At 70.2% G+C, this 52793-nt stretch carries 60 protein-coding genes, 2 tRNA genes and 1 pseudogene (1 of these 63 cut by a window edge); 21 read left to right on the top strand and 42 right to left on the bottom strand.

Annotation, left to right across the window (positions count from 1 at the left end):
* The first annotated feature begins 244 nt into the window (after positions 1-244).
* Positions 245-1897 (top strand): tannase/feruloyl esterase family alpha/beta hydrolase, encoded by a 1653-nt coding sequence (locus tag A37W_RS0104010; RefSeq protein ID WP_018301735.1) that lies wholly within the window; start codon positions 245-247, stop codon positions 1895-1897.
* A gap of 108 nt (positions 1898-2005) precedes the next feature.
* Here the strand turns inward: A37W_RS0104010 and A37W_RS0104005 are convergent, their stop codons facing one another.
* Genes A37W_RS0104005 through ihfB form a run of 4 tightly spaced genes read right to left on the bottom strand, consistent with a single transcriptional unit; the run spans position 2006 to position 3775 of the window.
* Positions 2006-2485, bottom strand: a complete 480-nt coding sequence (locus A37W_RS0104005) for a GNAT family N-acetyltransferase (protein ID WP_018301734.1) — start codon at positions 2483-2485, stop codon at positions 2006-2008.
* Positions 2463-3122, bottom strand: a complete 660-nt coding sequence (locus A37W_RS0104000; protein ID WP_018301733.1) for a phosphoribosylanthranilate isomerase — start codon at positions 3120-3122, stop codon at positions 2463-2465. The genes A37W_RS0104005 and A37W_RS0104000 overlap by 23 nt, the downstream gene beginning before the upstream one ends.
* A gap of 1 nt (position 3123) precedes the next feature.
* A complete protein-coding gene (locus A37W_RS0103995; RefSeq protein ID WP_018301732.1) occupies positions 3124-3483 on the bottom strand; it encodes a lipopolysaccharide assembly protein LapA domain-containing protein in 360 nt (119 codons plus the stop codon).
* A 10-nt stretch (positions 3484-3493) separates the two neighbouring features.
* A complete protein-coding gene (gene ihfB / locus A37W_RS0103990) occupies positions 3494-3775 on the bottom strand; it encodes an integration host factor subunit beta (protein ID WP_026198280.1) in 282 nt (93 codons plus the stop codon).
* A 188-nt stretch (positions 3776-3963) separates the two neighbouring features.
* Between ihfB and A37W_RS0103985 the strand changes: the two genes are divergently transcribed.
* The 3 genes from A37W_RS0103985 to A37W_RS0103975 all read left to right on the top strand — a co-directional run bounded on the left by A37W_RS0103985 (position 3964) and on the right by A37W_RS0103975 (position 6039).
* Positions 3964-4623 carry a lysophospholipid acyltransferase family protein gene (locus tag A37W_RS0103985; protein WP_018301730.1) on the top strand — a complete coding sequence of 220 codons (660 nt, stop codon included), beginning with the start codon at positions 3964-3966 and terminating at the stop codon, positions 4621-4623.
* Entirely contained in the window at positions 4620-5561 is a 942-nt protein-coding gene (locus tag A37W_RS0103980) for a phosphatidate cytidylyltransferase (RefSeq protein WP_018301729.1), read from the top strand. Before A37W_RS0103985 ends, A37W_RS0103980 begins: the two co-directional genes overlap by 4 nt.
* Positions 5562-5715: 154 nt before the next feature.
* Positions 5716-6039 carry a hypothetical protein gene (locus A37W_RS0103975; protein WP_018301728.1) on the top strand — a complete coding sequence of 108 codons (324 nt, stop codon included), beginning with the start codon at positions 5716-5718 and terminating at the stop codon, positions 6037-6039.
* 111 nt (positions 6040-6150) lie between these two features.
* On the opposite strand, the gene A37W_RS20920 is transcribed toward A37W_RS0103975, so the two are convergent.
* The 4 genes from A37W_RS20920 to A37W_RS0103955 all read right to left on the bottom strand — a co-directional run bounded on the left by A37W_RS20920 (position 6151) and on the right by A37W_RS0103955 (position 9752).
* Positions 6151-6495, bottom strand: a complete 345-nt coding sequence (locus A37W_RS20920; protein ID WP_018301727.1) for a hypothetical protein — start codon at positions 6493-6495, stop codon at positions 6151-6153.
* Between the two features lie 166 nt (positions 6496-6661).
* Positions 6662-7927 carry an organoarsenical effux MFS transporter ArsJ gene (gene arsJ, locus A37W_RS0103965; protein ID WP_018301726.1) on the bottom strand — a complete coding sequence of 422 codons (1266 nt, stop codon included), beginning with the start codon at positions 7925-7927 and terminating at the stop codon, positions 6662-6664.
* Positions 7924-8922, bottom strand: a complete 999-nt coding sequence (locus A37W_RS0103960) for an ArsJ-associated glyceraldehyde-3-phosphate dehydrogenase (protein ID WP_018301725.1) — start codon at positions 8920-8922, stop codon at positions 7924-7926. Before A37W_RS0103960 ends, arsJ begins: the two co-directional genes overlap by 4 nt.
* Complete coding sequence (locus A37W_RS0103955) at positions 8919-9752, bottom strand: arsenate reductase/protein-tyrosine-phosphatase family protein (RefSeq protein ID WP_026198279.1); 834 nt, start codon at positions 9750-9752, stop codon at positions 8919-8921. Before A37W_RS0103955 ends, A37W_RS0103960 begins: the two co-directional genes overlap by 4 nt.
* 57 nt (positions 9753-9809) lie before the next feature.
* Between A37W_RS0103955 and A37W_RS23650 the strand changes: the two are divergent.
* Positions 9810-10006, top strand: a pseudogene (locus tag A37W_RS23650) (IS3 family transposase); the annotation flags it as partial.
* On the opposite strand, the gene A37W_RS0103950 reads toward A37W_RS23650, so the two are convergent.
* The 8 genes from A37W_RS0103950 to A37W_RS0103915 form a co-directional block, all read right to left on the bottom strand.
* Positions 10000-11883 carry a bifunctional sugar phosphate isomerase/epimerase/4-hydroxyphenylpyruvate dioxygenase family protein gene (locus A37W_RS0103950; RefSeq protein ID WP_018301723.1) on the bottom strand — a complete coding sequence of 628 codons (1884 nt, stop codon included), beginning with the start codon at positions 11881-11883 and terminating at the stop codon, positions 10000-10002. The pseudogene A37W_RS23650 and the gene A37W_RS0103950 overlap by 7 nt on opposite strands.
* A 1-nt stretch (position 11884) precedes the next feature.
* The gene (locus tag A37W_RS0103945) at positions 11885-12739 is read right to left on the bottom strand and encodes a shikimate dehydrogenase family protein (RefSeq protein ID WP_018301722.1); all 855 of its coding nucleotides are present in this window, start codon (positions 12737-12739) and stop codon (positions 11885-11887) included.
* A 4-nt stretch (positions 12740-12743) separates the two neighbouring features.
* On the bottom strand, positions 12744-13220 hold the full coding sequence (locus tag A37W_RS0103940; RefSeq protein ID WP_018301721.1) for a type II 3-dehydroquinate dehydratase: 477 nt from the start codon (positions 13218-13220) through the stop codon (positions 12744-12746).
* A 13-nt stretch (positions 13221-13233) separates the two neighbouring features.
* Positions 13234-14529, bottom strand: a complete 1296-nt coding sequence (locus A37W_RS0103935) for a TRAP transporter large permease (RefSeq protein WP_018301720.1) — start codon at positions 14527-14529, stop codon at positions 13234-13236.
* Positions 14526-15059 carry a TRAP transporter small permease gene (locus A37W_RS0103930; protein ID WP_018301719.1) on the bottom strand — a complete coding sequence of 178 codons (534 nt, stop codon included), beginning with the start codon at positions 15057-15059 and terminating at the stop codon, positions 14526-14528. Before A37W_RS0103930 ends, A37W_RS0103935 begins: the two co-directional genes overlap by 4 nt.
* Positions 15060-15114: 55 nt before the next feature.
* Positions 15115-16119, bottom strand: coding sequence for a TRAP transporter substrate-binding protein DctP (gene dctP, locus A37W_RS0103925; protein WP_018301718.1), 1005 nt, complete (start codon positions 16117-16119; stop codon positions 15115-15117).
* 200 nt (positions 16120-16319) lie between these two features.
* Positions 16320-17009: a GntR family transcriptional regulator gene (locus A37W_RS0103920; RefSeq protein ID WP_018301717.1), complete on the bottom strand. Its 690-nt coding sequence runs from the start codon at positions 17007-17009 to the stop codon at positions 16320-16322.
* Positions 17010-17195: 186 nt separating this feature from the next.
* A tRNA-Arg gene (locus A37W_RS0103915) sits at positions 17196-17272 on the bottom strand.
* Between the two features lie 156 nt (positions 17273-17428).
* On the opposite strand from A37W_RS0103915, the gene A37W_RS0103910 reads away from it, so the two are divergent.
* Complete coding sequence (locus A37W_RS0103910; protein ID WP_018301716.1) at positions 17429-18004, top strand: hypothetical protein; 576 nt, start codon at positions 17429-17431, stop codon at positions 18002-18004.
* A gap of 73 nt (positions 18005-18077) precedes the next feature.
* Positions 18078-19730: a methyl-accepting chemotaxis protein gene (locus tag A37W_RS24210; RefSeq protein WP_018301715.1), complete on the top strand. Its 1653-nt coding sequence runs from the start codon at positions 18078-18080 to the stop codon at positions 19728-19730.
* A 308-nt stretch (positions 19731-20038) separates the two neighbouring features.
* Here the strand turns inward: A37W_RS24210 and A37W_RS0103900 are convergent, their stop codons facing one another.
* Complete coding sequence (locus tag A37W_RS0103900) at positions 20039-20350, bottom strand: ETC complex I subunit (RefSeq protein ID WP_018301714.1); 312 nt, start codon at positions 20348-20350, stop codon at positions 20039-20041.
* A gap of 207 nt (positions 20351-20557) precedes the next feature.
* Positions 20558-22138: a SulP family inorganic anion transporter gene (locus tag A37W_RS0103895; RefSeq protein WP_229666028.1), complete on the bottom strand. Its 1581-nt coding sequence runs from the start codon at positions 22136-22138 to the stop codon at positions 20558-20560.
* 236 nt (positions 22139-22374) lie between these two features.
* Between A37W_RS0103895 and uvrB the strand changes: the two genes are divergently transcribed.
* On the top strand, positions 22375-24573 hold the full coding sequence (uvrB, locus tag A37W_RS0103890) for an excinuclease ABC subunit UvrB (RefSeq protein WP_018301712.1): 2199 nt from the start codon (positions 22375-22377) through the stop codon (positions 24571-24573).
* 370 nt (positions 24574-24943) lie between these two features.
* Here the strand turns inward: uvrB and A37W_RS0103885 are convergent, their stop codons facing one another.
* Both A37W_RS0103885 and A37W_RS0103880 read right to left on the bottom strand, forming a co-directional pair.
* A complete protein-coding gene (locus tag A37W_RS0103885) occupies positions 24944-25219 on the bottom strand; it encodes a TFIIB-type zinc ribbon-containing protein (RefSeq protein ID WP_018301711.1) in 276 nt (91 codons plus the stop codon).
* A gap of 67 nt (positions 25220-25286) precedes the next feature.
* Complete coding sequence (locus A37W_RS0103880) at positions 25287-25562, bottom strand: hypothetical protein (protein ID WP_018301710.1); 276 nt, start codon at positions 25560-25562, stop codon at positions 25287-25289.
* Positions 25563-25677: 115 nt separating this feature from the next.
* Between A37W_RS0103880 and A37W_RS0103875 the strand changes: the two genes are divergently transcribed.
* The 5 genes from A37W_RS0103875 to A37W_RS0103855 all read left to right on the top strand — a co-directional run bounded on the left by A37W_RS0103875 (position 25678) and on the right by A37W_RS0103855 (position 27762).
* Entirely contained in the window at positions 25678-26268 is a 591-nt protein-coding gene (locus A37W_RS0103875) for a hypothetical protein (protein WP_018301709.1), read from the top strand.
* 191 nt (positions 26269-26459) lie between these two features.
* On the top strand, positions 26460-27134 hold the full coding sequence (locus A37W_RS0103865) for a hypothetical protein (RefSeq protein ID WP_018301707.1): 675 nt from the start codon (positions 26460-26462) through the stop codon (positions 27132-27134).
* A 41-nt stretch (positions 27135-27175) separates the two neighbouring features.
* The gene (locus A37W_RS24630; protein WP_308419886.1) at positions 27176-27445 is read left to right on the top strand and encodes a pyridoxamine 5'-phosphate oxidase family protein; all 270 of its coding nucleotides are present in this window, start codon (positions 27176-27178) and stop codon (positions 27443-27445) included.
* A 53-nt stretch (positions 27446-27498) separates the two neighbouring features.
* Positions 27499-27651 (top strand): hypothetical protein, encoded by a 153-nt coding sequence (locus A37W_RS24625; protein WP_018301706.1) that lies wholly within the window; start codon positions 27499-27501, stop codon positions 27649-27651.
* A 35-nt stretch (positions 27652-27686) separates the two neighbouring features.
* A tRNA-Ala gene (locus tag A37W_RS0103855) sits at positions 27687-27762 on the top strand.
* Between the two features lie 163 nt (positions 27763-27925).
* On the opposite strand, the gene A37W_RS0103850 is transcribed toward A37W_RS0103855, so the two are convergent.
* The 4 genes from A37W_RS0103850 to A37W_RS0103835 all read right to left on the bottom strand — a co-directional run bounded on the left by A37W_RS0103850 (position 27926) and on the right by A37W_RS0103835 (position 31950).
* The gene (locus A37W_RS0103850) at positions 27926-28930 is read right to left on the bottom strand and encodes a GGDEF domain-containing protein (protein WP_018301705.1); all 1005 of its coding nucleotides are present in this window, start codon (positions 28928-28930) and stop codon (positions 27926-27928) included.
* A gap of 125 nt (positions 28931-29055) precedes the next feature.
* Positions 29056-30048: a D-erythronate dehydrogenase gene (gene denD / locus A37W_RS0103845; RefSeq protein WP_018301704.1), complete on the bottom strand. Its 993-nt coding sequence runs from the start codon at positions 30046-30048 to the stop codon at positions 29056-29058.
* Positions 30048-31214, bottom strand: a complete 1167-nt coding sequence (locus tag A37W_RS0103840) for a pyridoxal phosphate-dependent aminotransferase (RefSeq protein ID WP_018301703.1) — start codon at positions 31212-31214, stop codon at positions 30048-30050. Before A37W_RS0103840 ends, denD begins: the two co-directional genes overlap by 1 nt.
* A 7-nt stretch (positions 31215-31221) precedes the next feature.
* Complete coding sequence (locus tag A37W_RS0103835; protein ID WP_018301702.1) at positions 31222-31950, bottom strand: Crp/Fnr family transcriptional regulator; 729 nt, start codon at positions 31948-31950, stop codon at positions 31222-31224.
* Between the two features lie 86 nt (positions 31951-32036).
* Between A37W_RS0103835 and A37W_RS0103830 the strand changes: the two genes are divergently transcribed.
* Positions 32037-32408, top strand: coding sequence for a hypothetical protein (locus A37W_RS0103830; RefSeq protein ID WP_156169456.1), 372 nt, complete (start codon positions 32037-32039; stop codon positions 32406-32408).
* A gap of 61 nt (positions 32409-32469) precedes the next feature.
* Here the strand turns inward: A37W_RS0103830 and A37W_RS0103825 are convergent, their stop codons facing one another.
* Entirely contained in the window at positions 32470-33267 is a 798-nt protein-coding gene (locus tag A37W_RS0103825) for a response regulator (protein WP_026198276.1), read from the bottom strand.
* Between the two features lie 81 nt (positions 33268-33348).
* Here A37W_RS0103825 and A37W_RS0103820 point away from each other — a divergent pair, with 81 nt between their 5' ends.
* The 5 genes from A37W_RS0103820 to A37W_RS23130 all read left to right on the top strand — a co-directional run bounded on the left by A37W_RS0103820 (position 33349) and on the right by A37W_RS23130 (position 37550).
* On the top strand, positions 33349-33510 hold the full coding sequence (locus A37W_RS0103820; protein WP_254656008.1) for a NepR family anti-sigma factor: 162 nt from the start codon (positions 33349-33351) through the stop codon (positions 33508-33510).
* The gene (locus A37W_RS0103815; protein ID WP_018301698.1) at positions 33507-34070 is read left to right on the top strand and encodes an RNA polymerase sigma factor; all 564 of its coding nucleotides are present in this window, start codon (positions 33507-33509) and stop codon (positions 34068-34070) included. The genes A37W_RS0103820 and A37W_RS0103815 overlap by 4 nt, the downstream gene beginning before the upstream one ends.
* On the top strand, positions 34067-35827 hold the full coding sequence (locus A37W_RS20905; protein WP_018301697.1) for a sensor histidine kinase: 1761 nt from the start codon (positions 34067-34069) through the stop codon (positions 35825-35827). Before A37W_RS0103815 ends, A37W_RS20905 begins: the two co-directional genes overlap by 4 nt.
* Positions 35828-35868: 41 nt before the next feature.
* Positions 35869-37293, top strand: a complete 1425-nt coding sequence (locus A37W_RS0103800; RefSeq protein WP_018301696.1) for a phospholipase D-like domain-containing protein — start codon at positions 35869-35871, stop codon at positions 37291-37293.
* Between the two features lie 95 nt (positions 37294-37388).
* Complete coding sequence (locus A37W_RS23130; RefSeq protein ID WP_018301695.1) at positions 37389-37550, top strand: DUF1328 domain-containing protein; 162 nt, start codon at positions 37389-37391, stop codon at positions 37548-37550.
* 58 nt (positions 37551-37608) lie between these two features.
* Here the strand turns inward: A37W_RS23130 and ureG are convergent, their stop codons facing one another.
* From ureG to ureC, 7 genes are all read right to left on the bottom strand, one after another.
* Positions 37609-38226: an urease accessory protein UreG gene (gene ureG, locus A37W_RS0103790; protein WP_018301694.1), complete on the bottom strand. Its 618-nt coding sequence runs from the start codon at positions 38224-38226 to the stop codon at positions 37609-37611.
* Positions 38227-38233: 7 nt separating this feature from the next.
* On the bottom strand, positions 38234-38875 hold the full coding sequence (locus A37W_RS0103785) for an urease accessory protein UreF (protein WP_018301693.1): 642 nt from the start codon (positions 38873-38875) through the stop codon (positions 38234-38236).
* Positions 38876-39421: an urease accessory protein UreE gene (locus A37W_RS20900; RefSeq protein ID WP_018301692.1), complete on the bottom strand. Its 546-nt coding sequence runs from the start codon at positions 39419-39421 to the stop codon at positions 38876-38878. It lies immediately after the preceding gene.
* Entirely contained in the window at positions 39418-40020 is a 603-nt protein-coding gene (locus A37W_RS0103775) for a hypothetical protein (RefSeq protein ID WP_018301691.1), read from the bottom strand. The genes A37W_RS20900 and A37W_RS0103775 overlap by 4 nt, the downstream gene beginning before the upstream one ends.
* 79 nt (positions 40021-40099) lie before the next feature.
* Positions 40100-40330 carry a hypothetical protein gene (locus A37W_RS0103770; protein ID WP_018301690.1) on the bottom strand — a complete coding sequence of 77 codons (231 nt, stop codon included), beginning with the start codon at positions 40328-40330 and terminating at the stop codon, positions 40100-40102.
* 107 nt (positions 40331-40437) lie between these two features.
* On the bottom strand, positions 40438-41061 hold the full coding sequence (locus tag A37W_RS0103765) for a hypothetical protein (RefSeq protein WP_018301689.1): 624 nt from the start codon (positions 41059-41061) through the stop codon (positions 40438-40440).
* A 1-nt stretch (position 41062) separates the two neighbouring features.
* Positions 41063-42766: an urease subunit alpha gene (gene ureC, locus A37W_RS0103760; RefSeq protein ID WP_018301688.1), complete on the bottom strand. Its 1704-nt coding sequence runs from the start codon at positions 42764-42766 to the stop codon at positions 41063-41065.
* A 244-nt stretch (positions 42767-43010) separates the two neighbouring features.
* Between ureC and A37W_RS0103755 the strand changes: the two genes are divergently transcribed.
* A complete protein-coding gene (locus tag A37W_RS0103755; RefSeq protein WP_047772415.1) occupies positions 43011-43850 on the top strand; it encodes a c-type cytochrome in 840 nt (279 codons plus the stop codon).
* 159 nt (positions 43851-44009) lie between these two features.
* Here the strand turns inward: A37W_RS0103755 and A37W_RS0103750 are convergent, their stop codons facing one another.
* The 9 genes from A37W_RS0103750 to A37W_RS0103710 all read right to left on the bottom strand — a co-directional run bounded on the left by A37W_RS0103750 (position 44010) and on the right by A37W_RS0103710 (position 50595).
* Positions 44010-44411: a carboxymuconolactone decarboxylase family protein gene (locus A37W_RS0103750; RefSeq protein WP_018301686.1), complete on the bottom strand. Its 402-nt coding sequence runs from the start codon at positions 44409-44411 to the stop codon at positions 44010-44012.
* Complete coding sequence (locus A37W_RS0103745; RefSeq protein ID WP_018301685.1) at positions 44411-44719, bottom strand: hypothetical protein; 309 nt, start codon at positions 44717-44719, stop codon at positions 44411-44413. Before A37W_RS0103745 ends, A37W_RS0103750 begins: the two co-directional genes overlap by 1 nt.
* Positions 44716-45528, bottom strand: coding sequence for a cyclase family protein (locus A37W_RS0103740; protein WP_018301684.1), 813 nt, complete (start codon positions 45526-45528; stop codon positions 44716-44718). Before A37W_RS0103740 ends, A37W_RS0103745 begins: the two co-directional genes overlap by 4 nt.
* An 87-nt stretch (positions 45529-45615) precedes the next feature.
* Positions 45616-45921: an urease subunit beta gene (locus tag A37W_RS0103735; RefSeq protein WP_018301683.1), complete on the bottom strand. Its 306-nt coding sequence runs from the start codon at positions 45919-45921 to the stop codon at positions 45616-45618.
* Positions 45918-46481, bottom strand: coding sequence for an HD domain-containing protein (locus A37W_RS0103730; RefSeq protein ID WP_026198274.1), 564 nt, complete (start codon positions 46479-46481; stop codon positions 45918-45920). Before A37W_RS0103730 ends, A37W_RS0103735 begins: the two co-directional genes overlap by 4 nt.
* Entirely contained in the window at positions 46465-46767 is a 303-nt protein-coding gene (locus A37W_RS0103725; protein ID WP_018301681.1) for an urease subunit gamma, read from the bottom strand. Before A37W_RS0103725 ends, A37W_RS0103730 begins: the two co-directional genes overlap by 17 nt.
* 4 nt (positions 46768-46771) lie before the next feature.
* Positions 46772-47542, bottom strand: coding sequence for an urease accessory protein UreD (locus tag A37W_RS0103720; RefSeq protein WP_229666023.1), 771 nt, complete (start codon positions 47540-47542; stop codon positions 46772-46774).
* A 214-nt stretch (positions 47543-47756) separates the two neighbouring features.
* Positions 47757-50045, bottom strand: coding sequence for a glycosyl hydrolase family 28-related protein (locus A37W_RS0103715; RefSeq protein WP_018301679.1), 2289 nt, complete (start codon positions 50043-50045; stop codon positions 47757-47759).
* 142 nt (positions 50046-50187) lie between these two features.
* A complete protein-coding gene (locus A37W_RS0103710) occupies positions 50188-50595 on the bottom strand; it encodes a DUF4864 domain-containing protein (RefSeq protein WP_018301678.1) in 408 nt (135 codons plus the stop codon).
* Between the two features lie 122 nt (positions 50596-50717).
* Between A37W_RS0103710 and A37W_RS22690 the strand changes: the two genes are divergently transcribed.
* Positions 50718-51611 (top strand): CHAD domain-containing protein, encoded by an 894-nt coding sequence (locus A37W_RS22690; protein ID WP_018301677.1) that lies wholly within the window; start codon positions 50718-50720, stop codon positions 51609-51611.
* On the opposite strand, the gene A37W_RS0103700 is transcribed toward A37W_RS22690, so the two are convergent.
* On the bottom strand, positions 51608-52793 hold the 3' portion of the coding sequence (locus A37W_RS0103700; protein ID WP_018301676.1) for a lysine--tRNA ligase. The gene runs 392 nt beyond the window's last position; the window shows 1186 of its 1578 coding nt (coding positions 393-1578); its start codon lies beyond the right edge, outside the window; it ends in the stop codon at positions 51608-51610. The two genes, A37W_RS22690 and A37W_RS0103700, sit on opposite strands and share 4 nt — an antisense overlap.

The following is a 52793-nucleotide window of genomic DNA, read 5'->3' as shown; positions in this document are numbered from 1 at the left end:
GGCACGGGCGGAGGGCGCGGCGGGTCCGCGCATCCGACGACGCGGGCGTCCGGGTCCCCGCCTTGGGTCGACCCTCCGCCCGCCAACCGCTCTGGCCACCGGGGCTTCGTCGTGTCCTCCCTAACCGGAGGGGCGGGGCGAGGCAAACCTCGTTTGCGGCACAGTCGGGCGCGGGCGCGACCCCGCTCCCCGATTGACCGACTCAGTTTCCCGGGAAACAATCTCGGCCAGAGGAGGACCCCACATGCACAGACTCACGAGGAGTGCGCCGCTGGCGCTCGTCCCGCTGCTGGCGCTGGCCGCGCCCGCGGCGGCCCAGACCGCCTGCGCCGACATGGGCACCGCGGCGCCCGAGGGCGTCACCATCGTCGAGGCCGCCGAGGTCGCCGCGGGCGACGAGCTGCCGGTCGCCGCCTGCCGCCTCCGCGGCGTCATGGCCGAGCGGACGGGCGCCGACGGCCGCCCCTACGCCCTGCGGTTCGAGCTGAACCTGCCCACCGATTGGTCCGGCCGCTTCCTGCACCAGTTCAACGGCGGCAACGACGGCGCTGTCGTGCCCGCTCTCGGCGACGGCACCGGCGTCCCGACCGGCGACAGCGCGCTCGCCCGCGGCTTCGCCGTCGTCTCGTCCGACGCGGGACACCAGGGCGACGCGAACCCCGAGGCCGGCCTTGCCGGGTCCAACATCTTCGGCGCCGAGTTCGAGGCGCGGCGGATGTACGGCTACGGCGCCGTCGCCGCGCTGCACCCCGTCGCGCTGGCGCTGACCGAGGCGCATTACGGAAGGGTGCCGGACTACGTGTACGGCTACGGCCGCTCCAACGGCGGGCGGCACGCGATGATCGCGGCGGAGCGGATGCCGGAGGCGTTCGACGGGTTGCTCGTCGGCTATCCCGGCTTCAACCTGCCGCGGGCCGCGATCCAGCACGCCTGGGACGTGCAGTCCACGCTGGCGGTGGGCGACACGCTGCAGAGCGCGTTCAGCCGAGAGGAACTCTCCACCGTGGCGGGCGCCATCGTCGCCGCCTGCGACGGGCTCGACGGACTGGAGGACGGCTTCGTCGCCAACCCGATGGCCTGCCAGAACAGCTTCGATCCCGAAAGCGTCGCCTGTACCGACGGCCAGAACAGCCAGTGCATCGCGCCCGAGAAGATGGACGCGCTGATCCGCATGCATGCGGGGCCCAGCAACAGCGCCGGCGAGGCGCTCTACACCAGCTGGCCGTGGGACACCGGCATCGGCTCCGGCGACTGGCGCTTCTGGAAGCTGGAGAGCGCGATCCCGCCGTGGGAGAACCAGCCGCTGATCGCTGTCATGGGCGCGGGTTCGCTCGCGCAGGTCTTCACCACGCCGCCGACGATGGTGGCGGGGGACCCGGCTTCGCTGCAGCAGTTCCTGACGGAGTTCGACTTCGACGCGGACGCGGCCAGGGTCACGGCGACGTCCGAGGACTTCCCCGAAAGCGCGGTGGAGGTGATGACGCCGCCGGACATGGACGAGCCGACGCTGGAGGCGTTCCAGCAGGCGGGCGGGAAGATGATCGTGTTCCACGGCACGTCCGATCCCGTCTTCTCGTTCCGCGACACGACGGACTGGTTCGACCGGCTGGCGGCGAACAACCCGGACGCGGGCGAGGTGGCAGTGCTGTACCCGGTGCCGGGCATGCCGCACGGACAGGGCGGGACCAGCGCCGACGAGTTCGACCTGCTGTCCGAGCTGGTGGACTGGGTGGAGAACGGCGCGGCGCCGGAGCGGGTCGCGGCCACGGTTCGGGCCGACAACGAGGAGGCGCCCGAGGCGCTGCGCGGCGCGACGCGGCCGCTGTGCCTGTACCCGGCGGAGGCCGCCTACCAGGGCGGCGACGAGATGTCGGCGGACAGCTTCGCCTGCGAGTGATCGAAGACGGGGCCGCCTTCCGGGCGGCTCCGTCCCGCCCCGGCCGTGGCCTCGTCCGTCGGGCGGCGGCGCGACCGGACCGCTCCGCCCGCGCGCCAAGCACCGGTCTCAATCGACGGCGATCGGCTTCTTGAAGCCCAGGTGCGTCGCCTCGTAGCCGGTTCGTCGGTAGAACTCCGCCGCCCGCGTCCGTCGCACGTCGCTGGTGAGCTGAACGAGGGTGCAGCCCGCCGCCGCGGCCCGCCGTTCCGCCTCTGCCATCAGGGCGGCGCCGATCCCCTGCCCGCGCAGCGACGCGGCGACGCGCACGCTCTCCACCTGCGCACGCAGCGCGGCGCGGCGGGACAGGCCGGCAAGGATCGTCAGGTGGCAGGTCGCCACGATCTCGCCGGCGGCATCCTCGCCCACGAGGATCGTGGTCACGCCCTCGGCCGCGATCCGGTCGAAGGCGGCGAGGTAGTCGCCGAGATCCTCCACCTCCCGCGCCGCGCCGAGCGAATCGTCCCGCAGCAGCGCCACGATGGCGGGGACGTCGCCGCGCCCGGCCGCGCGGAAGCGGATTGCGTCAGCGGAGGGCGGGGACGTCATCTTGGGCGGCGGCCTCGATGAAGGCGCGGATGAGGGCGGGGTCCTTCACGCCGGTCGCGCTCTCGACGCCGGACGAGACGTCGACCTGCCGGGCGCCGGTCCGCCGCGCGGCCTCGGCCACGTTCGCAGAGGTCAGTCCGCCCGCCAGCATCCATGGCAGCGGCCAGCGCCGCCCGGCGATCAGCCTCCAGTCGAAGGGCACGCCGTTGCCGCCGGGCAGGACCGCACCCTTCGGCGCCTTGGCGTCGATCAGCAGCTGGTCGGCGACCCGGGCGTGCGCATCGATCAAGGGCAGATCGTCCGCCGACGCGACGCCCACCACCTTCATCACCGGCAGGCCGTAGCGGGCCCGTACCTCGGCCACCCGCTCCGGCGTCTCGTGCCCGTGCAGCTGCAGGATGTCGACCGGCACTGCATCGGTCAGCGCATCCAGCATCGCGTCGTCCGCATCGACGACCAGCGCGACCTTCGCCACCCCGTCCGGCACGGCGAGCGCCAGCTCGCGCGCACGGTCCAGCGTGACCGCCCGCGGCGAGCGCGGGAAGAAGTTGAAGCCGAGGTAGGCGGCCCCCGCGTCCACGGCGGCGTCCACGCTTTCGGGCGTCGTCAGCCCGCAGATCTTGACCTTCAGCGCCATGTCAGCGCCGCGCAGTCGTTCCGTCGAGCAGGGCGAGGACGTCGTCCTGCCCCTCGTGCTTCTCGGCGCGCAGGCGCCCCACCTCGCGCTCCAGCATCGTCACCTCGCGGCGGCGGGCGCGCGCCTCGGACCGGTGCTTGTGCTCGCGGATCCACTCCCAGACGAAGCCGATCAGCAGGCCGATCGCGATCCCGATGAAGATCGCGATGAACAGCGGCATCTGGATGTCGGGCGACAGTCCGACCGCCCCCGCCAGCGCCTCGGGCAGGGCCCGCAGCGTCACGATATCGCGGTTGGCGATGCCGAGGACGATCAGGCAGAGCGCGACCAGCGCCCAGAACGCGATACGGATGACTCTCATCTGGCCTCTTTCACTTGCCGTTCAGGCGGTCGCGCAGCAGCTTGCCGGTCTTGAAGAAGGGGACGTGCTTCTCCTCGACCTCGACCGATTCGCCGGTGCGCGGATTGCGCCCGACGCGACCGTCGCGCTTCTTGACTGAAAACGCGCCGAAGCCGCGAAGTTCCACACGGTTTCCGCTGGCGAGCGCGTCGGTGATCTCCTCGAAGATCGTGTTCACGATCTTTTCCACGTCCCTCTGGTACAGGTGCGGATTCTCGTCCGCGATCTTCTGGATCAGCTCCGAGCGGATCATCCAGGGCCCCCCATGCATCACTAGGCAGCGCAGGTTGGTCCTGCTTGTTGCGGGGGACTATAGGGGCAGGCGCGGCGGTTCGGAAGCGTCCGATTCCGCCGAAGCGCCGGGAATCGCTGGCTCCTGCCCGGCGGCCCCGCGCATGCGGCCCCTTTCCAAGCCACCGCGGCCGGGCCAGTCTCCGTCCCATGCGCCCCGGCCTCGCCCTGCCCCACGCCCTCGCCGCCGAATTCGCCGGCACCGCGATCCGGCTCTTCGCGCGCTTCGTCACCGCCGCCCGGGCCGAGTGGATCGGGATCGAGCCGGTGCCGCGGCAGCGCGTCTACTACGCCAACCACGTCTCGAACGGGGACATGCCGATGATCTGGTCGGTGCTGCCCTCGGCCCTGCGCCGGCGGACCCGGCCGGTGGCCGCGGCCGACTACTGGCTGAAGAGCCGGCTGCGCGCCTTCGCCGGGCGCGACGTGTTCAATGCGGTGCTGATCGACCGCCGGCCCGAGGCGCGGACCGAGGATCCGGTGCAGAAGATGATCGAGGCGCTGGACGAAGGGTTCTCGCTGATCCTGTTCCCCGAGGGGAACCGCAACATGACAGACGCCCCGCTGCTGCCGTTCCGGTCCGGCCTCTACCACCTCGGCCGGGCGCGGCCGGACGTCGACCTGGTGCCGACCTGGGTCGCCAACCTCAACGCCATCATGCCCAAGGGCGAGGTGATCCCCCTGCCCCTGATCTGCACCGTCAGCTTCGGCGCACCCCTCCGCGTCGCCGCGGGCGAGACCAAGGACGCCTTCCTGTCCCGCGCCGCCGCCGAGCTCGTCGCCCTTGCCCCGAAGGCGCCCGAGGCATGAACCCGACCGCCGCCGACATCGCGCTCCTCGCGCTCGGCGTGACCGCACTCCTCGTGGTGCTGACCATCGTGGGCGAGATCGCGCGCGTCCGCACCGGGTCGGCCGAGAGCCCGGTGCTGGAGACCTACATGACCCGGATCCGGTCGTGGTGGGTCATGGTCGCGCTGATCTCGCTGGCGCTGCTGTCCGGTCGGACCGGGATCGTCCTGCTGACCGCCTTCGCCTCGTTCGCGGCGCTGCGCGAGTTCCTGACGCTGACGACCAAGGATCCCGCCGACCACCTGTCGCTCGCCCTCGCCTTCTACGTCGTCCTGCCGCTGCAGTACCTGCTGGTCTGGCTGCGGTGGGAGGGGCTGCACGCGATCTTCATCCCCGTCCTCGCCTTCCTGTTCCTGCCGGTGGTCTCGGCCCTGCGGGGCCGGCCGAAACGCTTCCTCGTCCGCATCGCCGAGACGCAGTGGGCGCTGATGATCTGCATCTTCTGCGTCAGCCACCTGGCCGCGCCGACGATGCTGACGGCGCCCGGCTGGGCGGACCGGTCGGTGCTGATGGTCGCCTTCCTCGTGCTGACGGTGCAACTGGGCGACCTTGCCGACTACTACGTCGGCCGCCGCATCGGGCGCCGGCGCATCGCGGCCGAGATCTCGCCCCGCACGTGGGCGGGATTCGGCGCCGGACTGCTCGCCTCGGCGCTGATCGGGCTGGTCATCTCTTGGATCGTGCCCTTCGGGCCGGCAGGGTCAATGGCGATGGCGGCCCTGTCCTTCGCCGCCGGGACCTGCGGCAACCTCGTCATGTCCGCGATCAAGGCCGACCGGGGGGTGCGGGACTTCTCGCACCTGATTCCCGGGCAGGGCGGATTCGTCGACCAGCTCGACAGCGTCATCTTCGCCGCGCCGGTCTTCTATGCCGTCGTCCGGCTGTTCTGGCTGCGGTGAGGCGTCGAAAGCCGCGCAGTTCGGGACAAATCGACCCGAATCTCGAGATGGCCACCCGGCCGCCTGCCCCGGGACACTTTTGCGACACGATTGAGGGGTTGGCTGACTGCAAAACGACGTCAGAACGCCGTTTCGCAACGGAGGCCAGGACGACATGATCATATCGCTTCACCGACACCGCCACCCGGACGAGCGGCTGCTCGCCGTGGCCCGGCGGCTCGCGACCCGCAGGCCCGTGAACGATCCGCAGACGCGGATCCGCCGGTTCCACATGGTCGTGGCCGCGCTCCTGGAACGCGACCCGATGCGGTTCGGCGACCTCGTCGACATCGTCGAGGACGCCTTCGCGATGTTCCTCGAGACCGACCCCGACTTCGCCGACGCGCTGCGCAGCGTCATGATCGCGCAGCTCTACACCACCGAGGCCGAGCCGCATCAGCACGACGGCCTGATCCAGCACGCCCGCCGCCGCGGCTGAGCCTCGGCCGCTTCGTCCGCGTTCGCCCGGCCCGCCGGTCCCGTTCTTCTGGGCCGGAGCGGTCAGACAGACCCCCCGCTCCGGCCCCGACACCACCCCCCCGGGTGTTCGTCAGGCCGCGATGCGCGCGCCCTTGGGCACCAGCCTGTCGGCGGCCACCTCCTCGTACAGGGGCGTCGCCGGAAGCGGGCAATGCCGCGCCGTGCCGTGGATCGGCCTCCTGAGGCGCGCCGCGCCACGGGCGCTGAACCGCGACAGGGCGTGCGGGGAATTGCGCCGCCGCATCAGCCTGTTGCCCTGCACGACCTCCCCAAGGTAGCTGCCGTCGAAGTCCACGAAGATGCCGAAATGCGGCAGGTGCAGACCGAGCGGAGCGCCGTCGGGCGTGTAGAGCGTATCGTTGTCGACATGAGCCACGAGGTTGCCGCGGCCGTCGAAAAGCATCTTGTTCGTCATCTTGGGCAACCCTCGTTGTCAGGTCGCCCCCACCGGAAGAAGAGATACGGCCGCAGCGCGCTCCAAACAACTTGGCTAAAAGTATAGGGGCCTCCAGATCAGCCTGAGGTTGCGCTCAACGGCGCAACGGCGGCCGCATCGCCAGGGCGATCGCTTTCGAAGGCGCTCACGCGGTGGCGTCCTGACGCGCAGGCGGAGCGAGCCTGCCCGCGGCCAGCCAGCTCAGCCCGACGAGCAGCGCCGCCGTGCCGAGGCAGAGCGGCAGGCCGCCGATCTGGAAGGTGAGTCCGGAGAGCAGCGTGCCGAGGAGCCGGCCGGCGGCGTTCGCCATGTAGTAGAAACCGACGTCCATCGTGACCCGCTCCGACGACGAGAAGGCGAGGATCAGGTAGGAGTGGAGCGACGAGTTCACCGCGAAGACCGCCCCGAAGGCGAGCAGCCCCGCCACCAGCGTGAGCGTCAGCCACGGCGCCGGATCGCCGGCGACGACCGCCAGCGCCGCCAGCGCCGCAGGGATGCCGAAGAGCAGGCCGGCCCAGCGGCGCGCCGCGTGGACAAGCTCGGCCTCGGGGCGGCGCGCGGCGCGCAGAAGCCGCGGCGCCGAGGCCTGCACGCCGCCATAGAGGATCGTCCAGACCGCCATGAAACTGCCGATCATGAAGAAGGCCGCGCGGTTGCCCGCCTCGGTCCCGTCCGACAGCACGGCGTAGAAGTAGATCGGGATGCCGACGACGAACCAGACGTCGCGCGCCCCGAAGAGGAACAGCCGCGCCCCGGACAACCAGTTGATGTTGCAATCCTTCGAGAAGACTTCGGCGAACTTCGCGCCCTTGCGTCCGCGCGGCAGGCCCGCCGGCATCCGCAGCGCCACGGCCAGCAGGATCACGGCCAGCACCGCCGCCATCCCCATCACGGCCGGCACGAACCCCGCGCCCGCCAGCAGCGCGGCCCCCAGCAGGAAGCCGAGGCCCTTCACCGCGTTCTTCGACCCCGTCAGCGCGGCCACCCAGCGGAACAGCGCCCCCTCCCCGGACGGGGCCAGCACCTTCACCGCGCTCTTGGCGCTCATCTTCGACAGGTCCTTGGCCACGCCCGACGCGCCCTGCACCGCCATCACGTAGGCGACCGAGGCCCAGAGGCTCCAGCCCGGGTCGAGCTGCGCGAGCGCGAGGAGCGCGGCGATCTGGATCGTCAGTCCGGCATAGAGCGTCGACGTCAATCCGAACCGGGCCGCGATCCAGCCGGCCGAGAGGTTGGTCACGATCCCCGCGATCTCGTAGAGCAGGAACAGGTAGGCCAGCTGCACCGGCGAGAAGCCGAGCGTGTGGAAGTGCAGCAGCACCAGCATCCGCAGCGCGCCGTCGGTGAGCATGAACGCCCAGTATGCGGCCGTGACCGCGATGTAGGCGCTCAGTCCCTCGGGACGACTCACAGCGACGACCCGACCATCCGCGCCACGTCGACCAGCCGGTGGGCGTAGCCCATCTCGTTGTCGTACCAGGCGTAGATCTTCACCTGCGTCCCGTTCACCACCATCGTCGACGCCGCGTCGATGACCGAGCTGCGCGTGTCGTTGACGTAGTCGGCCGAGACCAGAGGGCGCGTCTCGTAGCCGAGGATGCCCGCCAGCGGCCCCTCCGCCGCGGCGCGCAGGAGGCCGTTCACCTCCAGGGCGCTCGTCGCGCGCTCGACCTCGAACACGCAGTCGGTGAGCGAGGCGTTGAGCAGCGGCACCCGGACGGCGTGGCCGTTCAGCCGTCCGGTCAGCTCCGGATAGATCAGGGTGATCGCCGTGGCCGAGCCGGTGGTGGTCGGGATCAGCGAGTTCAGCGCCGACCGGGCGCGGCGCAGGTCCTTCGCCGGACGGTCGACGATCACCTGCGTGTTCGTCACGTCATGGATCGTGGTGATGGAGCCGTGGCGGATGCCCAGGCCTTCGTGGATGACCTTCACCACCGGGGCGAGGCAGTTCGTCGTGCAGCTGGCCGCGGTGACGATGCGGTGCGCGGCGGGGTCGTAGGTGGCGTGATTCACGCCGTAGACGATGTTCGCCGTCGGCCCGTCCTTGACCGGCGCGCTGACCACGACCTTCCTCACGCCGGCGGCGAAGTAGGGCGAGAGCTTCGCTTCGCTCTTGAAGGCGCCGGTGCAGTCGATGACCACGTCGACGCCGTCCAGCGGCAGATCCTCGAGGCGGCGCTCCGCGTGCAGCGGCAGGCGGGTGCCGTCGATGACCAGCGCCTCGCCGTCATGCCCGATGTCGGCGTTCCAGCGACCGTGGACGCTGTCGAACTCCATCAGGTGCGCGTGCATCTCCGCCCCCGGCACCGCGTCGTTCAGCCAGGCGATCCGCGCTCCGCTCTCGAGCAGGGGCCGGAGGGCGAGCTTGCCGATGCGGCCGAGGCCATTCAGGGCGAAGGTGGTCATGCCGGCTCCTTTTTGGCCGCGAGATCGTCGACCGCGTGCTGAAGCGACAGCCGGTCGAGCGCCTCGATGCTCAGGGAGGCGAAGGCCTCGATCCGCTTGCGCAGGGCCGCATAGGTCCGGCGGAAGGCCAGCGCCTTTTCCGGATCGGTGCCTGTCGCCTTCACCGGATCGGGCTGCCCCCAGTGCGCGGTGATCGGTTGGCCCGGCCAGGCGGGGCACTCCTCGTTCGCGGCCGTGTCGCAGACGGTGAAGACGAAGTCGAACCGGGGCGCATCCCCGGTCCGGAACTCCTCGATGGTCTTCGCGCGCAGGTTCGACGTGTCGTGCCCGTTCGCCTCCAGCACATGGAGCGCGAAGGGGTTCAGCTCGGACGACGGGCGCGTGCCGGCGGAGTAGGCGTTGAACCGCCCCTCCCCCAGATCGCGCAGGATCGCTTCGCCGAAGATCGAGCGTGCGGAATTGCCGGTGCAGATGAACAACACGTTGTAGGCCGGGGACGACACGTCCGGTGCTCCTGTCGAGGTTGCGGAGAATGGCGAGCAGAGTTCCGGCCGGCCGCGGCAGCAGTCGGCGGCGAGATAGGCCATCAGCGCCCCGGCCTGCGCCATGTCGACGCGGTAGAGCAGCGACCGTCCCGCCCGGGTCTGTGTGATCAGGCCGGCATGACGGAGGGTGGAGAGGTAGGAAGAGACCGTGTTCGGCGGCGCCTGCAGCACCTGCACCAGCTCACCGGCCGGCACCTGGTCGGGATAACGCCGCACGAGCAGGCGGAACAGCGCAAGACGCTGCGGGTGGGCGAGGGCTGCCAAGCGATCCACGATTAAATCCATAGTTCTGGAACTACGGATTTATTTGAAGGTGGTCAAGCGCGTGTTGAGGGTTGTCCGATGCGCTCCAACATCCGCTGGTGCTCCGATGGCTTCGAGTTCACCTGCTGGAACCGCGGATCGTTCGTGGCGCTCTTCAATCAACGATGCCCACGTCGGTCATCGCCTGGCGCACCGTGAACGCCGGCATCAGCGGCTCGTCATCCGCGACGGATCAGGTTTCAAACCGACCATTGGACAGGTTCGGCGACTACCGCCCCGGCATCCCCTTGGGCGGCATCAGCCGCTTCTGGGCGGCGATGCGGAAGGCGGCGTTGGCGGCGCCGTAGCCGTCGTAGGCGCCTCGGCGCTCGACTACTTCGAAGAACAGGCCCTCGGCGAAGGGGCGGGAGTAGAATTGCAGGAAGGCGCCGGTCTCGTCCTCGTCGTAGAGGACGTGGTGGCGGCGCAACTGCTCCAGCCGCTCGGGCGCCAGGTCGAAGCGGGCGGCGAGGTCGGCGTAGTAGTTGTCCGGCATCGGCAGCGGCGCGAAGCCGGCATCCGCCATCGCCGCCGCGGTGGCGAGGATGTCGCCGGTCGCGAAGGCGACGTGCTGCACGGACGAGCCGAAGCTGTCTGCGAGGAAGTGGCCGGCGAGGGTGCGGTGGGTCTCGGCCCCGTTCAGCGTCAGCCGGAACGCGCGGTCGGGCGTCCGGATCGCCTGGCTTCGGACGAGGCCGTCGGGGTCGATGACGTCCACCATCGGCGACTTCGCGGTATCGAAGATCGCGCCGTAGAACAGCGACCAGCTCAGCATCTCGTCGTAGGCCATCGTCTCGGCGACGTGGTCCACCCGGGTCAGACCCGCGCCGGCGGGGGCCTCGCCCGCGGGGCGGCCGAACTCCGTCTCCCAGACATGCGCGAGGCCGGAGGACTCGTCGAGGAAGTGCATGACCGAGCCGCCGACGCTGCGGATGGCGGGGATCTGCAGCTCTCCGGGGCCGACCTCCTGCTGGAACACCTCGGCATCGAGCGCCCGGGCCCGGGCGACGGTGGCGGCAGCGTCGGCGACGCGCAGGCCGACGTCGCAGACCCCGGTGCCGTGGCCGACCCAGAACGTGTCGGCGAAGCCGCGCGTCTCGCGATTGACGACGACGTTGATCGCGCCCTGCCGCCACAGGTGGACGTCCTTGCTGCGGTGCCGGCCGGCGGCGGCGAAGCCCATGGTCCGCAGGAGCCGCCCCAGCGCGTCCGCCTCGTCGCCTCGGGCGGCGAATTCGATGAACTCGACACCGCGCACCGAGGCCGGCGGCGGCACCTGCGGCGCGGGCAGGCCGGGTTCGTCGCGCGCGACGCGGTCCATCAGGTTGAGGAGCGAGCGGTGGCCGTCCCGGGCGATGCGGCGGGCGTTGCCGCCACGGAACTGGTCGTTGAAGATCTCGAGGCTGACCGGCCCGTCATAGCCCGTCGCCGCCACCGCCCGCATGAAGCCGGCGACGTCGAGGTCGCCCTCCCCCGGCATGTTGCGGAAGTGGCGCGACCAGTAGAGGAGATCCATCTCGATCGCCGGCGCGTCGGCCAGCTGGACGAAGGTGATCCGGTCGCCCGGAATGCGGCGGATCGTGTCGGGGTCCAGCCGGCGCGCCAGCGTGTGGAAGCTGTCGAGGACCACGCCGACGTTCGGATGGTCCGCCCGGCGCACCACCTCCCAGGCGTCGCGATGGTCGTTCACGTAGCGACCCCAGGCCAGCGCCTCGAACCCGACCTCGATGCCGTAGGGCCGCGCCACCTCGCCCAGCGCGTGGAAGTCGGCGGCCATCCGGTCGATCCCGCCGAGCGCGCGGGGGTGGACAGAGGAGCAGACGAGGATGCGGGCGCAGCCCAGCTCGGCCATCAGGTCGAACTTGTGACGGGCGCGGTTCAGGGCGCGGGAGCGGTCGGGATCGGGCAGGCCCTCAAAGTCGCGGAACGGCTGGAACAGCTCGATCGTCAGGCCGTGGTCGCGGACCATGCGGCCGACCTCGCGGGGGCCGCCGTCATGGGCGATGAAGTCCTGCTCGAATATCTCGACCCCGTCGAAGCCGGCGGCGGCGATGGCGGCGAGCTTCTCGGTCAGGGTGCCCGAGATCGAGACGGTGGCGATGGAGGTCCTCATCTCACGCCTCCCCGCCGTCGCCGGCCGCGAGGTCGGCGCGCAGCCGGTCCACGTCCAGCGGCAGGCCGGTGAACAGGCGCCAGGCATCGACGCCCTGCCAGACGAACAGCTCGTAGCCCGGGATCACGTCGAGGCCCGCCCGGCGCGCGGCGAGCAGGAACTCGGTCTCGGCCGGCGTGTAGACCGCGTCGAACGCCCAGGCGGCACCGGGCATGTGCGCGGCCGGCAGGGGGATTCCGCCATAGCCCACCATCCCGACCGGCGTGCAGTTGATGAGGCCGTCCGCGCCGACTGCGCCGGCCTCCGCGCTCTCCACCGGCACCGTATTCAGCCCCTCCCGCGCCGCTGCGAGGTCGCGGCAGAGGGCGTCGGCCTTGCCCGCGTCGCGGTCGGCGACGCGGATTTCCTCGGCCCCCAGCGCCGCCAGCCCGAAGCCGACCGCCCGCCCCACGCCGCCCGCCCCGATCATCAGCACCCGGCCCGGCGGCGCCGCACCGCGCACCTTGCGATAGGCGGCGACGAAGCCGCTGTAGTCGGTGTTGAAGCCGCGCCGCGCCGCGCCGTCGAAGAGGACCGTGTTGACCGCGCCGATCCGCGCCACCAGCGGGTCCCCGATCGTCACGTGCCGCGCGACCGTCTCCTTGTAGGGATAGGTGATGTTCACGCCGCGGTAGCCCGACGCCGCGCAGTGGTCGAGGATCGCGTCCCAGCTCTGACCCAGCTCCTTGGGGATCAGCCGGTCGTAGATCACGGTCCGCCCGTTCTGCCGGCCGGCCAGCCGGTGCAGGCGCGGCGACTGCGACGCGGCGATGTTGTCGCCGACGAGGCCGAGGCGGAGGACCGGCACGCCGTCCATCGCCTCAGGCGGCCTGCTTCAGCAGCTGCGCGATCCGCGCGACGGCAAAACCGTAGCCGCTGATGCCGAAGCCCTCGATCTTCGCCGTCGCGGCCTTCGAGACGTAGGACAGGTGGCGGAACTCCTCGCGCCGGAACAGGGGCGAGATGTGGCATTCGAAGATCGGGCCCTCGAAGGTCAGCAGCGCGTCGAGGATCGCGATGGAGGTGGAGGTGAAGCCGGCCGGGTTGATGAGGATCGCATCCGCCCCGGTACGGGCGGACTGGATCCAGCCGATGATCTCGGATTCCGAGTTGCTCTGGCGGAAGTCGATCTCGACCCCCAGCGGCGCGGCCGTCTCGCGGCACAGGCGCTCGACATCGTCGAGGGTGTCGTGGCCGTAGACCTCCGGCTGGCGGGTGCCCAGCATGTTGAGGTTGGGGCCGTTGATGACCAGGACGACGGGCCTCGCCCTGCCTGCCATGGTCGCACTGTCGCTCATGTCCGTCTCCCGTTCAGTTGCCGTAGCCGTAGAGCCGCGGCAGCCACAGCACCGTGCCCGGCACGAAGGTGATGAGGCCCAGGCCCACGATCATGATCGCGAGAAAGGGCAGAAGGTGGCGGATCGTCTGGCCGATCGGCGTGCGGGTGATCCCGCTGACCACGAACAGCAAGAGGCCGTAGGGCGGCGTCGCCAGCCCGATCATGGTGTTCACGACGACGACGACTCCGAAATGCACCGGGTCGATCCCGAGGGACACGGCCGTCGGGATCAGGATCGGCACGATGACGAGGAGGATCGCGTTCGCCTCGAGCAGGCAGCCGAGCACCAGCAGCATCGCGTTGACCAGCAGCAGGAAGCCGACCGGGCCGAGGTCGTAGCCCGCCATCGCGGCGCGGATCGAGTTCGGCACCTGCTCGACCGTGACGACGTAGTTGAAGACCAGCGCGCCGGCGATGAGGATGCCGACGCTCGCCGTGGACTTCGCGCTCTGCCGGACCGTCTCGTAGGCCTGCCGGAGGCTGACCGAGCGGTAGAAGACGGTCGAGACGAGGAAGGCGTAGAGCGCGGCCAGCGCCGCCGCCTCGGTCGGCGTGGTGACGCCGCCGTAGATGCCGACGAGCAGGATCACGGGCATCAGCAGCGCCGGCACCGCGCGCAGCGTCACCCGCGGCAGGTCGCGCAGCGGCGTCGGCTCCTCCACCGGAAAGCCGTAGCGCCGCGCCATCGCCGCGTTCACGACCATGAGCAGCACGCCGAGGATCAGCCCCGGTCCGACGCCGCCGAGGAACAGGAAGCCGATCGAGGTGTCCGAGACCAGCGCGTAGAGGACCATCGGGATCGAGGGCGGGATGATCGGCCCGATGATCGCAGAGGCCGCGGTGATCGCGCCGGCATAGGCGGCCGGATACTTCCCGTCCTTGGTCATCAGGTTGATGATGATCCGCCCCATCCCCACCGCGTCCGCGATGGCCGAGCCGGACATGCCCGAGAAGATCAGCGACGAAACGACGTTGACGTGGCCGAGCCCGCCGCGAAACCGGCCCACAAGGGCGCGGCAGAAATCCAGTAACCGGTCCGACAGCGAGCCCACGTTCATCAGGTCGGCCGCGAAGATGAAGAGCGGGATCGCGAGCAGCACGTACGAGCCGTAGAGCCCGCGCAGAAGCTGCTCGGCCGCGATCCCCATGTCCTGCCCCTCGACCAGCAGGTAGAGGAGCGACGCGCCCAGCATCGCGTGCCCGATCGGCAGCCCGACGACGGCCATGACCACGATGGCCGCGACCGCGACGGAGAACTCCCAGCTCATTCGGAGAAGTCCTTGCGCGTCACGGCCTGCGGATCGGGCGTGGCCGCCGGCTCCTCCCGGCCGCGGAGCGCGCCCCAGAAGATGAGCGCGTAGCGGACGATGGAGGCGACGGTGAACAGGATGAAGACCGAGAAGACCCAGGAATAGGGGATGTCGAGGTACGACGTCTCCTCGATCTTCATGAAGGCGACGTAGTCCCACGCCGCCGGCAGCGAGATCGCGTAGATCGCGACGAGGAAGACCGAGAAGACCAGCCGGAACGCCCGCCGCACCCGCGGCGAGACGGTGCCGTAGACGATGTCGAACCGGATCTCGTCCTCTTCGCGGGCCGACACGGACTGCCCCCAGAGGATGACCCAAAGCCAGGCGATGACGCAGACCTCCACCGTCCAGCCGACCGGGCGGTCGAGGACGTAGCGCATGAAGACCTGCACGATGAACGCCACGAACATCGCGGCCAGCAGGAGGGCCGGCACGGCGTCGACGGCGTGCCGCGCGGCGAGGGACCAGCGGGACGGGCGCGTTGGCATGGGATCACCAGGGGCGAGGGAGCGGAGGGCGGGACGTCCCGCCCTCCGGGCCGCATCAGTTCGCGGCGTCCGCGGAGCCGAGCGCGTTGATCGCGTCGAGCATGCCCTCGGGCCAGCTCGCCGCGAACTCGCTCTCGAGATAGCGCTGCTGCGCATATTCCTGGAACGCGGCGCGGTCGGGCTCGTAGACGTTGAGGCCCTCGTCCTTGAAGAACTGCACCAGCTCCTCCTCGCGGGCGAGGTGGCGCTCGGTGCTCTCGGCGACGGCCTCGTCGACCGCCGCCTGCAGCATCTCCTGCTGCTCGGGCGTCATGCCGTCCCAGACCTCGTTGCCGATCGCCAGCACGTCGAAGCCGACGAGGTGGCCGGTCATCACGATCTGGTCCGTCACCTCGTAGAACTTCATGTTGTAGTCGTTGGGCAGCGGGTTGTCCTGGCCGTCGATCGCGCCGGTCTGAAGCGCGGTGTAGACCTCGGAATAGGCCAGCGGCGTCGGGCTGGCGCCGATCGCCTCGCCGAGGAACTGCCAGGCGTCGCCGCCGGGCATCCGCAGCGTCACGCCGTTCAGGTCTTCGGGCGTCATCACCTCGGCGTCGCCGACGAGGTTCACCTGCCGCGTGCCGAAATAGACCGGCGCGAGGATGTGCAGGCCCGCCTCGGCGGCCAGGTCATCCAGCTGCTGGCCGACCTCGCTGTCGAACACCGCCTCCAGGTGATCGACGTCCGTCAGCACGTAGGCGGCGGTGAGGATCGACCATTCCGGAATCTGGTTCGCCAGATCCTGCGGCGGCACCAGCGCCATCTCGAGGTTGCCGCGCTGGATCGCGGTCAGTTCGGAGCCCTGCGGCACCAGCGTCGCGCCGTTGTAGACCTGCAGGTCGAACTGCTCGGCGACCGCGTCCGAGATCTTCTGGAACGCCTCGGCGCGGATGTCGGTGTCGGACACGACCGAGGAAAGCCGCAGCACCGGCCGCTCCTGCGCGGCGGCGCCGCCTGCGAGGGCGATCGCGGTGGTGGCGGCCAGGGCGGCGACGGCGCCCCTCCGGGTGAAAGTCGTCATGCTGTCCTCCCAAGGAACTGGACCGGTCTCCCGCCGGCACGGGGCCAGTTCGACACCGACGGGAACATATGTCAATCCGCCAATCGTCATGTATTCTGTTTTTGACCGGTCATCGCGGGACACCTCCAACAGCCGCGCAGCACGACAGGCGCTCCCGTCGCGGCTGCGCGGGTCGCTGACGGATCGGTCCGGTCGTGGGATCAGGCGGGGATGGTGCCGACGCTCAGGACATGCTCCACCCCCGCACGAACGTGCGAGGTCAGCAGGTCCACCGCTTCGTCCGCCTTGCGGTCGAGCACCAGGTCGCGCAGGCGCTCGTGCTCGTCGGCCGCGAGCTTGCCGCGGAAGTGCGGCACCAGCATGTGGTAGCGCTGATGGCGGTCGAAGATCGATGAATGCGCCTGCATCAGCGCCGGCGCGTCGCAGGCCGAGATGGTGGCATAATGAAAGCCCCAGTCGTGGCGCACCCACTGCTCCACCTGCTCGGGATCGCCGTTCATCAGCTTCTTCTCGACCGTCGCCAGCTTGTAGTGCGCCGACACGACGTTGCCCTGCCAGTCGAGGTCCCCGGCCGCCAGCGATTTGCGCAGGGCGAAGGTCTCCAGCAGGATCCGCAGCTCCGAGATGTCGCGCAGGCCCCCTTGCGTCACCGGCGCCACCTGGAACCCGCGCTGCCCCTCGGCCACGACGAGCTCCTCCACCGTCAATTTGCTGAGGATCTCCCGCAGGGTCGAGACGCTGACGCCGTACCGCTCCTTCAGAACCTCGAGCTTGAGCTTCTGCATCGGCTTCAGCCTGGCATGGACGATGTCCGACCGGATCCGCCGGTGGGCGACATCGCCCACGGTCTCGCCTTCGCGGCCGGCAACGTCGAATCTGTGAACCAGCATACGATCGGCTCTTTCTCGGAGGGTTTCGATCATTAGCCGCCGAATGCGCGAAGGCGCAACTGTCTTCGGCCGGCCGGTCTTCACCAGGAGGTTCGGCACTTCGAGCCGGCAGCGGATCGAGTGCAGATCGACATTCTGTCTGCAAAGTCTTCGATTGGCTGTCGCACAAATGGCGATTCGGCGCTTTGGCGGCCCCGGAAGGACTCGAACCCTCAACCTCGGACTTAGAAGGTCCTTGCTCTATCCAGTTGAGCTACGGGGCCGCGTGGGGGCGGCTTAGCACGTGCCGCGGGGCCGTCGCAAAGCCTAAGGGCGCCGCCCGGGGAGGGCGGAACCCGCTTAACCGTCGAACAATCTTTCTCCGGTAGGCCGCTCTCTCGAGGCGCCCGCACCGGGTCGCCGCCTTGAGGAGACCTGACGTGACGCAACACCGTTACATCCTGAGCGCCGCGGCCCTGTGCCTCGCGGGCGCCGCCGCAGCGGACGACTTCTCGGACGCGATGCAGAGCTACTATCACGAGCAGATCGAATCGTGGGTGGCCGATCCCGCGATCGTCGAGGCGATCCTGGCTCAGAATGCGACGACGCAGCGCTACGACCAGGCCCGCATCGACGCACTCGACGCCGCCTGGCAGGGCGAGGTCGGCGCCAGCGCCTCTCCCACCATCGACCCGGTCGTGAACAACGCCCTCGCCGACTGGCTGCGGGAGCGGATCGCCGCGTCGGACGGCGCGATCACCGAACTGTTCGTGATGGACGCGGTGGGCCTCAACGTCGCCGCGACCGGCGTGACCTCGGACATGTGGCAGGGCGACGAGGCCAAGTGGCAGGAGACGTACGGCGCCGGCCGCGGCGCCATCCACTTCGGCGACGTCGAGCTGGACGAGTCATCGGGCCAGTACCAGGGCCAGATATCCGTCGCCGTCGTCGATCCTGCCACGAACGAGGTCATCGGCGCGATGACCGTCGGCGTGAACGCCGAAAAGCTGATGTGAGCAGGGACTGGAGGGCGACGACATGACAGCATCCGCACCCGCACGTCGATCCGCGTCGGTCTTCGTCAAATGCATGGCCCTGATCGCGGTCAGCATCCTCGTCGTCGCCCTCGCGATGGCGATCATGGCCTCGCGCACCGCGCGGCAGACCGCCCAGGCCGACCTCGCCCTCCTCGCCCGCGAACTGACCGGCAGCTTCGCGACGGGCGTGGGCGGGGCGCTCCGCTTCCGCAAGGTGGAGGATGTCGATGCCGCGGCCGCCCGCCTGTTCGAGCGGTTCCCCCACCGCCTGGCGGGGATCGTCGCGCTCGACATCGACGGGGCCGAGCTCTACCGCCGCGGCGCCGTCCCGGAGGACCTGTCCGCAGCCGCGGCGGAGGCCGCGGAAACCTCCGAAGCCGTCTCACGCGATGGCGGACTGGTCGTCGCCTTGCCGGTCCGCTTCGGCGAGTCCGGCGACGTGGCCGGAACGGTCGCGCTGCTATGGTCGGACGAGATCACCCACGCCGAGATCATTCAGAAGGAGATCTTCACATACATCGTCTCGATCTCGGTCGCGACGCTCATGCTCGGTCTCGCGGCCGTGGCGCTCAGGCACCTCCTGAGCCGCCCGCTGACGGACCTCGCCGGTGCAGTCGACCGTGTCGCCGGCGGGGATCTCGACCGACCGGTCGGAATGGACGGGCGCGGCGACGAGATCGGCCACCTGGCGCGCAACCTCGACAGGTTCCGCCGCAGCCTCGCGGAGGGCCGGGCGCTGGAACAACAGTCCCGCGCCGCCGCGGCCGAGCAGAAGAGTGTCGTCGATCTCCTGGGCGTCGGTCTCGACCGGCTGGCCGCCGGCGACCTCCGGCACACGCTCGACAGCCCCTTCCCCGCCACCTACGAGGCGCTGCGCGAGGCCTACAACGGCACGGTCCGGACGCTGCGGGACGTGATCCGCTCGATCGTCGACACGACGGAAGCGCTGCGGTCGGGCGCCGACGACATCGCCGGCTCGACCGACGAGCTGTCGCGGCGGACCGAGACCCAGGCCGCCACGCTGGAGGAGGCCGCCGCCGCGCTCGAGGAGCTCACCGCCTCCGTCCGCTCGGCCGCCGAGAATGCGGGAGAGGTCTCGCAGGCGGTGGACGATGCCCGCGGCGAAGCCGGCTCCAGCCTCGAGATCGTCGAATCGGCCGTCAGCGCGATGGACGAGATCGAACGCTCGTCCGGGCAGATCTCCCGCATCATCGCGGTGATCGACGACATCGCGTTCCAGACCAACCTGCTGGCGCTGAACGCCGGGGTGGAGGCCGCGCGGGCCGGCGACGCCGGCCGCGGCTTCGCCGTCGTCGCCTCCGAAGTCCGGGCACTGGCGCAACGCTCGTCCAACGCCGCCAAGGAGATCGAGGGCCTGATCGGGCAGAGCCGCGATCACGTGAATCGCGGCGTGGACCTCGTCGGTCGGACCGGGGAGCGCCTGCGCACGATCGCCGACCGTGTCGGCCAGATCGCCGACCTCGTCTCGACCATCGCCTCGGGCACGCGGGAACAGGCCACCGGCCTGGGCGAAATCAACGTCGGCATCGGCGAACTCGACCGCGCCACGCAGCAGAACGCCGCGATGGTCGTCGACACGACCGGCGCCAGCCACGCGCTCAAGTCCGAAGCCGCGAAGCTGTCCGGCCTCGTGGCGAGCTTCCGGACCGGCGACGGCCGCACGGACCTCGGCCGCGCCGCGTGAAGGACCCAGGACTGCCTTGGCGATCGCACGGCTGAGCGTGCGCAGTACCGCGACGTCGGGCGCCGACGCTGAAGAGGGGGGCGACTGGTAGGGCTACCAGTCGCTCGGTCCGGCTGGCGGCTCCGAGGGAGCGCCGCGGTAGCGGGAGCAGCAGCCAGCGAAACCTGATCGGTCGTCACGAGGCTACCGCCTCAGTGCGCAACATGGCCTCAGTACGCTCTCGCCGGTCAGCGAATCACCGAGGCGCTCGCATGCCCGAGACAAAACCGGTCCCGCCGCCCCGGGACGGTGCGGGCGCCGCGGTGGCGTCAGTGAGTCCAGGCGCCGCGTCGGTTGGTGGCGAAATTTTCGCCGTAGCCCTGGGCGCGGATGTTCGGCTTGCGGCTCTTCGGCTCGGTCACGACGGCGTCGATCCCGTGCTCGCGGGCATAGTCCAGCGCCTCTTCCTTCGTGTCGAAGTGGAGCCGGACCTGGCTCTGCGTGTCGGCGGACGACGTCCAGCCCATCAGCGGATCGACCGAGCGGGCCTCGGCGGCCGGGAAATCCAGCACCCATTCGCGGGTCTTGGCGGTGCCCGACTGCATCGCGGTCCGGGCGGGGCGATAGATTCGGGCGCGCATTCTCGTCTCCTTCGACAGCGGCGCGTTTATCGCCCGCGCCGACCGGTCACGCAAGTCCGCAGGCAGCGAGTCTGCCGACGATCCTCCGAAGATCGTGCGGCGGCTACGGGACGATACAAAAGGCGAGCGATGCACCGTCCCGGACGGGATCGGAGCGACGGCAACCACACTTACGAAACCAGTCCGGCAACCGGGGACCGCCCCGCCTCAGTGCCCGCCCGCGAGGATGCCCGTCCGCACGCCGTAATCCACCGCCAACCCGTAATCCGGATCGTCGTCCTCGTGCACCACCAGGTGCCCGGCCCGGCGCAGCAGGGCGTGGCAATCGCGGCTGAGATGCCGCAGCTGCAGCACCTTGCCCGCGGCCTCGTAACGGGCCGCGACGGCCTCGATGGCCTGCAGCGCCGACTGGTCGACCACGCGGCTCGCCTCGAAGTCGACGATGACGAGCGAGGGGTCGCCGTCGACGTCGAAGAGCTCGGCGAAGCCGTCCGACGAGCCGAAGAAGAGCGGCCCGACGACGCGGTAGACGCGGGCCCCCTCGGGCGTGCGGTAGGTCGTGGCCGAAATGCGCGTCGCGTTGCCCCAGGCGTAGGCCAGGGCCGAGACGATGACGCCCACGACGACCGCGGTCGCAAGATCGGTGACGACGGTCACGACCGTGACCAGGATCATCACCGCCACGTCCATCCGCGGCATCCGCCGCACGATCCGCAGCGAGTTCCAGGCGAAGGTCCCGATCACCACCATGAACATCACGCCGACCAGCGCGGCGAGCGGGATCCGCTCGATCAGGCCGCTGGCGAACAGGATGAAGGCGAGCAGGAACAGCGCCGCCGCGGTCCCGGCGAGCCGGGTGCGCCCGCCGGAGCGGACGTTGATCATCGACTGGCCGATCATCGCGCAGCCGCCCATGCCGCCGAAGAACCCGGTCACCGTGTTGGCCGCGCCCTGCGCCAGGCATTCGCGGCTGGCGCCGCCGCGCTGGCCGGTCATCTCGCCCACCAGGTTCAGGGTCAGCAGGCTCTCGATCAGGCCGATCGCGGCGAGGATGACGGCGTAGGGCAGGATGATGCGCAGCGTCTCCATCGTCAGCGGGACCTGCGGCAGGTGGAACGGCGGCAGGCCGCCCTCGATAGAGGCGAGGTCGCCGACGAGGGGCGTGTCGAGGCCGAGGCCGATCACGATCGCCGCGGTCACCAGGATCCCGAGGAGCGGCCCGGGGACGGCCGTCGTGACGTACCGGCCGAAGTGGATCACCAGCATCGTCAGACCCGTCAGCCCCAGCATGATCCACAGCGGCGTGCCGGTCAGCCAGTCGCCCCCCGCCACGCCGTGACCCGCGGCCTCGCCCGATCCCGGCACCTGGAAGTGGCCGAGCTGGGCGAGGAAGATCACGATGGCGAGGCCGTTGACGAAGCCCAGCATGACCGGGTGCGGCACCAGGCGGATGAACTTGCCCCAGCGCATGGCGCCCGCGATGAGTTGCAACACGCCCATCAGGACGACGGTCGCGAACAGGTACTCGACCCCGTGCTGGGCGACGAGGCTCACCATCACCACGGCCAGCGCGCCGGTCGCGCCCGAGATCATGCCGGGCCGGCCGCCGAACAGGGCGGTGATCAGGCCGACGATGAAGGCGGCGTAGAGGCCGACCAGCGGCTCCACCCCCGCGACGAAGGCGAAGGCGACCGCCTCGGGCACCAGCGCCAGCGCGACGGTCAGGCCGGACAGCAGCTCCACCCCCACCTGCGGGGTCGGGCGGTTGCGGACGAAGCCACCGGCGATCTGTTCGGAAAACTGGGCGAGCGCGGCTTTGACCACGGGGGCAACCTCGTCGGATACTTTGGGGGACGCCCGCGGGTACAGGAGCCGTCGCCCCGCAGCCACCCGACGCCGCGCAACCCTGCCATGCGCCAGACGGGACGCTCGCTGCTGACGGCGGCTGACAGCAGCCGCCCTTGATCCTGACCCGGCGGAGGCCAATCTTGAAAGGTCCGCCGCCGCCCCCGGAGTCCGCCCAGATGCACAACAACTCGCCCGAATCGATGCCCGTCCTCTATGCCGCCCCGGCGAAGGACGTGAAGACGCGCGACAAGCTGGAGGGCGGCAAGAAGTTCGTCATGCACACCGAGTTCAACGCGGCGGGCGACCAGCCCGCGGCGATCCGCGAGCTGGCGGCCGGCGTCCTGCAGGGCGAGCAGAACCAGGTGCTGCTGGGCGCGACCGGCACCGGCAAGACCTTCACCATGGCGAAGGTGATCGAGGAGACGCAGCGCCCGGCGATCATCCTCGCGCCGAACAAGACGCTCGCGGCGCAACTCTACGGCGAGTTCAAGGGCTTCTTCCCCGAGAATTCCGTCGAGTATTTCGTGAGCTACTACGACTACTACCAGCCCGAGGCCTACGTGCCGCGGTCGGACACGTACATCGAGAAGGAATCCCAGATCAACGAGCAGATCGACCGGATGCGCCATTCGGCCACCCGGGCCCTGCTCGAGCGCGACGACGTCATCATCGTCGCCTCGGTCAGCTGCATCTACGGCATCGGCAGCGTCGAGACCTACGGCGCGATGACGCTCGACCTGCACAAGGGCAAGTCCTACGACCAGCGCGCGGTGATGGCCGACCTCGTGGCGCAGCAGTACCGACGCAACGACCAGGCCTTCGCCCGCGGCAGTTTCCGCGTGCGGGGCGACAGCGTCGAGGTCTGGCCCGCGCACCTCGAGGACCGGGCGTGGCGGCTGTCCTTCTTCGGCGAGGAGCTGGAGGCGATCATCGAGTTCGATCCGCTGACCGGCGCGAAGACGGACGCGTTCGACCGCATCCGCGTCTACGCCAACAGCCACTACGTCACCCCGCGCCCGACGCTGGCGCAGGCGACCAAGCAGATCAAGGCCGAGCTGACCCAGCGGCTGGAGCAGCTGGTCGCCGAGGGCAAGCTGCTGGAGGCGCAGCGGCTGGAGCAGCGGACCAACTTCGACCTCGAGATGATGGAGGCGACGGGCTCCTGCAACGGGATCGAGAACTACAGCCGCTACCTCACCGGCCGCGCCCCGGGCGAGCCGCCGCCGACCCTGTTCGAGTTCATCCCAGACAACGCCATCGTCTTCGCTGACGAGAGCCACGTCTCGGTCCCGCAGATCGGCGCGATGTACAAGGGCGATTACCGGCGCAAGTTCACGCTGGCCGAGCACGGGTTCCGCCTGCCCTCCTGCATGGACAACCGCCCGCTGAAGTTCGAGGAGTGGGACGCGATGCGCCCGCAGTCGGTCTTCGTCTCGGCCACCCCGCAATCGTGGGAGCTGGACCAGGCCGGCGGCGTCTTCGCCGAGCAGGTGATCCGCCCCACCGGCCTCCTCGACCCGCAGGTGGAGATCCGTCCCGTCGAGATGCAGGTCGACGACCTGCTGGACGAGATCCGCAAGGTGGCGGCCAGGGGCTTCCGCACGCTCTGCACCGTGCTGACCAAGCGGATGGCCGAGGACCTGACGGAGTACCTGCACGAGCAGGGGATCAAGGTCCGCTACATGCACTCCGACATCGACACGATCGAGCGGATCGAGATCCTGCGCGACCTGCGCCTCGGTGCGTTCGACGTGCTGGTCGGGATCAACCTGCTGCGCGAGGGCCTCGACATCCCCGAATGCGGGCTGGTGGCGATCCTCGATGCCGACAAGGAGGGGTTCCTGCGCTCCGAGACGTCGCTGATCCAGACGATCGGCCGGGCCGCCCGGAACGCCGAGGGGCGGGTCATCATGTATGCCGACCGGATCACCGGCTCGATGGAGCGGGCGATGCGCGAGACCGACCGCCGGCGCGAGAAGCAGATGGCCTACAACCTGGAGCACGGGATCACGCCCGCGACGGTGAAGAAGAACGTCGAGGACATCCTCGCCGGCCTCTACCAGGGCGACGTGGACATGAACCGCGTGACCGCGAAGATCGACAAGCCGATGCACGGCGGCAACCTCGAGGCGGTACTGGAAGGACTGCGGCAGGACATGCGCAAGGCCGCCGAGAACCTGGAGTTCGAGGAGGCCGCGCGCCTGCGCGACGAGGTCAAACGGCTGGAGACGGTGGACCTCGTCGTCTCGGACGATCCGCTGGCGCGTCAGCAGGCTGTGGACCGGGCGGTCGAGGAGGGGCGCAAGTCCTCGGGCCGCTCCACGGCGGGGCGTCCCGGTCAGAGGGGCGGGAACGTGCAGCGGCGGAAGCGGTAGAGGCTTGGCCCAATAGTCCGACCTTTGCACGATCCGCCTATGCGGTCCGCACTCGCGATTTTCCTGGGCTTGATGCCTCTGCCTGCCGTATCGCAGGACTTCAATGGCCTGTGCTTTCCTGGAGATGGCTGCACGGGAGATGTCCCGATCAGCGGAAACACGTTCTACACCTGCGAAGAGAATTGCTTGATGGAGAATGCAACGCCGGTGCGAGGCATGGACGCAATTCTCTATGACGTCACCTGCAGGGGCGACTCCGGAACGAGCCTGCGCCGAATGATGTTCGTTCGCACCTTTTCGTCTTCTGGGACGAGCGCTTGGGTGATCGAGAACGGCGGGATTACACCGCTGATCCGGTGCCGATAGTCTTCTAGAAATCGAACAGCTCGCTCAGGAACCCTTCGCGCTTCTTGCGATACGGCTTCCGGCCGTACTCGCCCCGGTCATCGTCGTACCGGTCGTCGCCGCGATACGCCTCGCGCGGCGCGGCGCCCGGGGGAGGCGGCGGGGCCGAGGCGCTGCGCTCGATGATCTTGTCAAGCTCGCCGCGGTCGAGCCAGACGCCCCGGCATTCCGGGCAGTAGTCGATCTCGACCCCGCTGCGGTCCGTCATCACCAGCGTCGCGCCATCCACCGGACATTTCATGCCGAGTCCTCCCTTGCGTTCGCAAATCAGATGGGAAGGGCCTGGCCCGCGTGCAAGCCGGCCGCGTCTACCTGCGGCCGAACACCGCGCGTCCGAGCGCCAGGAGGAGCGCCGCCCCGACCGCCGCGACGATCAGGATCAGGATCACCCCGCCCGCCGCCAATGCGGTGACGCCGAGGGCGAACAGGATCAGCGGCGCCGCGATCGCCCCAATCACGCCGAGGGCGAGGTAGGCGAGGCGGTTGCGGCCGGCGAGCATGCCGGCGATCCAGCCGGCGGCGAGGCCGATCAGCACCAGCAGAACGAAGGCCACCCAGCCCAGTGCCTCGAAGAACGCTTCCATGTCGGCCTCTCCCTTGCCTTGACGTGCCCGGGGCCAAGCCCGCCGGCGCCGCCGCGGTTCCCTCGCCGCCGCCGCGCCGCTAGGCTGGCCCCGACCCCAGCCTAACGGAGCCGCCATGCGCCGTCTCGTTCTTCTCGCCCTCCTGCCGCTGCCTGCCGCGGCCGATCCCTGCGCCGACCGCCTGGCCGGGCTGCTGGGAGCAGACATGACCGCGGACGGCCCCTACGTCGCCATGAACACGACCGAGATGATGGGCCAGCGCATGGTCTACCGGCAGTCGCAGATCAGCGACCTGCACTACATGGTCGAGACGCTGGAGCCGGTGCCGCGGCCCGCCATGGTGCACCAGGACGGCACCGCCTGGCAGTCCGACGATGCGGGCGGCTGGACGGTCGCGTGGGAGGCCCCGGCCGAGGACCTTCTGGCGCAGATGGCGGCGCTGCGGACCAGCCTCGCGTCGGGGGTCCTGACGGCGGAGTGCGGGACCGAGGATCGGGACGGCACCGCGTTCGAGCTGGTGTCCGGCACCGTCGGCCCGACCGATGTCTTCGGCGAGGAGCTGGCGGTGTCCTACCTCGTCGATCCGGCGACCGGGCGGCCGGTCCGGATCACGCAGGACTACGTCAGCAGCGGCATGGAGGTCTCGACCCTGTACGAGATCGAGTTCGCCGACGACCTGGAGCTGCCGACGCCGTCCGCGGACTAGATGAACGGCACGAACGGCACCCCGCAGCCGGCGAGCAGCAGGCAGAGGCCGAGAAGGACGAGGGGACGGGGCATCTGGATTCTCCGGACAACGCCCTGCCGGTCTGACACGACGCCGCGACCGAAGACAATCCTGCCGGGCCGCCGGGGGCGATTAACCAGCGGTTAACCGTATGGCGCGACCGTGCGGCCATGACATATCTCCGCGCCCTCATGGCCGCCGCCTGCATCGCCCTTGTCGCCGGGGCCGCGACGGCGGGGGCATGGCCGCGCGACGAGGGGGAGGTGTTCGTCTCGGTCGGCGGCAACTTCGCCCTGTTCAACGGCGCCGTGCGGCCGGTGCACTACGATCCGACGATCTACCTCGAGTACGGGCTGACCGATCGCCTGACCCTCGGCCTCGACGGATACCTCGCCGACGCCGGGACCGCCGGCTCGGGCTTCGCCTTCATCCGATGGCCGCTCGGGCGGGCCGAGGGCGCGGACCCCGTCGCCGTGTCGCTGGGCTTCGGGGCGGTCATCCTGCCCGACGCGACGGTGGAGCCGTCCGGGCGGCTGGGCGTTCACTGGGGCCGCGCGCTGGACAACGGCTGGCTCGCGGTCGACGCCGAGATCGTGCAGGCGTTCCGGGCGGACCGGCGCCAGACCAAGGTGGAGGCGAGCTGGGGCTACCGGTTCGCCGGCGGCTGGAGCTCGATCCTGTCTGCGCAGGCGGGGACCGGCCTCACGGGGGACTTCTACGCCAAGGTGATGCCGTCGGTCGCCTACGAATGGAGCGAGGGCATCACCCTGCGCCTCGGCCTGACGCAGGCGCTGACCGGCGACCACGGGACCGGCCTGACCTTCCAGACCTGGATCACCTTCTGACGAGCCTTGCCCACCGGGCGCCCCGGCTCCAGTCTCGGGTCATGAGCGATCCCGTCCTGCCCGCCGACGACGCGGCCCGCGCCACCGCCAAGGCGACTCTCGCGGGTGCGCGGCACGGTGCGCTGGGGACGCTGGATGCGGACGGCGCGCCACAGGTGACCCGGGTCGCGGTGCTGGCGGACGGACCCGACGTGCTGATCCTCGTCTCCGCGCTGTCACTGCACGCCGCCGCCCTCGCTGCGGATCCGCGGGCCTCGCTGCTGCTGGGCGAGCCGCCGCGAAAGGCGATCCCCTCGCCGGCCCGCGCCTGACCCTGTCGTGCACCGCCCGGCCCGAGGACAAGGCGGCGCTGCGTCCGGTCTGGATGGCCGCCCACCGCAGGGCAGCGCTCTACTACGACTTCGCCGACTTCTCGATGATCCGCCTGTCGACCGGCCGCGCGTTCCTGAACGCCGGCTTCGGCCGCGCCCACAGGCTGACGCCGCGCGACCTGACCACCCCGCCCGCGGACGCTTGACACCGCCCGCCGGCCAATGCAGAAGGCGCGGGCTTGGGGCCGTAGCTCAGTTGGGAGAGCGCGTCGTTCGCAATGACGAGGTCAGGGGTTCGATCCCCCTCGGCTCCACCAAGCTCCCTTGAAGTCGCAATACGCCGCCTCGGGATTTCCGGTTTCCGTGGTTGGACCGGAGGTCGAACCCGCTCCCGGCGGTTCACCAAGTCCTTCGATAGTCTCGATCAGGCATCCGGGGGATGACGGCCCCCTCCCGGTATCCGGCGCCTGCCGGCCGGCGTCAGCCCGCCCCGGCGACGACCACCCTGTTGCGACCTCCAGCCTTGGCCTCGTAGAGCGCCCGGTCGGCGGCGTCGGTCCAGTCGTCGGGCGTGTCCGTGCCCGGGGCGAGCATCGCCGTGCCGAAGCTCGCGGTGAAGCGGATGTCCGGGTAGGCCGGGGCGACGGCCTCCGCGATGGCGAGGCGCAGGCGATCGGCGGCCGCCGCGGCGCCTTCCGCCTCGACACCGTGCATCAGAATGGCGAACTCCTCGCCACCGATCCGGGCGGCGAAGTCCGTGCGGCGCAGCGACCGCCCCACGATGCGGCCGACCTCCGCCAGCACGGCGTCGCCGGCGCGGTGACCGAACGTGTCGTTGATCCGCTTGAAGTGATCGAGGTCGAAGATGACGAGCGCCGCGCTGTCGGACGTCCGGCGGCAGCTGGCGATCAGCGAGGCGATGGCGCTGCGGAAGGCGCGACGGGTGGCGAGGCCGGTCAGGGGCTCGCGGTCCGCCACCTGCCGCAGCTCCAGCTGGTTCATGACGAGGCCGGCGAAGTCGGCCAGCACGCCGACCTGCTTTCCGGTGAACTCCCGCGGCCGCACGTCGAGTGCGCAGAGGGCGCCGACGGCGTAGCCGTCGGGCGTGACCAGGGGAGCGCCCGCGTACGCGCGGAAGTGCGGGTCGCCCGTCACGAGCGGATTGTCGTGGAAGCGCCCGTCGCGCGAGAGGTCGCTCACGACGAGGCAGTCCCTGTTGCGGATCGTGTGGTCGCAGATCGCCACCTTGCGCGGCGACTCGGCCAGGTCGAGGCCCTGGATCGACTTGAACCACTGACGGTCCCGGTCGAGCAGCGTCACCGCCGCGACCGGCACGTCGAGGAACGACCGGACGAGCGAGGTGATCGTGTCGAACTGCTCTTCCCGGTCGCTGTCGAGGACGTCCAGCCGCTCCAGCGCGGACTGTCGGCCGGGCTCGTCGCCGAGCTTCAGTGCGGCACTCTCGATCGACCAGCTCTTGCTCATGCCCGGTCACCTCTCACAGCCTTGACGCCTCCTGCCTCCGCAACGACCCAAGACCTGTCAAGGGGACCGCGCCGCGACGCCGCTGCGATGGCAGAGACCTGCTTCTTCAGGCCTGCGCGGCTCGGTCAGGAGCGCCGGGCGCCTTCCAGCTCGTCCTCGATGTAGACCTGTACGATCTCGTCCATGTCCGTCTCGGCCCGGAAACCCAGCGCCACGGCGCGGGGCGTCTCGAAGGCGCGGGGCCAACTGTCGACGATGCGGGCGATGTCCGGGTCCGGCACGTGGTCGATGAGGGCGACGGCGTCCGCTCCGGCCACTCGACCCAGCGCCTCGATCTGCTCGGCGACGGTGGCCGAGAAGCCCGGCATGGTCAGGCAGCGGCGCTTGTCCAGCCGCTCGGCCGGCAGGGTGGCGGCGTGCAGCAGGAAGCCGACGGCGGAGCGGGGGCTGGCGAACCAGTGGCGGACATCGGGCGACACCGGCAGGACGGCGCGCTGGCCGTTCAGCGGCTCGCGCAGGATGCCCGAGAAGAAGCCCGACGCGGCGAGGTTCGGCCGGCCCGGGCGGATGCACACCGTCGGCAGGCGCAGCGCGACGCCATCGATGAAGCCGCGGCGGGAGTAGTCGGACAGCAGCAACTCTCCCGCGGCCTTCTGCACGCCATAGCTGGTGCGGGGCGACAGGACGTAGTCGTCGGGGATGACCTCGGGAAACGGCGTGCCGAAGACCGCGATGGAGGACGAGAAGACGATGCGCGGGCGATAGTCCCCGCCCTGCCTTCGGGCCGCTTCGAACAGCGCGCGGGTGCCGTCGAGGTTGATCCGGTAGCCCTTGTCGAAATCCGCCTCCGCCTCGCCCGAAACGATGGCGGCGAGGTGGAAGACGATGTCGGGGCGGCCGGACAGCAGCGCCTCGGCCACGCCCTCGTCGGAGAGATCCGCGACCGTCGCCGCCACCTCGCCGGCGAAGCTCTCGGGCGGCTCCGGCCGCACCACGTCGACGAGGTGCAGCGCAGCCACCGGCCGCCCGCCGAGGCCGTCCGCCGCCAGCGCCGCCGTCAGCTTGCGGCCGATCATCCCGGCCGCGCCGGTGATCAGGATGCGCGGGCCCGCCTGCATCACAGCACCTCGCCGATCCGCCGCATCGCCTCGCGGATGTTGTCGGTGGAGTTGGCATAGCTGAAGCGCAGATACCCCTCGCCCCATGCGCCGAAGGACGTCCCCGACACGGTGGCGACGCCCGCCTCCTCGAGGAATCGGTCCTGCGCCTGGCGGGAGGTGAGGCCCGTCCCCTCGACGTTGGCGAAGGCATAGAAGGCGCCGCCGGGATCGGGGCACCGCATCCCCGGCAGGGCGTTCAGGGCGTCCACGATCACGCGCCGTCGCGCGTCGAACTGCGCGACCATCGCGGTCACCTCGTCCTGCGGGCCGGTCAGGGCGGCGAGACCGGCATATTGCGCGCTCGCGTTCACGCAGGAATGGTCGTTGATGCAGAGGCGGGTGACGTGCGGCACCGCCGCCGCCGGCCAGACCGCATAGCCGAGGCGCCAGCCGGTCATGGCGTAGGTCTTGGACCAGCCGTCCAGCAGGATCAGCCGGTCGCGGATCTCGGGATAGCGCAGCAGCGAGACGTGCTCGCGCCCGTCGTACAGCATCTGGCTGTAGATCTCGTCGGACAGGAGCGCGACCTGCGGATGGTCGGCGAGACCGGCGACGAGACGGTCGATCTCTTCCTTGGGCGTCACGCCGCCCGTCGGGTTGGCCGGGCTGTTGATGATGAGAAGGCGGGTCGCCGGCGTGATCCGCGACAGCACGTCCTCGGCCGAAAAGGCGTAGCCCGTCGCCTCTTCCAGCGGGTAGGGCACGGCCTCCGCCCCGGAGTAGCGGATGACGGATTCGTAGATCGGGAACCCGGGATTGGGATACAGGATCTCTGCGCCCGGCTGGCCGAACATCAGGACGGCGAAGAACATCGTCGGCTTGCCGCCCGGGACGACGACGACGCAGCCGGGGTCCACCTCGGCGCCGTGGCGGCGGTGCAGGTCCGCCGCCACCGCCTCGCGCAGCGCGGGGATCCCGGTCGCGGGGGTATATCCGTGGTGGCCGTCGCGCAGGGCGCGGATGCCCGCCTCGACGATGTGCTCGGGCGTGCGGAAGTCTGGCTGGCCGATCCCGAGGTTGATGACGTCGCGGCCCGAGGCGGCAAGCTCCTGTGCGCGGGCGAGGACGACGAAGGCGGATTCGGTCCCGAGGCGGGACAGGCTGTCGGCGAATTTCAGGGACATGGGTCTCTCAGATCAGGGGCCGAGTCTGGATCGGCTCGAGCTCGATCATGGCGATCCGCGCCAGCTCTTCCAGATCGTTGAGCCGGAGCAGGCCGTCGCGCCAGTGGGCGAGCTGACGGCGCCGCAGCTCGCCCAGTGTCTTGTTGGTGTGGACCAGCGACAGGCCCAGCGCATCCGCCAGATCCTGTTGCCGGATCGGCAGCCGGGTCTGCCCCTGCCGGGCGAGGCCGACCGCCTCGAGCCGCTGGTAGATCCGCACCAGCGCCCAGCTCACCCTCTCGATCGCCGAGCGCTGGCCGAGGCTGGCGATCGTCTCGCCGAGGAAGTGATGCTCGGTCGCGGCGATCCAGGTGAGGTCGTAGGCGCGCTCGGGATGCTGGCGGAACAGCTGCCAGAAGTCCTTGCGCTGGAAGGCGCACAGGGTCATCGGCGTGACCGCGTCGATCGAATGGCCGAGTTCGCCGGTCATGCTGGCCTGAAGGCCGAGGAAGTCACCGGGAAACAGGAAGTTGATGACCTGACGGCGGCCGTTCTCGAGCATCAGGTAGCGCACGCCGATGCCGTCGAGGACGGTGAAGGTCTGCGGCGAGTTCGAGCCCTGCATCAGGATCGTGGCACCCGGATCGACCGTCATCTCTCCCGACTTGAACTCCATCATGAAGGCGACCTCTTCCGGGGTCATCTTCTCGAAGACCTCGTGGCGGCGCAGCGGGCAGGACGTGCAGTCGAACTTCATGCGAATAGTTGTAGCGGTATGTACTAGGTTAATGAAGGCGTCGTCATTGCACGTCATGTCCACGGTGACGAAGAGGCGGTGGACCGTTGGACAAGACAAGACTGCGCAAGCCCGCGTGCCTGGTGCTCGTCAGGCACGAGGTGATTGCCGAAGACCTCGCCCTGACGCTTCAGGACGCGTTCGGAAAAGGCCCGATCATGGTGTGCCGCTCGCCCGAGGAGGCGCTGGAGCGGTTGCCGGACGTGTCCGATCTGCAGGTCGCGGTGGTCGAGACGGACCCCGACACCTTCGCCGGCTCGCGGCTGGAAACCGAGATCACCGCGCGCGGCGGCCAGGTCGTGCTGTTCGGCGAGCTGGCGGAGACGCGGATGCCGGCGGGGCGCTGGCCGGTCCTGCACCGCCCCTTCACGGACGAGATGGTGCTGAATCTTCTGTCCCGCTTCGACGAGCGGACCTGACCACGAATGAAAAGGGCCGACCGCGTGGCGGCCGGCCCTCGTCCGATGGGATGCGCCTCGGTCAGGCGTGAAGCGTCTCGGTCGAGGCGAAGAACATCGCCTGGCTCACTGCCGATCGCACCTGCGCCTCGACATAGGGCTTGGTGATGAGGAACGCCGGTTCCGGCCGCTCGCCGGTCAGCAGCCGCTCGGGGAAGGCGGTGATGAAGACGACCGGAATTTCCGGGTGATCGGCGAGGATGTCCTTGACCGCCTCGATGCCGGACGAGTTGTCGGCCAGCTGGATGTCGGCGAGGATCAGGTCCGGCGTCGTCGTCTTGGCGAGCGCCACCGCCTCCTTGCGGGTGCGGGCGATGCCGGTCACGTCGTGACCCAGCTCCTGCACCGTGGCCTGAAGGTCCATCGCGATGATGGCCTCGTCCTCGATGATCATGACCCGGCCCGAGACCGACTCCGACATCTCGTTGACGGCGATCTCCTGCAGCTGCGCCGCTTCGTCGAGGTCGATCTGCATGATCCCGGCGATCTCGGGGTCGGTGAAGCCCTCGATCGTGGACAGCAGGAGCGCCTCGCGCGTCTTCGGCGTCAGCTTGGCAAGGTGATGCTGCGCCCGCGCCGAGATCGCATCGTCCGGCGCGCCGAGCGGGGCGCCCGACGACGACCAGATCATGTGGAACGTGTGGAACAGCGCCACCTTGGGCGAGCTCTCGGTTTCCATCATCGACGGGTCGGCGATAAGCGCTTCCAGCGTTGCCGCAGCATAGGTGTCGCCGGTGGTCTGACTGCCCGTCAGCGCCCGCGCGTAGCGCCGCAGGTAGGGCAGATTTTCCCCCACCACCGCCGCGATATCTTTTGACATTGAGTGCTCCCCACTAAGGTCCTTGGGAACCGAACACACCTGCCCGCAGTTTGGTTCCGAATGCGGCGCAGGGGAACGTTGATGACAGGGGTTGATATGGCGGAGCAGCCGAGCAAGTCCACCATCCGGAGGCAGATCAATGACAATCTGCGTCGGGTGTACGAGGACGCGCTGAACGAGGAGATACCGGACAAGTTCAAGGACCTTCTCGACAAGCTCCGCGACAAGGAGGGCCGTGAATGAGCGATCACGCCGATCCGCGAGACGAAATCCAGGAGCACCTCAAGCCGCTCCGGGCCTTTGCGCTGTCCCTGACCCGCAACTCGGCCAACGCCGACGATCTCGTGCAGGACACGATCGTGAAGGCCTGGACCAAGATCAACACGTTCCAGCCCGGCTCGAACATGCGGGCGTGGCTGTTCACCATCCTGCGGAACACGTTCTATTCCGACCGCCGCAAGCGCAAGCGCGAGGTCCCCGATCCGGACGGGGCCTATTCCGAGACGCTGTTCGAGAAGCCGAGCCATGACGGCCGGCTTGCGATGAGCGACTTCAAGCGCGCCTTCGACCAGCTGTCGGCCGAGCATCGCGAGGTCCTGATCCTCGTCGGCGCGTCCGGCTTCGGTTACGACGAGGCGGCCGACATGATGGGCGTCAAGGTCGGCACGGTGAAGAGCCGCGCCAGCCGGGCCCGCGCCCGACTTGCCGAGCTGCTGCACCTCGAGGACGGCGAGGACGTCCTTCTGGGCGGCGACGCGGCCACGATGAGCATCATGGGCAAGTCGGGAGTGCAGGCGGCATGACTACCGCCCCGGGGCGGCCGCTCCGGCGTTTCTTCGACAAGCTCGGGGTCCAGCTTTCACTTTCCGTCGCGGTAGCGCTGCTGCCGCTGGGGGTGATCGCCCTGCTGCAGACGCTCGCCGTCATCCGCGAGGCTCAGGGCCGCAGCCAGGCGGCCCTGATGGGCGTCACGCTGCGCGCCGCGAGCCGCGAGGTCCGCCTGCTGAGCGAGGCACAGGGCGTCGCGGCCGGACTTGCCGCGACGGTTTCCGATATCCTGGACGACCCCGAGGCCTGCTCGGCGGCGATGCGGCGCGTCGCCGACCCGAACCCCGAATTCGCGTTCATCGGTTACATCCCCAACGACGGGATGATCGAATGCTCGACCGCCGAGGGACCAGTCGATGCCACCGGCAGTGTCGGCTACGGTCAGTTCCGGAACTCCGATCAGCCGATGTTCTACATCAATCCGCGCGGCGCGGTTTCCGGCGTGTCGATCGTCGGCGTGACCAATCCGGTGCGTGACGACGCCGGCACCCGGATCGGGTGGATCTCGATCTCGGTCCCCCAGGCTACGCTGGCCGCGCGCGACCCGCTGACGAACCTCGATCTCCCGGTGGAGCGGTCGGTGACGCTCGTCACCTTCGACGGAGAGGGCCGATTTCTCACCTCGTCGGTCCCGACGGACATCGCCCAGGAAATGCTGCCGTCGGACCGCTCGCTCCAGCTGCTGGCGGGAGCAGAGCCGCTGTCTTTCACCGGCATCGCGGTCGACGGAGAAGAGCGTGTCTATTCCGTCGTCCCGATCGTGAACGGCCGCCTCTACGCGATGGGCAGCTGGCCGCGCGGGCTGGCCGAGCTGGACCTGTCGTCTTCCCTGTCCCCGCTGCTTCTGCCCGTCGCGATGTGGCTGTGCGGCCTGTTCGTCGCGTGGTTCGCGGCGAACAGGCTGATCCTGCGTCACATCGGCGGGTTGCGCCGGTCGATGGGCCTGTTCGCCGGCGGCGGGCGCATCGTGGGCGATCTCCGGACCGAGACGGCCCCCCGTGAAATCCGCGAGGTGTCGGATGCCTTCGTCCGCATGACCGACACGATCCTGCGCGACGAGGCCGAGCTGGAGGACATGATCCACCAGAAGGAGGTGCTCCTGCGCGAGGTGCATCACCGGGTGAAGAACAACCTGCAGCTCATCGCGTCGATCATGAACCTGCAGATGCGCACCGCCCGCTCCCCCGAGGCCAAGCGCCTGATCCGCGGCCTGCAGGAGCGGGTGATGAGTCTCGCGACGGTGCACAAGGAACTGTACCAGACCAGCGGCCTCACCACGATCCACGCCGAGGAACTGCTGTCCGAGATCGTGCAGCAGATCGTCCGCCTGTCGACGGCGCCGGGCCGGCCGATCGACCTGCAGACCGACTTCGCGCCGCTGCGCCTGCTGCCCGACCAGGCGGTGCCGCTGTCCCTCTTCGTGACCGAGGCGCTGACCAATGCGATGAAGTACGCGGGCCTCGGCCTCGAGGCGACGCCGAGCCTGCGCGTCAGCCTGTGCCGGGACGAGGAAGACGGGCCAGCGCGGCTCGAAATCTCCAACAGCCTTCCGGCGCCGGGGGCCGACACCGCGGACCTCGACGGAGGCACCGGCCTCGGCGCCCGTCTCCTGTCCGCGTTCGCGGTCCAGGTGGGTGGCACGTACGAAACAGTGAAGACCGACGACGCCTATCGTGTGACCCTCATGTTCCGCCCGGCGGCCGTTCCCGACCTCGACCCCGAGGAAGAGTGACTCCGTGGGAACTTGCCGCGAGACTCGCGGCTTGAACGCGCATGAGCAGGACCGGGGAATTCAGGCTGGACCGACCGCTCGAGCTGGGTGAGGTCCGGCCGGGCGGGACCGTGCGCTGTCACCTCACGGCCGAGGATGCGTTCGCGGCGGCCGAGGACCTTGTCCTGTCGGCCCGGCGCGAGGTCTGGGCCTCGTTCCGCGATTTCGACCCCTTCACGCGCCTCCGCTCCGTCCGGGGGCGGCAACTGGGCGAGGACTGGTTTGACCTGCTCGTGCACGTCCTGCGGCGCGGCGTCGCGCTGCGCATCGTTCTGGCCGACGACGACTGCGTCTGCCGGCCCGAGGGGCATCGCCGCGCGTGGCGCACGCGTCGCGCCCTTGCCTCGGCGGCCGAGGCGGCGGGGCCGGCCGCCGACCTGAAGGTGATCGTCGCGATGCATCCGACCAGGGCCGGTCCGCTGTGGAAGCTGCTCTTCCTGCCGCAGTCGCGGCACAACGTCCGGCGCACCGTCAGACGGCTGAGCGACCTCGCGGTCCCCCAACGTCTCGCCACGATGCGCGACATGCCCGGCCTGGCAGCGCTGGTCGGCGGCACCGGCGGCCACTTGCGGCCCCGCGGGGGCCTCCTGCCCTTTGGCTTCGCCCGGCACCGGCAACGGCTGATCGTAGCCGACCGCAACCGACTGTTCCTCGGCTGTCCCGGGTTCGTACCCGACGACGGAAGGGAGAGCGCGTGGGAGGCGCTGCAGCTCACCGTAAGCGGGTCGGTCGTGGCCGAAGCGCAGCGCCACCTCGAGACTTTCCTGGCCGGGAGCGCCGAGGGCGGTGTGCAGCCGGGCCGGACGCTGCTGCGGACGCTGTCGTCCCGCGGCCGGCGCCGGCGGTTCCTGCCGCTCCCGACGGAAGTCGCGGCCGAGATCGCCGCCGCGCACGAGATGATGGCCCTGCGCGTGCGCCGGCTGATCTACCTCGAGACGGCCGGTTTCTCCGACCTGCGGCTCGCCGGGACGCTGGCGCGCGCCGGATTGCAGGCACCCGGCCTGTCGCTGATCCTGCTGCTGCCGCAGCGGGACGGGCCGAGGCGGCCGCTGATCGAGCGCCACGCGATCGGCGAGCTTCGGCGCGGGTTCGGTGAGCGGATGTTCGTCGGGCTGGGAGACGACCGGCCGAGGGACGGCGAAGAGAAGCGGCTGCACGCGGCCGTGTCGATCTTCGACGACGAGATGGCGATCGTCTCGTCGGCCGCCCTCACGCCGCGCGACCTGCGCTGGGACACCGGCGCCGGGTTGCAGCTGCGCGATCACCGCCTTGTCCGCTCTCTCCGCGCCAAGCTCATGCGCGCCTGGCTGGGCCCCGCCGCCCGGACCGAGCATTTCGAACCCGAGACGGCCGTCGCCTCGTGGACGGCGCTGGCGGCGGACGCCGCATCGGGCGTGCCGATCCGTCCCTACCCGGTCCGCTCCTGAGCGGACGCGGCCGCGTCGGCCGGAACCCCGGTACGCTGCCGGACGTTCCGACAGCAAGACCACGTCACGATTTCATCGGTTACAAGGAGACCGACATGCTGAGTTGGGCTCTCGTCTTTCTGGTCATCGCGCTCATCGCCGCCGCCCTCGGCTTCGGCGGGATCGCCGGCGCGTCCGCCGGCATCGCGCAGGTCCTCTTCTTCATCTTCGCCGCGCTGTTCGTCATCTCGCTGATCGCCCGCTTCGTGAGGAACTGACCGACCAACACCTCGTCCGACCGCGAAACGGCCGCCCTTCCCGGGCGGCCGTTCCGTCTCAGAGGCCGCCGATCCGGGCCAGCGCCTCCACGATCTCGTCCGTCCCCTCGCCGCGCCGGAGGCTGGCGAAGATTGTCGGTCGTTCCCCCCGCATCCGCGCCGCATCGGCGCGCATCACCTCCAGCGAGGCGCCCACGTGGGGCGCGAGGTCGGTCTTGTTCACGACCAGCAGGTCCGACCGCGTGATCGCCGGCCCGCCCTTGCGCGGGATGTCCTCCCCCGCCGCGGTGTCGATGACGTACAGCGTCACGTCCGCCAGCTCGGGCGAGAAGGTCGCGCTGAGGTTGTCGCCGCCCGATTCGATCAGGATCACGTCGAGGTCCGGGTGGCGCTGGCGCAGGTCGGCCACCGCGGCGAGGTTGATCGAGGCGTCCTCGCGGATGGCGGTGTGCGGGCAGCCCCCGGTCTCGACACCCATCACGCGATCCGCGGGGAGGATCTGCATCCGCATCAGCGCCTCGGCGTCCTCGCGGGTGTAGATGTCGTTGGTGATCACGGCGACGCTCAGCCGGTCCTTCAGTGCCTTCGCCAGCGCGGCGGTCAGCGTGGTCTTGCCGGCGCCCACCGGGCCGCCGATGCCGACCTTGAGGGGACCATTGGGGGACTTCTGGGACATCTTGACCTCAGGACTGGAACAGCCGCACGGCCATTGCCTCCTGCCGCAGCGCGCCGATGTCGGGCAGGAAGGATGCGCCGCCGATCTCGTTTACCGGCAGGCGGACGGCGGCGGCGGTGCGATCGAGGATCAGGGGGGTCAGCGCGCGAAGGACGCGCTGCCCCTCGGTCTGGCCGAGCGGGAAGAGGCGCAGCGCGGCCTGGACGAGGTTCGCGGCCATCGCCTGCAGGTAGGCCAGCGCGACCGGTTCGGCCGGGAGGCCGGCGAGGCGGGCGGCGCGGCCGACGGCGACGGGAAAGGCGAGGTCGGGCAGGTCCATCTCCCACGCCGCGCGGGTCGTGGCGGCGAAGGCCGCGCCCTGGCGCAGGGTCTCGGCCCGACGGCTGGCGGAGGGGGACAGGGCGGCGGCGAGGTCGGACAGCGTCGTCAGTTCGTCCGCCTCGGCCCGGTGGGCGGCGCCGATCAGGATCGTGTCGGTCCGGCCCGCCCCCTCCTCGATCACCAGCGCCAGCCAGTGCCGCAGCGAGGCGCCGTCCGAGACCGCGCCGTCCGCCACCGCCGCCTCCAGCCCGTGTGACCAGGCGAAGCCGCCGGTCGGATAGCTGGACGTGAACCATTGCGTCAGCGTGAGGAGGGCGGCCGCGTCCATTCAGTCCGCCGCGCCGTGGGACGGGTCGTCGTGGGAATGGCCGTGCCCGTGATGGCGCCGGTGGTCATGATCGTGGTGATGGGCATGACCCTCCTCGCCGTGGTCGTGCCCCATCGTCCGCCCCGCGCCGTAGGCGCCACCCTCCGGACGGAACGGCCCGGTGACGTCCGTCACCACGGCACCGAGGCCATCCAGCATCGCCCGCAGCACCGGGTCGCGGCGCAGCAGCAGGCGGTCCGCCTCGATCCGGCAGGGGGTGTGGCGGTTGCCGACGTGCCAGGCGATCCGGGCCAGCGTGTCCGACCGCACCTCCATCAGCGCCTCGTCCGCCGCCATGACGGCGACCAGCCGGCCGTCCTCCAGCTCGAATGCCCAGTCGTCCCCCACGTCGGCAAGCTGAGGCAGGTCGGCGACGAACTCCGTCCCGCCCATGCCCGTCAGCCGCCGCCGCCGCACCAGCCGCGCCTCGAAGTCGAGAGCGACACGGTCGTCCGGCACCTCGCCCGCGGCGAGCGGCCGGACGGTGCGGGCGACGGGCGCGGTCATTTGCCGGCGACCAGGCGGATCGGCGTCAGCGGGTCGCTGCGCACGCCGTCGCTCTCGTTCCAGACCATGTAGCCGATGCCGAGTTCGGGCAGGTAGTCAATAGCCTCGATGTAGGTGTCGGACGTCGCGTAGGCGATCAGCACCGGAACGACGCGGTAGGTGCAACCGCCGATCTGGTCGGTCCGCTCCGCGTCGTAGACCTGCGACTGCGCCTCCTGGCGTTCGCCGTCGAAGCCGTCGACCGCGACGTCGATCTGCCAGCGCCCGCCGGGAGACGGCACCGGCATCTCGAGAGGAGGCATGCCGTAATCGTAGGTCACGACAGTCGACGGATTGGTGACGCCGTGCAGAAGCGCCTCGTACCGGAGCAGGTGCGTGCCCTGCGCCACCTCCATCCGGTAGGTCTGCTCTCCGCCCTCGATCCCGTCGACGCGGATGACGCCGGGGTCGGCGCTGCGAAAGATCTCGGTCGTGCCGCCCTCGAATTCCACGCGGATACCGCGCGCGAGGCTGTCGGCCGTGGGACAGGCCTGCTGCGCCGTCGCCACGCCGGCAGAGGCAAGCGCCGCGGCCGCGAGGATGAGAGTCGTTCGTGTCATCGGCCGGTCCGTCCCCCTGTCGAGCGGCGCGCAATCTCGCGCCGCGGCGACAGTAGCAGATTCGCGGCCGGTGTCGCGATCAGAGGGCGATCAGATCGCGGAAGACGTGGCGCGGAATGTCGTGCCGATGCAGGCCGCGCCGTGCGAGCTCGGCGTCGGACAGCGACATCAGGCGCTGCATCTCGGCCTGGCGCTCGTCGATGCGCAGGGCGATGGCACGGGCCTCCATCAGCATCGTGAAGAACGATGCGATGCGGGTGCCGATGCGCGGGCGGGGGGCGGTGAAGCCGTCGGTGGCGGTGTGGGCCATGTGCGTCTCCTGTCGAGTGTCTGTTGCTCCCTCGACAGGAGAGGTAGGTGGTTTCTGCGGTGCGGCATAGGCCCGATCCCGAAAGGCCGCCTTGCGCTGGGCTCATATCAGCTCGCGGGCGTAAGGCCGGTCAGGCCGTTCGTCCAGGCCCGGCCGGCCGCCCGGTCGGTGACCTGCGTCTCGATGCCGAAGCCCAGCGCCGGGAACCAGACCGAGCGCCGGTCCTCGTCACGGCCCTCGCCCCTCAGCGTGACGGTCGCGGTCAGCACGTCGTAGGCGCATCCGCCCAGCGTCACCTGCCGGGGCTCGGTGAACGCGAAGGAGGCGGCCAGCGTCGCGGCGAGGTTCGTCACCATGCCGGAATGGTCCGACGACTCGCCCGAGACGCGGACGGTGGTCCGCCACACCTCGCCCGCGCGGGGGAGTGGCGGACGGCCCGCGTAGGAATAGTCGATCTCGGCCTCGTACCAGACGCCGATGACGTCGGGCGGGAACGACCCGACCGCCTGCCGTTCGACGTAGAGGCCGTGGCGCGCGATCCGCTGGTCGGACTGCCCCGCCCCGGCGGAATAGGCGATCCGGACGAGGTCGGGCGCGATCGCCGCGACCGTCCCGCGATCTCCGTTCGCCCGGGTGAAGACGGCCCCGGCCGCCATGTCCGCCGGCGTGACGCACTGCGCCGACGCGGGGCCGGCCGCGAGGGCGACGAGGAGGGCGTACAGCCGTCCCATCTCAGAACAGGAAGTACCGCTGCGCCATCGGCAGCACCTCGGCCGGCTGGCAGGTGAGCAGTTCGCCGTCGGCGCGGACCTCGTAGGTCTCGGGGTTCACCTCGACCTTGGGCAGGCGGTCGTTCAGCTTCATGTCCGCCTTGCCGATGCCGCGCGTGCGTTCCACCGCGACCGCCTGCTTGCCGAAGCCCTGGCCGACGCCTGCCTCCAGCCCTGCCCTGCTGACGAAGGTGACGGACGTGGCGAGCCGGGTCCGGCCGTAGGCGCCGAACATCGGCCGGGTATAGACCGGCTGCGGCGTGGGGATCGAGGCGTTGGGGTCGCCCATCTGCGCCGCGACGATGGCGCCGCCGATCAGCACCATCTCGGTCTTCACGCCGAAGAAGGCGGGGTCCCACAGGACGAGGTCGGCGCGCTTGCCCTCCTCCACCGACCCGGTCTCGTGCGCGATCCCGTGGGCGATGGCCGGGTTGATCGTGACCTTGGCGATGTAGCGGCGGGCGCGGAGATTGTCGTTCTGCCCCTGCTCCTCGTTCAGCCGTCCGCGCTGGCGCTTCATCTTGTCGGCGGTCTGGAACGTGCGGATGATCACCTCGCCGACCCGCCCCATCGCCTGGGAGTCCGACGCGATGATCGAGAAGGCGCCCATGTCGTGCAGGATGTCCTCGGCCGCGATGGTCTCGCGCCTGATGCGGCTCTCGGCGAAGGCCACGTCCTCGGGAATCGACTTGTCGAGGTGGTGGCAGACCATGAGCATGTCGAGATGCTCTTCCAGCGTGTTCACGGTGAACGGCCGCGTGGGGTTGGTCGAGGACGGGATCACGTGCGCCTCGCCGCAGATGCGGATGATGTCGGGCGCGTGCCCGCCGCCCGCGCCCTCGGTGTGGAAGGCGTGGATGGTGCGGCCCTTCAGCGCGGCGACGGTGTTCTCGACGAAGCCGCTCTCGTTCAGGGTGTCGGTATGGATCATCGCCTGCACATCCATCGCGTCGCAGACGGAGAGGCAGCAGTCGATGGCCGCGGGAGTCGTGCCCCAGTCCTCGTGCAGCTTCAGCGCCGCCGCGCCCGCCCGCACCTGCTCTTCCAGCGCCGCCGGCAGCGCGGCGTTGCCCTTGCCCGAGAACAGCAGGTTCATCGGAAAGGCGTCGGCCGAGCCCAGCATGTTGGCGATGTGCCACGGCCCCGGCGTGCAGGTCGTCGCCAGCGTGCCGTGCGCCGGGCCGGTGCCGCCGCCGATCATCGTGGTGATGCCGCTCGCGAGCGCGTCGTCGATCTGCTGCGGGCAGATGAAGTGAATGTGGCTGTCGATCCCGCCCGCGGTGACGATCCGGCCCTCTGCGGCGATGGCCTCGGTCCCCGGGCCGACGACGATGTCGACGCCGGTCTGGGTGTCGGGATTGCCGGCCTTGCCGATCTTCGCGATGCGCCCGTCCTTGAGACCGATGTCGGCCTTGTAGATGCCGGAATGGTCGAAAATCAGCGCGTTGGTGATGACCGTGTCGACCGCGCCCTGCGCCCGCGTGGCCTGGCTCTGCCCCATGCCGTCGCGGATCACCTTGCCGCCGCCGAACTTCACCTCCTCGCCATAGATCGTGCGGTCGCTCTCGACCTCGATCCACAGCTCGGTGTCGGCGAGCCGCACCCGGTCGCCGGTCGTGGGGCCGAACATCGCGGCATAGTCGCGGCGGGAGATCGTGGCGGGCATGGCGGCTCCTTCTCGTCGCCTCCCACCTTGGAGGGGCCGCGCGGTGCTGCCAAGCGCAAGGCGGCAGCCCGCGGAAGGGATTGATCCCGGCTGCCTGTTTTCGAGGCGGTTCGCCGGACGCCCGCCTCACCCGCGGAGAGATCATCGATTGCGCGGCATCCTGTCGCAGGCTAGGCTGCTTCGGGAGCGGCCGGACGGGCGCTTTTGCCCTCTTCTTCGCCGGCCGCGCGAAGAAGGATTTATCATGAGACTTTTGTTGACCGCCGGACTGTTCGCGCTCGCCGGCACCGCCTCGGCCGAGGTGTCGGTGGAGCGGGGCGATTACCTCGTGCGCGGCCCGATGGGCTGCGGCAACTGCCACACGCCGCTGGGTCCGGACGGCCCCGTGGCCGGGCAGGAGCTGGCCGGGCGGCTGGTCGAGGAGACGCCGATGTACACGGCCTACGCCGCGAACCTCACGCCGGCCGGCCCGATCGCGGACTGGACCGACGAGGAGCTGGGCCGCGCCATCCGCGAAGGCATCCGTCCCGACGGGACGGTGATCGGCCCGCCGATGCCGATCGTGCTGTACCGCCACATCTCGGACGACGACCTCGCTTCGATCGTCGCGTTCCTGCGCACCGTTTCGCCGGTCGAGAACGAGGTGCCCGAGAGCACCTACAACATCCCCCTGCCGCCCGCCTACGGCCCGCCGGTGGAGAGCGTCAGCGCGCCGGAGCCGGGCGTCACGGAGGAGTGGGGCGGCTACGTCGTCACCCTTGCGCACTGCATGGAGTGCCATTCGCCGATGGGCGAGATGGGGCCGATGTCCGACCCGGCCGGCGGCCACATGGGCCAGGGCGGGATGGAGTTCCACGGGCCGTGGGGCGTCTCCGTGGGGCCGAACATCACGCCGTCCGAGGACGGCATCGCCAGCTATTCCGACGACGAACTGAAGGCGATGATCACCCAGGGGGTGCGGCCCGACGGCACGCCGATGCTGCCGCCGATGCCCTATCCGTACCTCGCCCGGATGACGCCGGAGGACCTGGACGCGGTGGTCCTGTACCTGCGGTCGATCCCGCCGCTTCCGTCGGGAGGCTGAGTTACCTGCTCGCAAACCCGGTCGCTGGGATCGGTCGAGGCCCCGGGTCAAGCCCGGGCCGGGTTTTCCGGGGATGACCCGCCCCGGCCCTGAGCCGGGGCCTCGAACAGCAATGCGGGACGGTCGCGGTCGTAATCTCCGGCGAGTCGGCTGGCGGTATTACCGCGCCGCGTCGAACTCCGGATCGGGGGCGACGCCCAGCGCCGTCACCAGCGCGTTGGTCTGTGCGGCCATCCCGATCACCGACAGCAGCTCGGCATGCTGCGCCTCCGTCATGCCCTTCCCCTTCGCCGCCGCGGTGTGGGAGTGGACGCAGTAGGCGCAGCCGTTGGCGGTGGAGACGGCGACGTAGACCATCTCCTTCACCAGCGGGTCGAGCGCGCCCGGCGCCATGACGGCCGACAGCTGCTCCCACACCGCCCTCAGCCGCGGCGGGTCGTGGGCGAGCGTGCGCCAGAAGGCGTTGACGAAGTCGGTGCCGCGGGCGGTGCGGATCGCGTCGAAGACGGCGCGCGCCTCGGGCGACGCCTCATCGTCGGACAGCGGCCGGAGCGTCGCCATCAGCGTTTGCCCCCCGAAAGGCGACGGTGGTTGGCGCGGGTCAGCTTGCGGATCGGCTTCAGCGTCGCCATCGCCACCTGCGGCCCCGTCTGCAGCGCCATCGCGGCGGCGGTCGCGGCCGCCGCGGCCTCGGCGAAGGCGGGGCCCTTCTCCGTCACCATGCGCCGGCTCTCGTCCGCCACCACCGGCCACATGCCGGCAAGGCCCCATATCCGCATCGCGATGACACCCTGTGCCTCGGCGATCATCATGGAGCCTTGGATCCAGGGCTCCATCCACGCGGTGAAGGGAAACAGCGGCTTGCTCACAGCAGCGCGAACACCCGGCCGGGCCCGCCGGTTCCGCCGCGGTGCTTCGGCGCGCCGACGATGGCCGTGGCGCCGGTCGCCGGAACCTGGTCGAGGCCGGTCAGGCACTCGATCCCGAACCGGCCCGACGGCAGCCACGAATAGTGCACCGCGAAGTCGGCCGAGTTGCCGGGGTCGAGCGACAGCGTGTCCACCCCGATCGCACCGGCGCCCGCCTCCATCAGCAGGTCCGTCGCGGCCTTGGAGAAGCCGGGGAAGGCCAGGTTGGTGCCGTCGCCGCGGAAGCTTTCGTCGCCGACCTTCGCCGCCCAGCCGCTGTGCATCGCCACCAGCGCGCCCTCGGGCAGGTCGCCGTTCGCGCTGGTCCAGGCCTCGATGTCCTCGGGCTCCACCATCGCGTTGGGATCCTCGCTCGCCTTGGCCGAGATGTCGACGACGCAGAGCGGGCACATGAGGGACTCGACGGGGATCTCGTCGACCGAGTTGCCGTCGGCGGAGAAGTGCATCGGCGCGTCGATGTGGGTGCCGGTATGCTCGTCGATGGTCAGCTTGTAGAGGTTGTAGCCGTCCGCGGCGAGGTCGTAGACCTTGTCGTAGACGATGCCGGGCTCGCCGGAGAAGGTGGGGAACGTCTCGTCGTAGGTGTGGGTCAGGTCGACGATCCGCCCCGACGCCTGCGCCAGCAGCGGCCTGGCGCTCATCAGCCCGGCGGCGACGCTGGCCGCGCCGACCGCGGCGGCGCCGGTGAAGAGCTGGCGGCGCGACAGGGTCTCGCGCTTGACGTTCTCGATGAGGCAGGCGTTGCACATGGCGGCTTCTCCACTGTCGCTGGCGGGCTCTTCCGGCGGCCCGTTCGCCCACTGAACACCCGCTTCGCGGTGTCGCGCAAGGCTATGTCAGAGGTCGCCCATGACGCGGCCGTTGAAGCCGTATATGCGCCGCGCGCCGCCGATCCCGATCAGGCGCACCTCGCGGCTCTGCCCCGGCTCGAACCGGACGGCGGTGCCGGCGGCGATGTCGAGCCGCCGGCCGCGGGCGGCGTCGCGGTCGAAGTCGAGCGCGGGGTTCGTCTCGGCGAAGTGGTAGTGGCTGCCCACCTGCACCGGCCGGTCGCCGGTGTTCGCCACCATCAGCACGATCGCCTCGCGCCCCTCGTTGAGGGCGATGTCGCCCGCCGCCGTCTCGATCTCTCCGGGGATCATACCTTGCCTCCGATCTTCTGCATCGCTTCGGCCGCGGCGGCGTCGAAGGCCGCCTCCAGCCACGGGGCGGCGCCGCGGCAGGCGTCGACCACCCGCTCGGCGCCTTCGAGGTACTGCGCGGGATCGTCGTCCGTCCACGCCTCGGGCAGGCGCACGATGTCGCGCACGTTCGACGTCTGGTCAGCGATCTTGATCCGCCGCACGCCATCGGGCGCGGTCTTCATGTGCTCGGCCTGCCGCCGCTTGCGCTCCGGCCGGGGCAACCCCTCCCACTCCGGCGAGTCCGTCATGCCGTCCACCAGCCGCGCCACGTCCGAGCCGAAGCTCTCCTCGATCTCGTCGAGCGTCGTGTCGCTGTCCTCGACCACGTCGTGCAGCAGCGCCGCGATCACCTCGCACGCCTCGCCGCCCGCCTCGGCCACCAGCGCCGCCACCTCGATCACGTGGTTCACGTACGGCACGTCGCTGGCGCCGCGCCGCCGCTGGTCCGCATGGATGCGGGCGGCGAAGTGGGCGGCGGCGGTGATCCGGCGCAGCATCGGTTCAGCGGATGGGGTCATGCACGGTGACGAGCTTGGTGCCGTCGGGGAACGTGGCCTCGACCTGCACCTCGTGGATCATCTCGGGGATGCCCTCCATGCATTGGTCGCGGCGGATCACCTGCGCCCCCGCCTCCATCATGTCGGCGACCGAGCGGCCGTCGCGGGCGCCCTCGACCACGGCGTCGGTGATGAGCGCGATCGCCTCGGGGTAGTTCAGCTTCACCCCGCGGGCGAGGCGCTTGCGGGCGACCTCGGCCGCCATCGCGATGAGCAGCTTGTCCTTTTCCCGGGGGGTCAGTTGCATGGCGTCACAGCCTCCAGACTTTTGGAAGATCGGCCTGCCCGAGCGTTTCGAGCAGCGGAACGAGGATACGGCGCAGCGCCAGCCCGTCCGGCGCGGTCAGGCGGGCGAACATCAGGCCCTCGGCGATGAGGCTCGCCCCGCCGTGGCGGCCGAGCGCGGCGCGCGTGGCGTCGAGGCGGGCGGCGGCGTCCGGCGCGGCGAGCAGGATCGAGGCGAAGGCGGCGTGGCCGGGCGCGCTGCGGGCGAGGAGGGCGGCCGGATCGCCCTCCAGCCGCAGGCGGTCGGCGAAGGCGAGGCGGCCATCGGTGCGGACCGTCCAGCTCTCGCGGAAGCGGCCCCGTCGAACCGTCTCGCCCATCGCCGCGCGGCCGAGGATCACCGCCTCGGCCACCAGGGCGCGGGCGCCGGGGGCGAGGTCGAGGTCGAGCGTCCGGTCGAGGGCGCAGCCGTCGAAGAGGATCGTCTCCTGCGGCAGCCAGCGAAGCGCCGCGCCCTCCCCGGCCGAGAGCCGGACGAGGCTGCACGCCGGTTTGGGCCCGTTCGCGCGATAGGCCCGCTCGGCGGCCTGGGTGGACAGGGTCAGCGCGGCGCCCGGCATCGCCTCGGCCGCGACGTCCATCCGGTCGCCGGCGGTCAGCCCGCCGGCGGTGTTCAGCAGCACCGCCTCGAGAGACGGTCCGGCACCGCGCGGGAACAGCAGCTTCAGCGAGCCTTCCTGCCGCAGCGCGCCGATGACCGACGCCGCCCGCGGGCCGGGGACCGCGGACAGTCGCACGGCGCCGCGCGCCCGCGGCGGGGCGGGCGCTCTGTCGGTCTCGGCAAGGGTGGCGCGGTCGAGCAACGGGACCCCGGTCCTGGCAATTCCGGGGCAGACTGACCGACGCGGCGGCGCAAGACCAGAGGCGAGCGACCCGCGGCACACCGGCCGCGGGCGGGACCGGGCCAGGTGCCGCGAGAATGGGCAGGGCGCGGGCGCCCCGCCGTCCGCCTCAGTTCGGGTTGTCCATCCGGATCGACGTCCGCACCGAGCCCGTCACGTCCGTGTCGAAGATCACGCGCACCTGCCGCTTGGCAGAGCCGTACGGCGCATCGGTCCACGGCTGCTCGTAGACCGACGTCCCCGACGCATTCGCGATCCGGCCGGCCGGCACCACCGACTCCACCGTCCGCGCCCAGCCGCCGAACGGCAGCGCGGTCCCGGTATCGACCACCCAGATCCGGTCCGCCGTCGGCTGGTCGTGCTCGACGAGGACGGGATTGCGCATCTCCTGGCTGACGCCGTGAAAGACGTTGGCCGCGACGGTCACGTTCCGCATCCGGTTGTTGTCGAGCGAGGCGAACGTCGTGTCCACGCCCTCCACCCGGTCGATGTAGCCGTTGATCGAGCGGAAGACGTTCGAGGTGACGGTCAGCCCGTGGATGTAGTGGTTCGGCCCGTACGGCTTGATGACGAAGAACCGGAACCAGTCCGCCACGTCGTTCGCCGTGAAGATGTTGCCGGTGACCGTCAGCCCCCCGAAGCTGAACTGCGTGCCGAGGGCCGGAGTCGCGTCGTGCTCGTTCGTCCACTCGATGAAGTTGTTGTCGATGTAGTTGCCGTTCACCAGCGTCTTGATGTTGGACGAGGTGAAGATGATGCCGCCCTTGCGCACGCCGTTGGGCGTCTCGTCCCCGTGGAACCAGTGATTGCCGGTGATGACCGAGCCGGACCCGCCGATGACCGCGAAATGCGCGAACATCATGACCCGGCAGTCCCGGATCTTCAGATCGTTGGCGTTGGTGTTGAGCGCGATGGTCTGGCGGTCCGCCACCGCCAGCGACTGCTCGTTCGACTGGAAGTTGCAGCGGTCGATCAGCATCCCCTGGCAGCCCGCCCCGATCGAGGTGATGCCCCGGTGCTCGGGCTTGTTGATGGCGCAGTCCTTGAGGTGGAAGATCAGCCCCTGCCGCGGCAGCAGCAGTGCCGACGCCTTGCCGTTGCACTGGAAGTCCACGCTGTCGATCACGAACTGGCCGAGATCGTCGTAGCCCGAGAAGTCGAGGAGATAGCGGTAGCGCACGAAGGTGAAGTGCTGCGAGCCCTCGGCATCGTAGAGCGGCGCCGACAGGGTGATCCGCTGCTGCCCCACGTTCACCTCGCGCACGTAGACCTCGCGCCCCACGCCGTTGCCGTGGACGCGGGAGCCGCGCTCGATGTTGGCGATGTTGGCGACGTTGGTCAGGGTCAGCGGGCTGGAGGCGGCGTAGGTCGCCTGGCTCTGCACGCTGGTCGCTGTCCAGTCGGGTCCGTCGATCGGCTGGAACTGTCCGTTCCGGATGACGCGCCGGGTGAAGTAGGTCGTGCGCGACGGATCGCAGGCCTGCATGTCGAGGGGCTTCGACAGGCCGATCCGCCGGCCGCACAGGTCGAGGCTCTCGTGGTCCGAGAAGTTCAGCAGCGCCTGGAAGGCCTTGCGGAACGCCTGCTCCTCGTTTCCGAAGGCGTCGAGGTAGCTTTCGAAGTGGAAGTCCTTCTGCAAGATGAAGCGGCGGTCGTCGGGGACGACGACCTTGCCCTCGAACCGGACGCGGTTCTGCATTGTCACGTCGGCGTTCAGGTAGTAGGTGCCCGCCGGCACCAGCACCTCGCGCCCGTCCGCCGCGGCGTCCGCGGCGTTGAAGGCCGCCGCGTCGTTCGTCGTGCCGTCGCCCCGTGCGCCGTAGTCGCGCACGTCCACCTGGGACAGCATGTCCCGCAGGAAGACGGACGTGATGTCCTCGATGACGATGTCGTCCACCCGCAGGACGCCGCCGTTGGGTCCGGTGAAGTCGAGCCCCAGGTGCCCGAGGACCGCGCCGGTCCACACCATGCCGACGCCGCCGCGGGTGCCGGTGCCGACGATGGCCGACACCTCCACCACCTCGCCGTAGGCGGTCAGCTGCGTCGCCGGGCCGGCCGTCCCCACGCCGCCCAGCGGCGCCGAGGCCGAGGTGCCGGCCCAGCCGGCGATGCGGACCTGGGGCAGCGCGCCGGCGACGGCCTTCACCCGCGCGGTGATGCGCAGGTAGCAGCCCGGCAGGATCGGCGTGTCGCCCATGAAGCGGATCTTCTGGACCGAGGCCGTCTTCACCAGCTCCATGCAGCCGCCGAAATCCTGGTCCGCTGGCACGTAGACCCCGCCCCCTGCGCCGGCGTAGGTGTCGGACCCCGGCGTGCCGTCGCCGCTCGACCAGACGCCCAGCCCGGCCGCGAACGGCGGCGGCATCAGGACCAGACCGTCGGTGATCGCCTTGTTCATGTGTCGTGTCCCCTCGCCCGATGACCTTGGCCGCGTCGGGATTGCACCCGGGCGGTTCGCGATCGCTATCAGGCAGGGGTGAAGGGGGGCTGGCCGCGCCGCGCGGCCGGCGGGGGCGGGACGCAACGCCCCGCGGGCCGGATCAGACGCCGACGTCGGGCGCGGGCAGGATGCGGGCGCCGTTGATCTTCCAGCCGTCCTCGGTGCGGATCATCTCGTACTCGACGACGTGCATCGCGCCCTCCGGGCCCTTGACCAGAACCCGCTGCAGCCACGCCGCGCCGCGTTCGTCCAGCTCCAGGAACCGCGCGTCGGAGTTCGACCAGACCATCGGGTATCCGGTCTCGACCATCGTGCCGAAGTTCTCGGCCGTGCCGAACAGGCGCTGGATCATCGGGCTGGCATGGCGCCACGCCTCGGAGACGTCGCGGTCGTTGAAGGCCTGCAGCTGTCGCGAGATCACGTCCTCGATCCCCGCCCGTTCCGAGGTCTCCTGGGCGACGAGTGGGGCGGCGGCGAGGCAGAGGGCGAGGGTCAGAGCGGTGCGCATGGGGCTCTCCAGTCCGGTATCGTGCGAGGAGATACGGGCGCCACGGCCGTCCGGTTGCATTTTCGCGTGGCCGCGTCACATCCCTGAGGAACGGCCCCGCGGCAGGAGGAGTTCGGCGCCCCATGTCCTACTCGCTGCAATCCTCCGACGGGTCGGTGCAGGCCTTCCTGCGCCGCGTCGCGTCGGAGCAGATGGACGCGGCGGAGGCGGCGATGGCCGGCGAGACCGGCATGGACCGCGCCGCCGCGATCCATGACGCCCGCAAGCGGCTGAAGAAGCTGCGCGGCCTCGTCCGTCTCATGCGGGGCGGCTTTCCGGACTACTCCGCCGCGAACAGGTCCATGCGGAACGCTGCCCGCCTGCTCTCCGACCTGCGCGACCGGACCGCGGTGATCGAGACCTACGACCGCCTGATGGCGGGCGACAGCGCGGCCGGGATCGACGGTCGGCGGACCCGCCCCCTGCGCCTCGCCTTCGAGGCGGCGCGGGACGAGGCGATGGCGGCGCCTGATCTGGACGACAGAGTCGCCGCCTTCCGGGACGCGCTGGCGGCGATCCGGAAGGACGTTGACGGGTGGCGACTGACCGAGAACGGATGGGACGCTCTCGAACTGGGTCTCCTTCGCACCTACGGCCGCGCCCGCGACGACCTGGCGCCCGCGAAGAAGAGCCGCGACGGAGCCGCGATCCACGAGTGGCGCAAGCGGGTGAAGTACAACTGGTACCACACGCGCCTGCTGCGCCGGCTGTGGCCGGAGGTGCTGACCCCGCGGGCGGAGGAGCTGAGCCGCCTGTCCGACCTCCTCGGCGACCGGCACGATTTCGACGTCTTCCGTCCGCACCTGGCCGACGCGCCGCTGGACGCGGACCTCGTCGCGCAGCTGGAGCAGGCGATGGCGGCCCGCATCGAGGCGCAGGAGGCGGAGGCGTTTGCCCTCGGCCGGCGCCTCTTCGCCGCGAAGCCGAAGGCGCTGGCGCGGGAGTGGCGCGCCTGCTGGCGGGTCCGCTTCCGCTAGCCCAGCCTGCCGGCCAGCCCGTCCTCGATCAGCCGCACGCTGTTCTCGACGCCGTACAGCGCGATGAATCCGCCGAAGCGCGGCCCCTCGGACGCGCCGAGCAGCACCTCGTAAAGCGCCTTGAACCAGTCGCGCAGCGGCTCGAACCCGTGCTCCTTGCCGACGGCGAAGACCATCGACTGCAGCGCCTCGGGATCGGCCTCGCCGTCCCACGCCTGCAGCCGCGCCTTCAGGTCCTCCATCGCCGCCCGCTCGGTGTCGGTGGGGGCGCGGTAGGTCTTGGTCGGCTTCACCCGATCGTTGTAGTAGCGCACCGCCCCCGCGGCCGCGCCGTCGAGGCCCGGATGCGTCTGCGGCGAGGCGTCCGGCGCGTAGCGGCGGATGAAGCCCCAGAGCGTGTCCTTGTCCTCGGCCCCCGACACGGCGGCGAGGTTCAGCAGCATCTGGAACGGCACCACCATGTCCGACGCCGGCGGCTGGCCGCGGTGGATGTGCCAGACCGGGTTGGCGAGCCGCGCCTTCTCGTCCTGCCCGTCGAACGCCCGCAGCTGCTGGTGATACTCGTCCACCGCCTTGGGGATGACGTCGAAATGCAGCCGCTTCGCGGTCTTCGGCTTCTGGAACATGAAGTAGGACAGCGAGTCGGTCCCGGCATAGGCCAGCCACTCGTCCATCGTCAGGCCGTTGCCCTTGGACTTGGAGATCTTCTGCCCGAACTCGTCGAGGAACAGCTCGTAGGTGAAATGGTTCGGCGCCCGGCCGCCCAGCACCTCGCAGATGCCGTCGTAGATCGGCGTGTTGGTGGAGTGGTCCTTGCCGTACATCTCGAAATCGACGCCGAGCGCGGCCCAGCGGGCGCCGAAATCCGGCTTCCACTGCAGCTTCACGTTGCCGCCCGTGACCGGCAGCGTCCATTCCCGCCCGCTCTCGTCGTCGAACGTGATCTCGCCCTTCGCGCCATCCACGTGCTTCATCGGCACGTAGAGGACGCGACCAGTCTCGGGGTGGATCGGCAGGAAGCAGGAATAGGTCTGCTGCCGCTCCTCGCGCAGCGAGGCGAGCATGATCTTCATGATCGCGTCGTAGCGCTCGGCCGCGAGACGGAGCGTGTCGTCGAACCGGCCCGAGCGGTAGAACTCGGTCGCGCTGATGAATTCGTACTCGAACCCGAAGCTGTCGAGG

This window comes from Wenxinia marina DSM 24838, from assembly GCF_000379485.1.
Taxonomy (GTDB): Bacteria; Pseudomonadota; Alphaproteobacteria; order Rhodobacterales; family Rhodobacteraceae; genus Wenxinia; species Wenxinia marina.
Note: the sequence above shows the minus strand (reverse complement) of the source record. Positions and strands in the feature narration are given on the sequence as shown.

Excerpts from the sequence above, each read along its gene's own strand:
- A37W_RS0104010 (WP_018301735.1), top strand. The coding sequence starts at position 245 with ATGCACAGACTCACGAGGAGTGCGCCGCTGGCGCTCGTCCCGCTGCTG.
- A37W_RS0104005 (WP_018301734.1), bottom strand. The coding sequence starts at position 2,485 with ATGACGTCCCCGCCCTCCGCTGACGCAATCCGCTTCCGCGCGGCCGGG.
- A37W_RS0104000 (WP_018301733.1), bottom strand. The coding sequence starts at position 3,122 with ATGGCGCTGAAGGTCAAGATCTGCGGGCTGACGACGCCCGAAAGCGTG.
- A37W_RS0103995 (WP_018301732.1), bottom strand. The coding sequence starts at position 3,483 with ATGAGAGTCATCCGTATCGCGTTCTGGGCGCTGGTCGCGCTCTGCCTG.
- ihfB (WP_026198280.1), bottom strand. The coding sequence starts at position 3,775 with ATGATCCGCTCGGAGCTGATCCAGAAGATCGCGGACGAGAATCCGCAC.
- A37W_RS0103985 (WP_018301730.1), top strand. The coding sequence starts at position 3,964 with ATGCGCCCCGGCCTCGCCCTGCCCCACGCCCTCGCCGCCGAATTCGCC.
- A37W_RS0103980 (WP_018301729.1), top strand. The coding sequence starts at position 4,620 with ATGAACCCGACCGCCGCCGACATCGCGCTCCTCGCGCTCGGCGTGACC.
- A37W_RS0103975 (WP_018301728.1), top strand. The coding sequence starts at position 5,716 with ATGATCATATCGCTTCACCGACACCGCCACCCGGACGAGCGGCTGCTC.
- A37W_RS20920 (WP_018301727.1), bottom strand. The coding sequence starts at position 6,495 with ATGACGAACAAGATGCTTTTCGACGGCCGCGGCAACCTCGTGGCTCAT.
- A37W_RS0103960 (WP_018301725.1), bottom strand. The coding sequence starts at position 8,922 with ATGACCACCTTCGCCCTGAATGGCCTCGGCCGCATCGGCAAGCTCGCC.
- A37W_RS0103955 (WP_026198279.1), bottom strand. The coding sequence starts at position 9,752 with ATGGATTTAATCGTGGATCGCTTGGCAGCCCTCGCCCACCCGCAGCGT.
- A37W_RS0103950 (WP_018301723.1), bottom strand. The coding sequence starts at position 11,883 with ATGAGGACCTCCATCGCCACCGTCTCGATCTCGGGCACCCTGACCGAG.
- A37W_RS0103945 (WP_018301722.1), bottom strand. The coding sequence starts at position 12,739 with ATGGACGGCGTGCCGGTCCTCCGCCTCGGCCTCGTCGGCGACAACATC.
- A37W_RS0103940 (WP_018301721.1), bottom strand. The coding sequence starts at position 13,220 with ATGAGCGACAGTGCGACCATGGCAGGCAGGGCGAGGCCCGTCGTCCTG.
- A37W_RS0103935 (WP_018301720.1), bottom strand. The coding sequence starts at position 14,529 with ATGAGCTGGGAGTTCTCCGTCGCGGTCGCGGCCATCGTGGTCATGGCC.
- A37W_RS0103930 (WP_018301719.1), bottom strand. The coding sequence starts at position 15,059 with ATGCCAACGCGCCCGTCCCGCTGGTCCCTCGCCGCGCGGCACGCCGTC.
- dctP (WP_018301718.1), bottom strand. The coding sequence starts at position 16,119 with ATGACGACTTTCACCCGGAGGGGCGCCGTCGCCGCCCTGGCCGCCACC.
- A37W_RS0103920 (WP_018301717.1), bottom strand. The coding sequence starts at position 17,009 with ATGCTGGTTCACAGATTCGACGTTGCCGGCCGCGAAGGCGAGACCGTG.
- A37W_RS24210 (WP_018301715.1), top strand. The coding sequence starts at position 18,078 with ATGGCCCTGATCGCGGTCAGCATCCTCGTCGTCGCCCTCGCGATGGCG.
- A37W_RS0103900 (WP_018301714.1), bottom strand. The coding sequence starts at position 20,350 with ATGCGCGCCCGAATCTATCGCCCCGCCCGGACCGCGATGCAGTCGGGC.
- uvrB (WP_018301712.1), top strand. The coding sequence starts at position 22,375 with ATGCACAACAACTCGCCCGAATCGATGCCCGTCCTCTATGCCGCCCCG.
- A37W_RS0103885 (WP_018301711.1), bottom strand. The coding sequence starts at position 25,219 with ATGAAATGTCCGGTGGATGGCGCGACGCTGGTGATGACGGACCGCAGC.
- A37W_RS0103880 (WP_018301710.1), bottom strand. The coding sequence starts at position 25,562 with ATGGAAGCGTTCTTCGAGGCACTGGGCTGGGTGGCCTTCGTTCTGCTG.
- A37W_RS0103875 (WP_018301709.1), top strand. The coding sequence starts at position 25,678 with ATGCGCCGTCTCGTTCTTCTCGCCCTCCTGCCGCTGCCTGCCGCGGCC.
- A37W_RS0103865 (WP_018301707.1), top strand. The coding sequence starts at position 26,460 with ATGACATATCTCCGCGCCCTCATGGCCGCCGCCTGCATCGCCCTTGTC.
- A37W_RS24630 (WP_308419886.1), top strand. The coding sequence starts at position 27,176 with ATGAGCGATCCCGTCCTGCCCGCCGACGACGCGGCCCGCGCCACCGCC.
- A37W_RS24625 (WP_018301706.1), top strand. The coding sequence starts at position 27,499 with ATGGCCGCCCACCGCAGGGCAGCGCTCTACTACGACTTCGCCGACTTC.
- A37W_RS0103850 (WP_018301705.1), bottom strand. The coding sequence starts at position 28,930 with ATGAGCAAGAGCTGGTCGATCGAGAGTGCCGCACTGAAGCTCGGCGAC.
- denD (WP_018301704.1), bottom strand. The coding sequence starts at position 30,048 with ATGCAGGCGGGCCCGCGCATCCTGATCACCGGCGCGGCCGGGATGATC.
- A37W_RS0103840 (WP_018301703.1), bottom strand. The coding sequence starts at position 31,214 with ATGTCCCTGAAATTCGCCGACAGCCTGTCCCGCCTCGGGACCGAATCC.
- A37W_RS0103835 (WP_018301702.1), bottom strand. The coding sequence starts at position 31,950 with ATGAAGTTCGACTGCACGTCCTGCCCGCTGCGCCGCCACGAGGTCTTC.
- A37W_RS0103825 (WP_026198276.1), bottom strand. The coding sequence starts at position 33,267 with ATGTCAAAAGATATCGCGGCGGTGGTGGGGGAAAATCTGCCCTACCTG.
- A37W_RS0103820 (WP_254656008.1), top strand. The coding sequence starts at position 33,349 with ATGACAGGGGTTGATATGGCGGAGCAGCCGAGCAAGTCCACCATCCGG.
- A37W_RS0103815 (WP_018301698.1), top strand. The coding sequence starts at position 33,507 with ATGAGCGATCACGCCGATCCGCGAGACGAAATCCAGGAGCACCTCAAG.
- A37W_RS20905 (WP_018301697.1), top strand. The coding sequence starts at position 34,067 with ATGACTACCGCCCCGGGGCGGCCGCTCCGGCGTTTCTTCGACAAGCTC.
- A37W_RS0103800 (WP_018301696.1), top strand. The coding sequence starts at position 35,869 with ATGAGCAGGACCGGGGAATTCAGGCTGGACCGACCGCTCGAGCTGGGT.
- A37W_RS23130 (WP_018301695.1), top strand. The coding sequence starts at position 37,389 with ATGCTGAGTTGGGCTCTCGTCTTTCTGGTCATCGCGCTCATCGCCGCC.
- ureG (WP_018301694.1), bottom strand. The coding sequence starts at position 38,226 with ATGTCCCAGAAGTCCCCCAATGGTCCCCTCAAGGTCGGCATCGGCGGC.
- A37W_RS0103785 (WP_018301693.1), bottom strand. The coding sequence starts at position 38,875 with ATGGACGCGGCCGCCCTCCTCACGCTGACGCAATGGTTCACGTCCAGC.
- A37W_RS20900 (WP_018301692.1), bottom strand. The coding sequence starts at position 39,421 with ATGACCGCGCCCGTCGCCCGCACCGTCCGGCCGCTCGCCGCGGGCGAG.
- A37W_RS0103775 (WP_018301691.1), bottom strand. The coding sequence starts at position 40,020 with ATGACACGAACGACTCTCATCCTCGCGGCCGCGGCGCTTGCCTCTGCC.
- A37W_RS0103770 (WP_018301690.1), bottom strand. The coding sequence starts at position 40,330 with ATGGCCCACACCGCCACCGACGGCTTCACCGCCCCCCGCCCGCGCATC.
- A37W_RS0103765 (WP_018301689.1), bottom strand. The coding sequence starts at position 41,061 with ATGGGACGGCTGTACGCCCTCCTCGTCGCCCTCGCGGCCGGCCCCGCG.
- ureC (WP_018301688.1), bottom strand. The coding sequence starts at position 42,766 with ATGCCCGCCACGATCTCCCGCCGCGACTATGCCGCGATGTTCGGCCCC.
- A37W_RS0103755 (WP_047772415.1), top strand. The coding sequence starts at position 43,011 with ATGAGACTTTTGTTGACCGCCGGACTGTTCGCGCTCGCCGGCACCGCC.
- A37W_RS0103750 (WP_018301686.1), bottom strand. The coding sequence starts at position 44,411 with ATGGCGACGCTCCGGCCGCTGTCCGACGATGAGGCGTCGCCCGAGGCG.
- A37W_RS0103740 (WP_018301684.1), bottom strand. The coding sequence starts at position 45,528 with ATGTGCAACGCCTGCCTCATCGAGAACGTCAAGCGCGAGACCCTGTCG.
- A37W_RS0103735 (WP_018301683.1), bottom strand. The coding sequence starts at position 45,921 with ATGATCCCCGGAGAGATCGAGACGGCGGCGGGCGACATCGCCCTCAAC.
- A37W_RS0103730 (WP_026198274.1), bottom strand. The coding sequence starts at position 46,481 with ATGACCCCATCCGCTGAACCGATGCTGCGCCGGATCACCGCCGCCGCC.
- A37W_RS0103725 (WP_018301681.1), bottom strand. The coding sequence starts at position 46,767 with ATGCAACTGACCCCCCGGGAAAAGGACAAGCTGCTCATCGCGATGGCG.
- A37W_RS0103715 (WP_018301679.1), bottom strand. The coding sequence starts at position 50,045 with ATGAACAAGGCGATCACCGACGGTCTGGTCCTGATGCCGCCGCCGTTC.
- A37W_RS0103710 (WP_018301678.1), bottom strand. The coding sequence starts at position 50,595 with ATGCGCACCGCTCTGACCCTCGCCCTCTGCCTCGCCGCCGCCCCACTC.
- A37W_RS22690 (WP_018301677.1), top strand. The coding sequence starts at position 50,718 with ATGTCCTACTCGCTGCAATCCTCCGACGGGTCGGTGCAGGCCTTCCTG.